Annotated in this window: 57 protein-coding genes and 1 tRNA gene (1 of these 58 running past the window's edge); 27 read left to right on the top strand and 31 right to left on the bottom strand. The window is 67.9% G+C overall.

Annotated elements, in window-relative coordinates:
- From AC1DXX_RS09015 to AC1DXX_RS09005, 3 genes are all read right to left on the bottom strand, one after another.
- Window positions 1-612: the 5' portion of a DUF2242 domain-containing protein gene (locus AC1DXX_RS09015; RefSeq protein ID WP_478133832.1), read on the bottom strand. It extends 45 nt beyond the left edge of the window; 612 of the gene's 657 nt are visible here — the first part of the coding sequence; its start codon is at window positions 610-612; its stop codon lies off the left edge, out of view.
- Window positions 613-696: 84 nt separating this feature from the next.
- Window positions 697-1,350: a nucleoside/nucleotide kinase family protein gene (locus tag AC1DXX_RS09010; protein WP_478133831.1), complete on the bottom strand. Its 654-nt coding sequence runs from the start codon at window positions 1,348-1,350 to the stop codon at window positions 697-699.
- A gap of 33 nt (window positions 1,351-1,383) precedes the next feature.
- Window positions 1,384-2,658 carry a Glu/Leu/Phe/Val family dehydrogenase gene (locus AC1DXX_RS09005; protein ID WP_478133830.1) on the bottom strand — a complete coding sequence of 425 codons (1,275 nt, stop codon included), beginning with the start codon at window positions 2,656-2,658 and terminating at the stop codon, window positions 1,384-1,386.
- Between the two features lie 223 nt (window positions 2,659-2,881).
- Here AC1DXX_RS09005 and AC1DXX_RS09000 point away from each other — a divergent pair, with 223 nt between their 5' ends.
- Together AC1DXX_RS09000 and AC1DXX_RS08995 are read left to right on the top strand one after the other, a co-directional pair.
- A complete protein-coding gene (locus tag AC1DXX_RS09000) occupies window positions 2,882-3,325 on the top strand; it encodes a hypothetical protein (protein ID WP_478133829.1) in 444 nt (147 codons plus the stop codon).
- 148 nt (window positions 3,326-3,473) lie between these two features.
- On the top strand, window positions 3,474-3,941 hold the full coding sequence (locus AC1DXX_RS08995) for an Lrp/AsnC ligand binding domain-containing protein (RefSeq protein WP_478133828.1): 468 nt from the start codon (window positions 3,474-3,476) through the stop codon (window positions 3,939-3,941).
- Between the two features lie 37 nt (window positions 3,942-3,978).
- Here the strand turns inward: AC1DXX_RS08995 and AC1DXX_RS08990 are convergent, their stop codons facing one another.
- Together AC1DXX_RS08990 and AC1DXX_RS08985 are read right to left on the bottom strand one after the other, a co-directional pair.
- A complete protein-coding gene (locus AC1DXX_RS08990) occupies window positions 3,979-4,632 on the bottom strand; it encodes a CC0125/CC1285 family lipoprotein (protein WP_478133827.1) in 654 nt (217 codons plus the stop codon).
- 117 nt (window positions 4,633-4,749) lie between these two features.
- Complete coding sequence (locus AC1DXX_RS08985; RefSeq protein WP_478133826.1) at window positions 4,750-5,451, bottom strand: YggS family pyridoxal phosphate-dependent enzyme; 702 nt, start codon at window positions 5,449-5,451, stop codon at window positions 4,750-4,752.
- A 51-nt stretch (window positions 5,452-5,502) separates the two neighbouring features.
- On the opposite strand from AC1DXX_RS08985, the gene AC1DXX_RS08980 reads away from it, so the two are divergent.
- Entirely contained in the window at window positions 5,503-6,546 is a 1,044-nt protein-coding gene (locus AC1DXX_RS08980; protein ID WP_478133825.1) for a type IV pilus twitching motility protein PilT, read from the top strand.
- A gap of 136 nt (window positions 6,547-6,682) precedes the next feature.
- On the top strand, window positions 6,683-7,819 hold the full coding sequence (locus AC1DXX_RS08975; protein WP_478133824.1) for a PilT/PilU family type 4a pilus ATPase: 1,137 nt from the start codon (window positions 6,683-6,685) through the stop codon (window positions 7,817-7,819).
- Window positions 7,820-7,846: 27 nt separating this feature from the next.
- Here the strand turns inward: AC1DXX_RS08975 and AC1DXX_RS08970 are convergent, their stop codons facing one another.
- Together AC1DXX_RS08970 and AC1DXX_RS08965 are read right to left on the bottom strand one after the other, a co-directional pair.
- Window positions 7,847-9,397, bottom strand: coding sequence for an MFS transporter (locus AC1DXX_RS08970; protein WP_478133823.1), 1,551 nt, complete (start codon window positions 9,395-9,397; stop codon window positions 7,847-7,849).
- 73 nt (window positions 9,398-9,470) lie between these two features.
- Window positions 9,471-9,956 (bottom strand): MerR family transcriptional regulator, encoded by a 486-nt coding sequence (locus AC1DXX_RS08965; protein ID WP_478133822.1) that lies wholly within the window; start codon window positions 9,954-9,956, stop codon window positions 9,471-9,473.
- Between the two features lie 87 nt (window positions 9,957-10,043).
- Between AC1DXX_RS08965 and AC1DXX_RS08960 the strand changes: the two genes are divergently transcribed.
- The gene (locus AC1DXX_RS08960) at window positions 10,044-10,952 is read left to right on the top strand and encodes an NAD(P)-dependent oxidoreductase (RefSeq protein ID WP_478133821.1); all 909 of its coding nucleotides are present in this window, start codon (window positions 10,044-10,046) and stop codon (window positions 10,950-10,952) included.
- Window positions 10,953-11,070: 118 nt separating this feature from the next.
- Here the strand turns inward: AC1DXX_RS08960 and AC1DXX_RS08955 are convergent, their stop codons facing one another.
- The 3 genes from AC1DXX_RS08955 to AC1DXX_RS08945 all read right to left on the bottom strand — a co-directional run bounded on the left by AC1DXX_RS08955 (window position 11,071) and on the right by AC1DXX_RS08945 (window position 13,062).
- Entirely contained in the window at window positions 11,071-11,874 is an 804-nt protein-coding gene (locus AC1DXX_RS08955) for a BON domain-containing protein (RefSeq protein ID WP_478133820.1), read from the bottom strand.
- On the bottom strand, window positions 11,871-12,515 hold the full coding sequence (locus AC1DXX_RS08950) for an SIS domain-containing protein (RefSeq protein ID WP_478133819.1): 645 nt from the start codon (window positions 12,513-12,515) through the stop codon (window positions 11,871-11,873). The genes AC1DXX_RS08955 and AC1DXX_RS08950 overlap by 4 nt, the downstream gene beginning before the upstream one ends.
- A gap of 181 nt (window positions 12,516-12,696) precedes the next feature.
- Window positions 12,697-13,062 carry a YraN family protein gene (locus tag AC1DXX_RS08945; protein ID WP_478133818.1) on the bottom strand — a complete coding sequence of 122 codons (366 nt, stop codon included), beginning with the start codon at window positions 13,060-13,062 and terminating at the stop codon, window positions 12,697-12,699.
- A 48-nt stretch (window positions 13,063-13,110) separates the two neighbouring features.
- Here AC1DXX_RS08945 and rsmI point away from each other — a divergent pair, with 48 nt between their 5' ends.
- Entirely contained in the window at window positions 13,111-14,058 is a 948-nt protein-coding gene (gene rsmI / locus AC1DXX_RS08940) for a 16S rRNA (cytidine(1402)-2'-O)-methyltransferase (RefSeq protein WP_478133817.1), read from the top strand.
- Here rsmI and AC1DXX_RS08935 read toward each other — a convergent pair.
- The 7 genes from AC1DXX_RS08935 to AC1DXX_RS08905 form a co-directional block, all read right to left on the bottom strand.
- The gene (locus AC1DXX_RS08935; RefSeq protein WP_478133816.1) at window positions 14,055-14,783 is read right to left on the bottom strand and encodes a glutathione S-transferase; all 729 of its coding nucleotides are present in this window, start codon (window positions 14,781-14,783) and stop codon (window positions 14,055-14,057) included. The genes rsmI and AC1DXX_RS08935 overlap by 4 nt on opposite strands.
- A gap of 68 nt (window positions 14,784-14,851) precedes the next feature.
- Complete coding sequence (locus tag AC1DXX_RS08930) at window positions 14,852-15,073, bottom strand: hypothetical protein (RefSeq protein ID WP_478133815.1); 222 nt, start codon at window positions 15,071-15,073, stop codon at window positions 14,852-14,854.
- Between the two features lie 187 nt (window positions 15,074-15,260).
- Window positions 15,261-17,831 (bottom strand): PepSY domain-containing protein, encoded by a 2,571-nt coding sequence (locus AC1DXX_RS08925; RefSeq protein ID WP_478133814.1) that lies wholly within the window; start codon window positions 17,829-17,831, stop codon window positions 15,261-15,263.
- Window position 17,832: 1 nt separating this feature from the next.
- Window positions 17,833-19,956, bottom strand: coding sequence for a TonB-dependent siderophore receptor (locus AC1DXX_RS08920; RefSeq protein WP_478133813.1), 2,124 nt, complete (start codon window positions 19,954-19,956; stop codon window positions 17,833-17,835).
- 174 nt (window positions 19,957-20,130) lie between these two features.
- Window positions 20,131-20,505 carry a hypothetical protein gene (locus AC1DXX_RS08915; RefSeq protein WP_478133812.1) on the bottom strand — a complete coding sequence of 125 codons (375 nt, stop codon included), beginning with the start codon at window positions 20,503-20,505 and terminating at the stop codon, window positions 20,131-20,133.
- A gap of 115 nt (window positions 20,506-20,620) precedes the next feature.
- A tRNA-Arg gene (locus AC1DXX_RS08910) sits at window positions 20,621-20,695 on the bottom strand.
- A 43-nt stretch (window positions 20,696-20,738) separates the two neighbouring features.
- Window positions 20,739-21,410, bottom strand: coding sequence for a TetR family transcriptional regulator (locus tag AC1DXX_RS08905; protein ID WP_478133811.1), 672 nt, complete (start codon window positions 21,408-21,410; stop codon window positions 20,739-20,741).
- A gap of 177 nt (window positions 21,411-21,587) precedes the next feature.
- On the opposite strand from AC1DXX_RS08905, the gene AC1DXX_RS08900 reads away from it, so the two are divergent.
- From AC1DXX_RS08900 to AC1DXX_RS08885, 4 genes are all read left to right on the top strand, one after another.
- Window positions 21,588-22,904 (top strand): efflux RND transporter periplasmic adaptor subunit, encoded by a 1,317-nt coding sequence (locus tag AC1DXX_RS08900; RefSeq protein WP_478133810.1) that lies wholly within the window; start codon window positions 21,588-21,590, stop codon window positions 22,902-22,904.
- Window positions 22,905-22,920: 16 nt separating this feature from the next.
- Window positions 22,921-26,085: an efflux RND transporter permease subunit gene (locus AC1DXX_RS08895; RefSeq protein WP_478133809.1), complete on the top strand. Its 3,165-nt coding sequence runs from the start codon at window positions 22,921-22,923 to the stop codon at window positions 26,083-26,085.
- Complete coding sequence (locus AC1DXX_RS08890) at window positions 26,078-27,499, top strand: efflux transporter outer membrane subunit (protein ID WP_478133808.1); 1,422 nt, start codon at window positions 26,078-26,080, stop codon at window positions 27,497-27,499. The genes AC1DXX_RS08895 and AC1DXX_RS08890 overlap by 8 nt, the downstream gene beginning before the upstream one ends.
- 116 nt (window positions 27,500-27,615) lie before the next feature.
- Window positions 27,616-28,233 carry a c-type cytochrome gene (locus AC1DXX_RS08885; protein ID WP_478133807.1) on the top strand — a complete coding sequence of 206 codons (618 nt, stop codon included), beginning with the start codon at window positions 27,616-27,618 and terminating at the stop codon, window positions 28,231-28,233.
- A 67-nt stretch (window positions 28,234-28,300) separates the two neighbouring features.
- On the opposite strand, the gene AC1DXX_RS08880 is transcribed toward AC1DXX_RS08885, so the two are convergent.
- The 3 genes from AC1DXX_RS08880 to AC1DXX_RS08870 are packed head-to-tail and all read right to left on the bottom strand — an operon-like array spanning window position 28,301 to window position 30,373.
- Window positions 28,301-28,861: a DUF2946 family protein gene (locus tag AC1DXX_RS08880; protein WP_478133806.1), complete on the bottom strand. Its 561-nt coding sequence runs from the start codon at window positions 28,859-28,861 to the stop codon at window positions 28,301-28,303.
- Between the two features lie 34 nt (window positions 28,862-28,895).
- Window positions 28,896-29,876: a YheT family hydrolase gene (locus AC1DXX_RS08875; protein ID WP_478133805.1), complete on the bottom strand. Its 981-nt coding sequence runs from the start codon at window positions 29,874-29,876 to the stop codon at window positions 28,896-28,898.
- A 44-nt stretch (window positions 29,877-29,920) separates the two neighbouring features.
- Window positions 29,921-30,373, bottom strand: a complete 453-nt coding sequence (locus tag AC1DXX_RS08870; protein ID WP_478133804.1) for a YybH family protein — start codon at window positions 30,371-30,373, stop codon at window positions 29,921-29,923.
- A 216-nt stretch (window positions 30,374-30,589) separates the two neighbouring features.
- Here AC1DXX_RS08870 and rutA point away from each other — a divergent pair, with 216 nt between their 5' ends.
- The 6 genes from rutA to rutF are packed head-to-tail and all read left to right on the top strand — an operon-like array spanning window position 30,590 to window position 34,886.
- The gene (rutA, locus tag AC1DXX_RS08865) at window positions 30,590-31,702 is read left to right on the top strand and encodes a pyrimidine utilization protein A (protein WP_478133803.1); all 1,113 of its coding nucleotides are present in this window, start codon (window positions 30,590-30,592) and stop codon (window positions 31,700-31,702) included.
- A gap of 13 nt (window positions 31,703-31,715) precedes the next feature.
- On the top strand, window positions 31,716-32,507 hold the full coding sequence (rutB, locus tag AC1DXX_RS08860; RefSeq protein ID WP_478133802.1) for a pyrimidine utilization protein B: 792 nt from the start codon (window positions 31,716-31,718) through the stop codon (window positions 32,505-32,507).
- Between the two features lie 24 nt (window positions 32,508-32,531).
- Window positions 32,532-32,924, top strand: a complete 393-nt coding sequence (rutC, locus tag AC1DXX_RS08855) for a pyrimidine utilization protein C (protein WP_478133801.1) — start codon at window positions 32,532-32,534, stop codon at window positions 32,922-32,924.
- Between the two features lie 5 nt (window positions 32,925-32,929).
- Complete coding sequence (gene rutD / locus AC1DXX_RS08850) at window positions 32,930-33,739, top strand: pyrimidine utilization protein D (RefSeq protein WP_478133800.1); 810 nt, start codon at window positions 32,930-32,932, stop codon at window positions 33,737-33,739.
- Window positions 33,736-34,332, top strand: coding sequence for a malonic semialdehyde reductase (locus tag AC1DXX_RS08845; RefSeq protein WP_478133799.1), 597 nt, complete (start codon window positions 33,736-33,738; stop codon window positions 34,330-34,332). The genes rutD and AC1DXX_RS08845 overlap by 4 nt, the downstream gene beginning before the upstream one ends.
- Window positions 34,333-34,349: 17 nt before the next feature.
- A complete protein-coding gene (gene rutF / locus AC1DXX_RS08840; RefSeq protein WP_478133798.1) occupies window positions 34,350-34,886 on the top strand; it encodes an NADH-dependent FMN reductase RutF in 537 nt (178 codons plus the stop codon).
- 9 nt (window positions 34,887-34,895) lie between these two features.
- Here rutF and rutR read toward each other — a convergent pair whose 3' ends face one another.
- Window positions 34,896-35,606 carry an HTH-type transcriptional regulator RutR gene (rutR, locus tag AC1DXX_RS08835; protein ID WP_478133797.1) on the bottom strand — a complete coding sequence of 237 codons (711 nt, stop codon included), beginning with the start codon at window positions 35,604-35,606 and terminating at the stop codon, window positions 34,896-34,898.
- 203 nt (window positions 35,607-35,809) lie between these two features.
- On the opposite strand from rutR, the gene AC1DXX_RS08830 reads away from it, so the two are divergent.
- From AC1DXX_RS08830 to AC1DXX_RS08800, 7 genes are all read left to right on the top strand, one after another.
- Window positions 35,810-36,811: an isopenicillin N synthase family dioxygenase gene (locus tag AC1DXX_RS08830; protein ID WP_478133796.1), complete on the top strand. Its 1,002-nt coding sequence runs from the start codon at window positions 35,810-35,812 to the stop codon at window positions 36,809-36,811.
- A 203-nt stretch (window positions 36,812-37,014) separates the two neighbouring features.
- The gene (locus AC1DXX_RS08825) at window positions 37,015-37,401 is read left to right on the top strand and encodes a VOC family protein (protein WP_478133795.1); all 387 of its coding nucleotides are present in this window, start codon (window positions 37,015-37,017) and stop codon (window positions 37,399-37,401) included.
- Window positions 37,402-37,465: 64 nt separating this feature from the next.
- Entirely contained in the window at window positions 37,466-38,569 is a 1,104-nt protein-coding gene (locus AC1DXX_RS08820; protein WP_478133794.1) for a BMP family ABC transporter substrate-binding protein, read from the top strand.
- A gap of 6 nt (window positions 38,570-38,575) precedes the next feature.
- Window positions 38,576-40,108: an ABC transporter ATP-binding protein gene (locus AC1DXX_RS08815; RefSeq protein ID WP_478133793.1), complete on the top strand. Its 1,533-nt coding sequence runs from the start codon at window positions 38,576-38,578 to the stop codon at window positions 40,106-40,108.
- Window positions 40,101-41,252 (top strand): ABC transporter permease, encoded by a 1,152-nt coding sequence (locus AC1DXX_RS08810; protein WP_478133792.1) that lies wholly within the window; start codon window positions 40,101-40,103, stop codon window positions 41,250-41,252. The genes AC1DXX_RS08815 and AC1DXX_RS08810 overlap by 8 nt, the downstream gene beginning before the upstream one ends.
- Entirely contained in the window at window positions 41,252-42,187 is a 936-nt protein-coding gene (locus AC1DXX_RS08805) for an ABC transporter permease (protein ID WP_478133791.1), read from the top strand. The genes AC1DXX_RS08810 and AC1DXX_RS08805 overlap by 1 nt, the downstream gene beginning before the upstream one ends.
- A complete protein-coding gene (locus AC1DXX_RS08800; RefSeq protein WP_478133790.1) occupies window positions 42,184-42,858 on the top strand; it encodes a cysteine hydrolase family protein in 675 nt (224 codons plus the stop codon). Before AC1DXX_RS08805 ends, AC1DXX_RS08800 begins: the two co-directional genes overlap by 4 nt.
- A gap of 4 nt (window positions 42,859-42,862) precedes the next feature.
- On the opposite strand, the gene AC1DXX_RS08795 is transcribed toward AC1DXX_RS08800, so the two are convergent.
- On the bottom strand, window positions 42,863-43,612 hold the full coding sequence (locus AC1DXX_RS08795; protein ID WP_478133789.1) for a hypothetical protein: 750 nt from the start codon (window positions 43,610-43,612) through the stop codon (window positions 42,863-42,865).
- Between the two features lie 46 nt (window positions 43,613-43,658).
- On the opposite strand from AC1DXX_RS08795, the gene AC1DXX_RS08790 reads away from it, so the two are divergent.
- The 4 genes from AC1DXX_RS08790 to trxC all read left to right on the top strand — a co-directional run bounded on the left by AC1DXX_RS08790 (window position 43,659) and on the right by trxC (window position 46,336).
- On the top strand, window positions 43,659-44,258 hold the full coding sequence (locus tag AC1DXX_RS08790) for a LemA family protein (protein ID WP_478133788.1): 600 nt from the start codon (window positions 43,659-43,661) through the stop codon (window positions 44,256-44,258).
- 18 nt (window positions 44,259-44,276) lie between these two features.
- The gene (locus AC1DXX_RS08785; RefSeq protein WP_478133787.1) at window positions 44,277-45,194 is read left to right on the top strand and encodes a TPM domain-containing protein; all 918 of its coding nucleotides are present in this window, start codon (window positions 44,277-44,279) and stop codon (window positions 45,192-45,194) included.
- Window positions 45,195-45,196: 2 nt separating this feature from the next.
- Window positions 45,197-45,724, top strand: a complete 528-nt coding sequence (locus tag AC1DXX_RS08780; RefSeq protein ID WP_478133786.1) for a TPM domain-containing protein — start codon at window positions 45,197-45,199, stop codon at window positions 45,722-45,724.
- A 162-nt stretch (window positions 45,725-45,886) separates the two neighbouring features.
- Window positions 45,887-46,336, top strand: a complete 450-nt coding sequence (trxC, locus tag AC1DXX_RS08775; RefSeq protein ID WP_478133785.1) for a thioredoxin TrxC — start codon at window positions 45,887-45,889, stop codon at window positions 46,334-46,336.
- Between the two features lie 138 nt (window positions 46,337-46,474).
- Here the strand turns inward: trxC and AC1DXX_RS08770 are convergent, their stop codons facing one another.
- The 9 genes from AC1DXX_RS08770 to AC1DXX_RS08730 all read right to left on the bottom strand — a co-directional run.
- The gene (locus AC1DXX_RS08770) at window positions 46,475-46,999 is read right to left on the bottom strand and encodes a DUF3617 domain-containing protein (RefSeq protein ID WP_478133784.1); all 525 of its coding nucleotides are present in this window, start codon (window positions 46,997-46,999) and stop codon (window positions 46,475-46,477) included.
- A 76-nt stretch (window positions 47,000-47,075) separates the two neighbouring features.
- Complete coding sequence (locus AC1DXX_RS08765) at window positions 47,076-47,771, bottom strand: phosphatase PAP2 family protein (protein WP_478133783.1); 696 nt, start codon at window positions 47,769-47,771, stop codon at window positions 47,076-47,078.
- 56 nt (window positions 47,772-47,827) lie between these two features.
- Window positions 47,828-48,994 carry a Gfo/Idh/MocA family protein gene (locus AC1DXX_RS08760; protein WP_478133782.1) on the bottom strand — a complete coding sequence of 389 codons (1,167 nt, stop codon included), beginning with the start codon at window positions 48,992-48,994 and terminating at the stop codon, window positions 47,828-47,830.
- A 78-nt stretch (window positions 48,995-49,072) separates the two neighbouring features.
- Window positions 49,073-50,035 (bottom strand): substrate-binding domain-containing protein, encoded by a 963-nt coding sequence (locus AC1DXX_RS08755; RefSeq protein ID WP_478133781.1) that lies wholly within the window; start codon window positions 50,033-50,035, stop codon window positions 49,073-49,075.
- A gap of 43 nt (window positions 50,036-50,078) precedes the next feature.
- On the bottom strand, window positions 50,079-51,107 hold the full coding sequence (locus AC1DXX_RS08750) for an ABC transporter permease (protein WP_478133780.1): 1,029 nt from the start codon (window positions 51,105-51,107) through the stop codon (window positions 50,079-50,081).
- A complete protein-coding gene (locus tag AC1DXX_RS08745) occupies window positions 51,070-52,611 on the bottom strand; it encodes a sugar ABC transporter ATP-binding protein (protein ID WP_478133779.1) in 1,542 nt (513 codons plus the stop codon). Before AC1DXX_RS08745 ends, AC1DXX_RS08750 begins: the two co-directional genes overlap by 38 nt.
- Window positions 52,608-53,777 (bottom strand): ROK family protein, encoded by a 1,170-nt coding sequence (locus tag AC1DXX_RS08740; protein WP_478133881.1) that lies wholly within the window; start codon window positions 53,775-53,777, stop codon window positions 52,608-52,610. The genes AC1DXX_RS08745 and AC1DXX_RS08740 overlap by 4 nt, the downstream gene beginning before the upstream one ends.
- A 227-nt stretch (window positions 53,778-54,004) precedes the next feature.
- Window positions 54,005-54,424, bottom strand: a complete 420-nt coding sequence (locus AC1DXX_RS08735; RefSeq protein WP_007830205.1) for a F0F1 ATP synthase subunit epsilon — start codon at window positions 54,422-54,424, stop codon at window positions 54,005-54,007.
- A 12-nt stretch (window positions 54,425-54,436) separates the two neighbouring features.
- The coding region (locus AC1DXX_RS08730) for an ATP synthase beta subunit C-terminal domain-containing protein (RefSeq protein WP_478133778.1) at window positions 54,437-55,094 on the bottom strand (658 nt) is incomplete at its 5' end.

Genomic DNA, 55,094 nt, shown 5'->3' with positions numbered 1-55,094 from the left:
CGCGGACGGCGCCTGGGGTGCGGCGGCCGGCATGTCGGGCGGCGCATCGGCCCCGCCGCCGTCGAGGAAGCGGTCGAGCAGCGTGAAGAAACGGTCGTAGAAGCGCTCGTCGGTGAGCGTCTCGCTCGCCACCTTCACCATCGCGTCGTCGCTGCCGGCAAAGGGCAGCGACAGCGACCCGAAGGCGCCCACCCCCACGCTGGCCGAGTTGTTGACCTTCTTGATGCCGTAGCGGTCCTGCAGCGCGGTCGCGAAAGCCACCGTGCTCCGTTTGCCCGACTTGCCGCCTTCGCGCGCGCAGACCACGCGGAACTCGACCTCGACATGCACTTCGGCCGCCGGCTGGAAGCTCTTGCGCCCGGTCACCAGGTCGGCGTTGGCCGCGGTGACCATGTAGCCCTGGCTCAGCAAAGCGCGGCGCGCGGCTTCGCAGGTCTGGGCCTCGGTCGCGGCGTAGTTGCGCGTGTGGGTGGTGGTGGAGTCGAAGTCCTCCGGCTCGTACGACACGCGGCGCGAACCGCTGCCGCAACCGGCGAGCACGAGGGCGGACAGCAGGCCCAGCACGAGAACCGGAGCGCGAAGAGAAGAAAGAAAAATGGGATGGGACGGCATGAAGCGGCGAATGCTAACCGGCGCCTCCGCCGGCAAGGCTTCGAGCGCCGCGATGCGCCGTCGTTCCCTCGCCCCGAACGATTTTCAGGACCAGCGCAGCACGTGGTGGGCGCGCACCCTGGTCGCGGCAATCAGCCGTGCATTGGGCGCATCGGTGCCGGCCACCCAGTCGCGCGCAGCCTCGGCACTGCGGCCGAACTGCTGGTGGCGCTGCACCAGGCGCTGCTCGCGTATCGCATCGTCGATGTCGACGTACCAGACCTCGTCGAGCATCGCCGCGGCGCCCGCCCAGGGGCCGGCGTCGTGCAGGAGGTAGTTGCCTTCGGTGATGACGAGCTGCGTCGCTGGCAGCACCGCGATGGCGCCGGCGATCGGCTCCTCGATCTCGCGGCGGAATTCGGGGGCGTAGACGATGTCGCCGCCGGGCCGCTGCGCGCGCAGCCGCTGCAGCAACGCCACATAGCCGGCGCTGTCGAAGGTGTCGGGAGCGCCCTTGCGATCGGCGCGGCCGAGCCGTTGCAGCTCGACGTTGGCGAGGTGAAATCCATCCATCGGCACGACCTGCGCCCTGTCGGCGCCAGCGGCCTGAAGCAGCGCCTGCGCGAGCGTGGACTTGCCCGCGCCAGGTGCGCCGACCAGCCCCAGCAGCCTGCGCTGCCCGCCGGCCATGAGGGCCTGCAGGCGGGCGAGGCCGTCTGCAGGAATGGGAGGGAGTTTCTGCACGGGGATGGTGGTCATGCCCCGAGCGTACCGCCCCTTCCCGTCAAAAAATCACGGGTACAGGCCGCGCTCTTGACGAGCCATCAGGATGCGTTCGCAAGCCACGGCATACGTCGCCGTGCGCAGCGAGATCTTGTGCTTGTCGGCCGTGTCCCAGATATGGTTGAGCGCGTTCATCATGATGCGGTCCAGGCGCACGTTGATCTCGTCCTCGTCCCAGAAGAAGGACGAGAAGTCCTGCACCCATTCGAAGTAGCTCACCGTCACGCCGCCGGCGTTGCAGATCACGTCGGGCACGACCAGCACGCCGCGCTCGGCGAGGATGTCGTCGGCGGTCGGCACCGTGGGACCGTTGGCGCCTTCGAGCACCAGCTTGGCGGTCGTTTTCTGCGCGCGCTCGGCAGTGATCTGGCCTTCGAGTGCAGCCGGGATCAGGATGTCGCAGGCCACGCCCCAGAAGTCTTCGTTCGGCACGATGTCGCCGCCAGCCGAGAAGCCGACCACGCCGTCGGTGCGCGAGATCGGCACCAGCTTCGCGAGATCGAGGCCGTTGGGGTTGACGATGGTGCCGGTGTGGTCCTGGACCGCGACGATCTTGGCGCCCGCCTCGGCGAAGAGTTCGGCCGCGACCGAACCCACGTTGCCGAAGCCCTGCACCGCGATGCGCGCACCGCGCAGGTCCATGCCCAGTCGGCGGGCCGCTTCACGGCCGGTGACGAACACGCCGCGGCCCGTGGCCTTGACACGGCCCAGCGAGCCGCCGAGGTGCAGCGGCTTGCCGGTGACGACGCCGGTGGCGGTGCCGCCGACGTTCATCGAGTAGGTGTCCATCATCCACGCCATGATCTGCGCGTTGGTGTTGACGTCGGGCGCGGGGATGTCGGTGTGCGGGCCGATGATGATGCCGATCTCGCTGGTGTAGCGGCGCGTGACCTTCTCCAGTTCCTTCAGCGACAGCTTCTTCGGGTCGACGCGGATGCCGCCCTTGGCGCCGCCGTACGGCAGGTTGACGGCCGCGGTCTTGATGGTCATCCAGGCCGACAGCGCCATCACCTCTTCGAGCGTGACGTCGGGGTGGAAGCGCACGCCGCCCTTGCCCGGGCCGCGGCTCATGTTGTGCTGCACGCGGTAGCCCTCGAAGTGGGCGATGGTGCCGTCGTCCATCTCGATCGGCACGTCGACGATCAGTGCGCGCTTGGGACGCTTCAGGGTTTCGACCCAGCGGGCCAGCGGGCCGAGGTAGGGAACCACGCGGTCGACCTGCGAGAGGTACGTGCCCCAGGGGCTGTCGGCGGTCGGATTGACGAAGGAGAGCTTTTCACTCATGAGAGATCCCTTGGTTTGAACAGGTGGCCGCAACGATAGACCTCTCCCGCCCGTCGCGCCATGGCTTATGCGCGCCGCGCTGACGGTTATGCAAGAGACGTTATGCGGCGTTGTCGGCGCGCCGGGTATCGCGCAGATGACGGAACCGTCATCAGGTGGTTATCGATCGTACGGATCCACTTCATAGAGTCGTGCTCACCAACCAACCATCAAGGAGCTGCGAATGAAGTCATCTTCCGCCACCCGCTTTCTGGGCACCGCCGCCGTCGCCGCACTGCTGGCCGTCGCCTCGGCGCCGAGCCTTGCCGGCAACTACGCCGAGGGCGATCCGCGGCCCGCGCCGCTCACCTCGTCCACGACGCGCGCCGCCGTGGCGGCCGACGCGCAGCAGTGGCTGAAGAGCGCGCCCACGCAGGGCTACACCGACGGGATCTCGCAGCAGGCCGTCGCCGTGTCCGCAAACACCCGCGCCGCCGTGACGGCCGACGCGCGGCTGTGGATCCAGTCCGGCCTGGCTGCACAGCAGAACGGCGAAGCCGGTGCCGACACGACGCGGCCTGCCTACCGCCAGGCCGTGTCCGAGTACACCAGGCTGCGTGCGAGCCCCGCCTATGGCGCGCTGGTCGACCAACAGGCGGCAGCCCAACCGCACGCCGCGGCGCGCTGAAGCAAAAAAAGTGAAAAAATCACATCCGATCGAGAGATAATGAGCACAGGGTAGGCACAGGGCATTTCCTTGGTTCTATTTCCTATGGTCTGGGCCTATAGGCCGCATTTTCTGCAAAGAAATGACGCACGAGCCGGATAATCCACCAATGCTCGACCTGGACCGCATCGACCTTCGCCTGCTGAAAATCCTTCAGGAGGACGGGCGCATCACCAACCTCAAGCTGGCCGAGGCGGTGGCGCTCTCGCCCACCGCGGTGCTTGCGCGCGTGCAGCGCCTGACGCGCGACGGGTTCATCCAGGGCTACGAGGCGCGGCTCGACCCGCACAAGCTCGGCTGCGGCTTCACCGTGTTCGTCGAGGTGCTGCTCGATCGCACCACACCCAACGTGTTCGATCAGTTCAAGGCGGCCGTGCAGGTGCGCGACGAGATCATGGAATGCCACATGGTCGCCGGCGGCTTCGACTACCTGCTCAAGACCCGCATGGCCGATATGGCGGCGTACCGCGAATTCGCGGGCACCGTGCTGTGGCAGTTGCCCGGGGTGCGCGAGACCCGGACCTATGCGGTGATGGAAGAAGTGAAGAGCAGCGCGCGGTTGCCGCTCGGGGTGTGACACCCCCTCGACCGCGGCCCGCTCGCATGCGCTTTCGTTATTCCGTCTTGCGCACGATGCGCGGGCCCAGCCGGGCCAGCACGTCCTGCGTCAGGTACACCCGCGGATCCGCCTCCTCGGGAGCGCTCTGCAGCAGGCGGACCAGCAGCGATGTCTCCGGCAAGGTGACGGGCCCGTACGACGTGTAGACATAGGTCGGCGCGTAGGTGCGCGGCGCCGGAAGGGGCCGCGGCGCAGGCGTCGGCATGCGCATCGCCCCGAAGCCGGCCGTGCGGACGACCGGCAACGGCTGGGCACCGATCACGTGGTCGGCCGGCCCGCTGCCGTTCACGCGCCGCGCCAGGCTCAAGGCGTCCGCATCGAAGGGGCTGCCGTCGAGGTTGGCGAATTTGTCATCCCCTTCCAGCACGGTGCGGTCGACCGTGCCTTCGAGAACATGGAATGCGGGCGCGCTGGCGTCCCTGGCGATCTCGGCGCTGCGAAAGAGCGCGTAGGCGCCGATGGCGCGCCGGTCGGTGCGGCCGTTGCCCCGGAAGGAAACGCGAAAGAGCGCGTCCTCCACCTTGGTGCTGGTGTAGCCGAACCCGGTGCCCCGGCCCTCGCCGACGGCCTGGTAGGGCGTGGGCGCCACGCACCCGGACGACAAGACCGCAACGGCAACGACAGCCGCTGAAAGCGCTCGCTTCTTCATGAAACCTGCTCCCTGTTTTTTTGTGGAGCTGCAGTCTAGGAGGCAGACTGCGGGTGCAGCGGCGCATGCGTCTTCGAAACTTCGACGGCACGCCAAAAAGTGCCTCTCGTGCGCCCTCTACCGCGCTTGCGCGGTTCGCCCGCCGAAGATGGCCGTTCCGACCCTCACCATCGTGCTGCCGGCGCTGATCGCCGCTTCGAGGTCGGCGCTCATGCCGAGCGACAGCGTGTCGAGCGCGATGCCCGCCTCGCGGATTGCCATGAAAACCGCATGCGCACGCAGGCACAGATCGCGCTGCGCCGCGAAATCCGGCGCCGGTTCGGGGATCGCCATGAGCCCGCGCAGCCGCAGCTGTGGCAACGCCGCCACAGCGCGGGCGAGTTCCAACGCCTCTTCCGGCGGCACCCCGGACTTGTTCGAGCCGCCGTCCACGTTAACCTGAAGGCATACATTGAGTGGCGCCAGATGGGCCGGCCGCTGCGCCGACAGGCGCTGTGCGATCTTGAGCCGGTCGATGCTGTGGACCCAGTCGAAATGCTCGGCCACGGGCCGCGTCTTGTTGCTCTGCAAGGGGCCGATGCAGTGCCATTCGAGGGAGGAGCGCAGATCGGCCAGCGCCTCGATCTTGTCCAGCCCCTCCTGGACGTAGTTCTCGCCAAAGGCCGACTGGCCCGCCGCATGCGCCTCTCGCACGGCCTCCGGACCGAAGGTCTTGGACACCGCCAGCAGCCGAACCCCGGCCGGGTCGCGGCCCGCCGTTACACACGCGTCCACGATCCGGTTCTTTACTTGCTGGAGGTCGTCGCCAATCATCGTCATAATCGTCCAAAATCGTATCAAAACGTCACCGAACTCGAGCCGAGGAATCCCGTGGACATTACCCAATTGCTGGCGTTCAGCGTCAAGAACAAAGCCTCCGACCTACACCTGTCGGCCGGGCTGCCGCCCATGATCCGCGTCAATGGCGACGTGCGCCGCATCAATGTGGATGCGCTCGACCACAAGGGCGTGCACGCCATGGTGTACGACATCATGAGCGACACGCACCGCAAGCACTACGAAGAGTTCCTGGAGGTCGACTTCTCTTTCGAGATCGACGGCCTTGCGCGCTTCCGCGTGAACGCCTTCAACCAGGCACGCGGCGCGGCCGCCGTGTTCCGGACCATTCCTTCGAAGATCCTCACGCTGGAGCAGTTGAACGCGCCGAAGATTTTCGGCGAACTGGCGCTCAAGCCGCGCGGGCTGGTGCTGGTGACGGGCCCCACGGGCTCGGGCAAGTCGACCACGCTGGCCGCGATGGTCAACTACCTCAACGAAAACGAGTACGGCCACATCCTCACGGTGGAAGACCCGATCGAGTTCGTGCACGAGTCGAAGAAGTGCCTGATCAACCAGCGCGAAGTGGGCCCGATGACGCTGTCGTTCTCCAACGCGCTGCGCTCGGCACTGCGCGAAGACCCGGACGCGATCCTGGTGGGCGAGCTGCGCGACCTCGAAACCATTCGCCTCGCAATGACCGCGGCGGAAACGGGCCACCTGGTGTTCGGCACGCTGCACACCTCGTCGGCCGCCAAGACCATCGACCGGATCATCGACGTGTTCCCGGGCGAGGAAAAGGAAATGATCCGCGCGATGCTGTCGGAGTCGCTTCAGGCCGTGATTTCGCAGACACTGTGCAAGACCAAGGACGGCCAGAGCCGCGTGGCGGCGCACGAGATCATGCTGGGCACGCCTGCCATCCGAAACCTGATCCGCGAGGCCAAGGTCGCGCAGATGTATTCCTCGATCCAGACCGGGCAGGGTTCGGGCATGCAGACGCTGGATCAGAACCTGATGGAGCTGGTACGCCGCAACACCATCTCTGCTGCCGAAGCCCGCGGCAAGGCGAAGATTCCAGAAAATTTCCCTGGCTGATCATGAGGCCCCCCGGCTTTTCACTTCGCCACGCTTCGTGCAGCGCCACCCCCCAAGCGGGAGGCGCGGCCGCCTTGGGGCGGCCCGGCGGTCGGCCGCCAGCAGGTTCATACTAAACAGATCAAGGAGCGCTCTCATGGAACGCGATCAAGCCAGCCAGTTCATCAACGACCTGCTCAAGCTCATGGTGAGCCGCAACGGCAGCGACCTGTTCATCACCGCGGACTTTCCGCCCGCGATCAAGGTCGACGGCAAGGTCACCAAGGTGTCGCAGCAGGCGCTCGGCGCRCAGCACACGCTGGCGCTCACCCGCTCGGTCATGAACGACCGCCAGGTGGCCGATTTCGAGCGCACCAAGGAGTGCAACTTCGCGATCTCGCCGACCGGCATCGGCCGTTTCCGCGTCAACGCCTTCGTGCAGCAGGGCAAGGTCGGCATGGTGCTGCGGACCATTCCCGCCAAGCTGCCGACCATCGACGGACTGGGCATGCCGCAGGTGCTGAAGGACGTGTCGATGACCAAGCGCGGCCTCACCATCCTGGTGGGCGCCACGGGCTCGGGCAAGTCGACCACGCTGGCCGCGATGATCGACTGGCGCAACGAGAATTCCTACGGCCACATCGTGACGGTGGAAGACCCGGTCGAATTCGTGCACCCGCACAAGAACTGCGTGGTAACGCAGCGCGAAGTGGGCATCGACACCGACAGCTGGGAGGCCGCGCTCAAGAACACGCTGCGCCAGGCGCCCGACGTGATCCTGATGGGCGAAATCCGCGACCGCGARACCATGGAGCACGCCGTGGCCTTCGCCGAAACCGGCCACCTCTGCATGGCCACGCTGCACGCCAACAGCGCCAACCAGGCGCTGGACCGGATCATCAACTTCTTCCCCGAAGAGCGCCGCGCACAGCTGCTGATGGACCTGTCGCTGAACCTGCGCTCGCTGATCTCGCAGCGCCTGGTGCCGACAGAGGACGGCCAGGGCCGCGTGGCCGCGGTGGAAGTGCTGCTGAACACGCCGCTGATTTCCGACATGATCTTCAAGGGCGAAGTGGGCGAGATCAAGGAAATCATGCGCAAGAGCCGCAACCTCGGCATGCAGACCTTCGACCAGGCGCTGTTCGACCTGTTCGAGAGCCACTCGATCACCTTCGACGACGCCATCCGCAACGCGGACTCGGCCAACGATCTGCGGCTGCAGATCAAGCTCAACAGCCAGCGTGCGCGCAGCACCGACCTGGCGGCCGGCACCGAGCACTTCGCGATCGTCTGAGGAACGCCGCGGCCCGGCGGCGCCCGCTCAGTCGATCTGTCGCTGCCACGCGGCGAAGACGCCTGCCGCCAGCGCAATCACAGCCATGGCCGTGAACCCGTCGAGCGAGGCCATGAAGGTGGCCTGCTGCTCGAGCGTGCGCCACAGCGTGCCCACTGCCATCGCATGCGCCTCGCCGGCCGCATGCCCCGCCGCGGCAAAGCCGCGGGTCAACGCATCCAGCGCCTGCATGAAGGCCGCGTTGGCCGGGTTGGCCGATTCGCTCAGCCGCACCTCGTGCAGCGCCTGCCGGTGCTGCTGCAGCGCGATCACGCTCGACGTCGCGAACGAAATGGCGAGCTGCCGCACCAGGTTCTTGAGCCGGTAGCCGTGCGCGAACTCCTCGGCGGCCAAGGGGCGGAAGGTGAGATTCGCCACCGGCAGCACGACGAACAGCATCAGCAGGCCGCGCAGCAGCAAAGGCACCAGCAGGGCCTCTCGCCCTGCCTGCGGCGTGACCCGCGAGAGCCACCACGCCGCCAGCGCCGCGATGCCGAAGCCCGTGACGACGAGCCACTTCTTGCGCGTCACGCGCCCCGAGTAGCGCAGGTAGGCGAACACCAGCAAGCCGGTCGCCAGCGACATCACGCCCGTGAAATAGCCGGTGTCGCCCACGGTGAAACCGAGCCCGCCTTCCATCAGCCGCGGCAGCAGGTAGCTGAAGCCGGTCGACAGGTAGTAGTAGACGACGTAGAGCGCCAGCCCGACACGGAAGGCCGAGTTCCGCAGCGCGTGGAGTCGCACCAGCGGCGCGGGGTGCTGCCACTGCTGGTAGCCGAACCACGCGAGCCCCGCCACGCCGGCGATCGCCAGACCGATCAATGCCGGCGAACCGGTGAACAGCTCGAAGTGAGAGCGCGTCAACACCACCTGCAGCGCTGCCTGCGCGAGCGCGAACACGAGGTAGGCGACGTGGTGCGGCTCGGTGCGTTCGTGCGGCGCGACGTCGCCGATGTCGGGCAAGGTCCAGAGCGCCAGCAGCCCGATCGATGCAGCCACCGGCGCAGTGCTCGCGAACAGCCAGCGCCAGTCGAAGTGGGTCACGAGAAAGGCGCCGGCGATCGGTGCCAGTGCGCCGCCGAACACGATCAGCACCATGAAGGCCTTCAGTGCCTTGGCACGCCGCGCCGGAGGGATGCCGATCTGGATCAGGATGCGGCAGGCGCCGAGCATCGGGCCGACGAAGTAGCCCTGCACCGCGCGGGCGAACGTCAACTGCGCCGGGCTTTCGCAGAGCGCCGCGCCCACGCCGCCCGCGGCGAAGGCGAACATGCAGACCGCGAGATAGCGCCGGTAGCCCAGCCGCTCGACCCACGCGTGCTGGTGCAGGATGCCGAGCACGGCGCCCAGCGCATAGGCGCTCGATGCCCAGACCAGCTCGTCGGGCGAGGCGTTCACGCCGCCGGCGATGTAGCTCGCAAAGAAGGCGAACAGGGCGTTGTCGACATAGTCGATGGCCGTCACCAGGCCGATCGCCCAGGGCAGCATCGCCGCGGCGGCGTTGCCGCGCGGGTGCCAGCCGAGGGCCGGCGCGTTCATTGGTGCACCCTTGGCGCTTCGCGCCTTCCCGCCAAGCGGGAGCGAGCTTGCTTGGGGCGGCCCGGCGCGGCGCTCATGGCGCTGGCCGCTCCCGGCGGCGTTGCTCGAGGGCCTCTTCCACCGGCTCGCCGGCCAGACGCCGCTCGACGTAGTCGAGGTCACGCCGCAGTTGCGCCTGCAGCACGGCCGCCTCCTTGAGTTCGCGGCGGACCTGGGCCACGCGTGCATCGAGCGTCGCGAGCTGCGCGCCGAGCGTTTCGCGCAATGTCTTCAACGAAGCGTTCGACAGGCGCGGACGCCCGCCATCGGCCGGTGCCTCCATCGGCTGCTGCAGCATGGCGGTGATGGTTGTGAGCGAGAAGCCCAGCGAGCGCATGCGCAGCACGCGCGCCAGCTTGCCGAGGTCGGCCGGCTCGTAGAGCCGGTAGCCGCCCTCGCTGCGCACCGGCACCACGATGCCGAGCTCCTCGTAGTACTTGAGCGTGCGCGGCGTCACGCCGAGCCGCGCCGCGGCGTCGCGCACGGTGATGGTCTTGGTGGAGGCTGCAGCAGCGGTCATGACAGGTCGATTCTACATAAACCTGTACGTTCACGTATAGGTTTAGGCCGTCGCATCTGTCGCGGAATGGCTTTAAGCTCTGGCCCCATGAGCAGCATCAACACCCGAACCTACGAATCCATCCCCGCGCAGACGGTGGCCTTTCTCGGCCTCGGCGTCATGGGCGGGCCGATGGCCGGTCACCTGGCCAAGGCCGGCCACAGCGTCACGGTCTACAACCGCACGGCCGCCAAGGCCGCGGCCTGGGCCGCCGAATTCGGCCCGCCGGGCCGCCATGCCGCCACCCCGCGCGAAGCAGCCGCCGGTGCAGACATCGTGTTCTGCTGCGTCGGCAACGACGACGACCTGCGCGCCGTGGTGCTGGGCGACGACGGCGCCTTTGCCGGCATGAAGAAGGGCGCCGTGCTCGTCGACCACACGACCGCCTCGGYCGACGTGGCACGCGAGCTGTCGAAGGCGGCCGTGGCGCTGGGCCTGCACTTCATCGACGCGCCGGTGTCCGGCGGCCAGGCCGGCGCGCAGAACGGCGCACTCACGGTGATGTGCGGCGGCGATGCAGCCGTGTTCGAGCGCATCAAGCCCGTGGCCATGGCGTTCTCGCGCGCGGTCACGCTGCTGGGCGAGAGCGGGGCCGGCCAGCTCGCGAAGATGGTGAACCAGATCGCCATCGCGGGCCTGGTGCAGGGCCTGTCGGAGGCGATTGCCTTCGGCCAGCGCGCCGGCCTCGACATGAATGCGGTGCTCGGCGTCATCAGCAAGGGCGCCGCCCAGAGCTGGCAGATGGAAAACCGCGGCAAGACCATGATCGAAGGCAAGTTCGACTACGGCTTCGCGGTCGACTGGATGCGCAAGGACCTGGGCCTGGTGCTCGACGAGGCCAAGCGCAACGGTGCGCGCGTGCCCGTGACGGCGCTGGTCGACCAGTTCTATGCCGACGTGCAGCAGGCCGGCGGCAACCGCTGGGACACCTCCAGCCTGATCATCCGCTTGAAATAGGCTCGCTGAATTGGGCTCGCCCCCAGGCTGCGCGCACTGCGTGTCGCTTCGCCTTCCCCCTACCGGGGGCAACACCAGAGGCCCGGCAAAGCCGGTTCCTCGGTGTTTCTGACAGGGTTCAGCGAATCGGCGAGGTCGTCGCCGCAGGCGCCGAGCCCGGCGCGGGCAGCGGTTCCATCGGCGGCAGCGGCACGCGCGACGACGACGAGGAAGAAGAAGGCGACGACGGCGACGCCGAAGTCACCGGCGCGGGGCCCGTGCCTCCGCGCTGCGCCGCGGCCTGGTTCGCCGCCTGGCTGGCCGCGAGATCGGCCTCGCTCACGACCTCGACCACGCGCACAACCTTCACCACCCCCGTCACGCCGCGCGTGATTTCGGTCGCACGATCGGTCTCGCGCCGCGTGGCGATGCCCATCAGGTAGACCACGCCGCGCTCGGTCACCACCTTGAAGGAATTGGCGAAGATGTCCTTGGCGTCGAGCAGCGAGGCCTTGACCTTGCCCGTGATGTAGAGATCGCTGGAGCGGTCCTGGAAGGTGCTGGAGGCACCGATGGTGAGTTCGTTCACCACCGAACGCACGTTGACGATGCGGCTCACCTCGTCCTCGACGCGGCGGCGGTCGGCGTCGCTGCCCACCGCGCCGGTCAGCAGCACCTGGCGGTTGTAGCTGGTGACGCTCACGTACATCTGGTCGTTGGCGATGTCGCGAACGCGGGCAGCAGCACGCAGTTCGATGCCCTGGTCGTCGAGCTGGGCGCCCGAACTGCGGCGATCGGTCGCCACCATGCCCACGCCCACCACCGCGGCGCCGCCCACCACGAGCGGCACACAGGCGGAAAGACCGGCGACCAGTGCAGCACCCAGGGTGAGTGCAAAGGCGAGGCGTCGGGTCGACGTCATTGTCATGGTCGTCATGGTCATGAGGAAGCTTCCTGTTCTCCGAGTAGCTGGGCATCCACGCCGTCGCACAGGCAATGCAGTGCGAGCAGGTGGACTTCGTGGATGCGCGCCGCACGCTCGTGCGGTACGCTGATCTGGACGTCGGTTTCGCGCAGCGCGCGGCCGATGACGCCGCCGGTGCCGCTGCTTCCCCCACCGGGCGCCGCGGGCGGACCCGACACGGCGTTGCCGAGCAGGGCTACCACCGTCATGTCGCGCTCGTGCGCGGCCAGCACGGCGGCCAGCACGGCTGCAGACTGCCCGCTGGCGCTCAAGGCGAGCAGCACGTCGCCGGCCTGGCCCAGCGCGCGCACCTGGCGGGCGAAGCGGTCGGCGTCGATGGCATTGGCGCTGTCGGCGTTGGGATCGGTGGTGTCGCCGGGCAGTGCGATGGCGCCGAGTTCGGGCCGCTCGCGTTCGAAGCGTCCGACGAACTGCGCCGCGAACTGGGCGGCCAGCAATCCCGAGACGCCGGCGCCGCAGGCCAGCACCTTGCCGCCGCTGGTCACGCAGGCCAGGATGGCCTGCATCGCCTGGGAGATAGGTTTGCTGAGGACCGGTCCGGTCTGGTATTTGAGGTCGGCACTGTCGATGAAGTGCTGCTGAATCCGTTGCTCGAGCATGTGGCGGGATGATAACTGGGGGTTGTGAAACAAGACGTGTTGGAATGACCCACCCCCGAATCTCCGCGCACTTCGTGCCACTTCGACTCCCCCTCAAGGGGGCGCACCCGGTGGCCCGGCAAAGCCGGTTCCGCGGGTGCCCAGACATGGGATGGGCTGCTCCTCGGAGCTTTCAAGCGGATCAGCCCGCGTCAAAGGCGCCTGGGAGCCAGGTGATTTTCTCCTCGACCAGCACCACGTCGAAACGGCACGGCGGCTCCGCGCGCAGCCGGCTCAGGTAGTGCCGCGCGGCGAACACGATGCGCCGCTGCTTCAGCCCGGTGACGCTGCCGCCCGCGCCGCCATGCGCGCCGCTGCTGCGCTGGCGGACCTCGACGAACACCAGCGTGCCGTCGCGCGGATCGCGCATGATCAGGTCGATCTCGCCGCCGCCGCGGCCGGGCGTTCGATAATTGCGCGCGACCGGCACGAGGCCGGCGTCCTGCAGATGCTCGAGCGCAGCGTCTTCCGCCGCATCGCCGCGATGCTTCGTTGTGGTGGTCTTCATGGCTCCCTGCCGTCTTCTTGTTGTCGTTCGCTCTCACGGAGAAACCTCTTGGCTTCACTCGCACCTGCTTCTTTCGGCGCCGCCCTTGCGGCCGCGCACGACGCCGCGGGTGCGCAGCATTATCCGCAGGCCACGCTCTACGTGGTCGCGACGCCGATCGGCAACCTGGCCGACATCACGCTGCGCGCGCTGCATGTGCTGCAGCTGGTGGACGTGATCGCCTGCGAGGACACGCGCCACACCCAGAGCCTGCTGCGCGCCTACGGCATCGACCGCCCCGGCGCCCGGCTTCTGGCCGTGCACCAGCACAACGAGGCCGAGGCCGCACAGGCCGTGGTCGCGCGGCTTGCGCAGGGCGAGCGCATCGCCTATGTCAGCGACGCCGGCACGCCCGGCGTGAGCGACCCCGGCGCGCGGCTGGTCGCGGCGGTGCGCGCGGCGGGCCAGCGCGTGCTGCCGCTGCCGGGCGCCAGCAGCGTCACCACGCTGATCGGCGCCGCCGGCCTGGTGGCCGATGGCGCCGACGGCAATGCCAGCAGCGCCTTCGTCTTCGCGGGTTTCCTGCCGAGCAAGGCCGGCGAGCGCGACACCGCCGTGCAGGCACTCTCGCAGGAGCCGCGCGCCGTGGTGCTGCTGGAGGCGCCGCACCGCATCGAAAGCCTCGCGCGCGCGCTCGCCGTGCTGGGCGAACGCCGCATCACCGTGGGCCGCGAACTCACCAAGCAGTTCGAGGACATCGCGACCGTGGCGGCCAGCGCCCTGCCCGACTGGTTCGGGGCCGACCGCGACCGCATCAGGGGGGAGTTCGCGCTCGTGCTGCATCCGGTGGCGGTGAGCGGCGACGGTGGTGCCGAAGGCGAGCGCGTGCTGCGCCTGCTGCTGGCCGAGTTGCCCGTGAAGACCGCGGTGCGGCTCGCCGCCGAGATCAGCGGCGCGCCGCGCAATGCGCTGTACGAAACGGCACTGCGCATCCGCAACGACGAGCCGGGCGACTAGCCGTCCAGCTCCGCATACCGCCTGAAGATCCCATCCTCGTTGAACGCGATACGGCGCGGGCTTTGCAGGTAGTCGCGCACGCGCTGGCGACGCTTGATGTTGGCGTGCAGCTTCTCGACGGCCGGCGTGCGGGCCAGCGCCCTCGCGGTGGCCTTCGGAAACGCGTAGTGCAAACCGTCCACCAGCTGGAACAGCGAGAGATCGGCATAGGTCAGCATGTCGCCGACCAGGTGCAGGTCGCCTGCGGGGTTGCGCTGCAGCACCTGCTCGAACCAGTTCAGAAACTTCGGGATCCGCTCTTCGCGGAAGGCCCGCGCGCGCTGCACGGCCGCGTCGCGCTGTTCTTCGTAGTAGGCACCGGTCGAGATCGGATGGTGCGTGTCGTGGGCCTCGGCGACCGCGTCGGCAATGGTGAGCTGCAGCTGGTGCGTCCACAAACCATCGGACTCGCCGACGCCCGACAGCCCGAGCCGCGGCCCGAGGTACAGCAGGATCGCCGCCGTCTGCCCCACCACGATGTCGCCGTCGACCAGAAAAGGCGGCGCGAAGGCGGCGCGGGCGTTGTGGGGATCGCCGAGCCGCTGACCCAGCGCAGACTCGCCACCGCCCTTCGACTCGGGCAGCCGCGCCACGTCGACGTAGTCGGCACCCGCCGCCTCGAGCGCGAGCCGCACGAATTCACCGCGGCCCTGAATCGTGGGCCAGTAATGGAGTTGGTAAGGCATGCGGCCATGGTGTCAGGGTCTGTGGAACCCCGCAACCGACCCGGCCCTTCGCAGACCGAGCTACAGGCTCACCAGAATTTCCACCAGGGACGCTCCGCCTGGCGCAGCGCCTGCGGACGGGTGTCGAGGTCGATGTTCTGGGTGACCGTATCGCCGGAACGGCGGCGCATCTCGGTTTCGAGGGCATGCGCAATGCCACGCGCCTGCCTCTCGCCGCGCAATGCGCGCCTGCGCCACTGCGCGGCATGTTCTGCCAGGCTGGCCTCGTCCAGATCAGTCAACTCCGTCATGGGTGGAAATCTTGCATGTGCGCGCTGGCGACGCCAGCGCGTGGTGAATCGTCGCGGGGAGAAAGAAAAAACCGGAAGCCCCTGCATGCGAAAGCTTCCGCGATGCCGGGGCATCCCCGCCTCGAGGGCGGCTTGAAAGCAGGGGCAATGATAGTTCGTGACCGGTCGTGCCGCGGTTGCCCCGCATTCAATAGACGTCGCGCCGATAGCGGCCCCCGGCAACCAGGTCGTCGAAGGCCGACGCTCCCAGCACCTCGCGCAACGCCGAATCGACGCCCGCGGCCATGCCTTCGAGGCTGCCGCAGACATAGATCACGGCACGGTCGGCGACCCATTGCCGCAGCGCGTCGGYCGCCTCGCGCAACCGGTCCTGCACATACCGGCGTTGCGCCTGGTCGCGGGAGAACACCAGGTCGACGCGCTCCAGTGCGCCGGCCGCTTGCCATTGCGCGGTTTCTGCGGTGCAGAAGGCGTCGTGCGCGGCATGCCGCTCGCCGTACACCAACCAGTTGCGCCCATGTCCTCGCCGCACGCGCTCGCGAAGATGCGCGCGCAGGCCCGCAAAGCCGGAACCGTTGCCGATGAAGATGCATGGCACCTCATCGTCGACGAGCGCAAAGCCGGGATTGGGCAACAGACGCAACTCGACAGCGGCATCTGCCGGCGCCCAGGCAGTCAACCAGCCCGACGCCACACCCAATCCGTCGTCACGGCGGGCCTGGCGCACCAGCAATTGCACGCAGCCATCGGCCGCGATCGATGCCACGGAGTAGCGTCGCGGCGCCAGCGGCCGCAGTGTGTCAGCCAGTGCCTGCGCAGTCGTGGGTGCTGGCGCAATAGGAAGTGTGCTGCGAGCCAGGGCGTCCTCGAGCGTGCACTCATGGCCATCGCAACGCACGAGCGTTTGCCCGTCGAGCCCGGCGTGGCGCAGGACCCGCTCGACCGCATGGCTGGCCTGACGCGGCCGCAGTTCGACGAGTGCACCCGGCACCCAGGCGGCTGCGCCGGGGCGGTCCAGCTCGATCTCGAAGAGAGGATCGCCCTGGCTGCCCGCGTTGAGCAGGGTTCGGCGCAGGAGGCGCCACGACGCGAAGGGAGCCGCCTCCGGCTTGTGCATCTGCCACGTGTCGACCTGGACTTCGAATGCTTCGGCCAGCGACCGTTGCCAGTGCGCGAGGGCGCCGGCATCGCCATTGCTCACCTCGATCATCGGGAACAGCGCCTGCGCGCCATGGCCGCGCAGGTCGTGGTCCAGTGTCCTGCCGAAGCCGCAGAAGTTGGCGTAGTGCCTGTCGCCCAATGCAAGCAATCCGTAGCGCACATGCTGCAGGCCGGAGCCGGTTTGCCGTGCGAACTGGCGCGCAAAGGCGCGCAGGCTGTCCGGCGGATCGCCGTCGCCGGAGGTGCTGGCCACCAGCAGCACCTTGCGGTAGTGCCGCAGCGCATCCACGCTCAGGCGGACCAGGGGCTGCAGCACCACCGCAACGCCGGCCGATTGCAGGGCCGCCGCCGTCTGCAGCGCAATGCGCTCCGCGTGGCCGGTCTGGGTCGCAAAGGCGAGCAGCACGGGCTCGATGCCGCGTCCGGCCGCCTGCAGCGCCGGGCCCAGTCGCTCGCGCTCGTCGCGCACGGCGCGCTTGGTGCGCCGGCGTCCGAGATAGAGCATCCATCCGCTGATCGCGAACAGCGCCAGGCCCAGGCTGCTGAGCGTCATCACGACGCGGCCCGGCATGCCCCAGTAGGTGCCCATGTGCATCGGATAGATGCTGTTGACCAGCCGGCCTGCCAGTGGCTTGTCGGCGTAGCGCTCGTGCTGCGCGGCTTCACCGGCGGCAGCATCGAGATAGAGGCGATTGCGTGCCCGCTCGTGCTCGGGGTTGGCGCGCAGGTAGGTCGCTTCGACCTGCGGTGCGTTGCGTGCCGGCAGGCGCAGGGTGGCCTGGCTCCAGTCGCCGTTGGTTTCCTGCAGGAAGGATTGCCACACCCGCTGCAGGTCGGGCCTGGGCGCTGCGGCCGCCTTGGCGGGCGTGCTGCCGGCCTGCATGCGTTGCGCGCGGACCGCGCGCCCCTCGCCCGCTGCGTCGTCGACCAGCGTGCGCAACGCATCGAAGCCCCAATACATGCCCGTCAGGCTGGAGGCCAGGTACGCCAGCAGCGCCACGGTGCCGGCCACGGCGTGCAGGTTCCAGAGGAATGCGCGACCGGTGAGTGCGAAGTCCAGTTTCAGCCAGGCCCGCCAGGCGAGCGGCCGGCGCGGCCAGCGCAGATAGAGCCCCGACAACGCCAGAATCAACAGGCCCACGGCCAGGGTGCCGGTGACGGGCTTGCCCGTGTCCCGAGGCAGCAACAGCCAGCGGTGCAGGTTCTCGACGAACTCGAAGAAGGCATCGCCCTTCGGTTCCGGCAGCAGGCTGGCCGTCCAGGGATCGACCAGCCGCACCTCGCCCCGACGCTGGCCTTCCGGCGGGGCGAAGTTGACGCGTGCCGGCCGTCCGGGCTCGGCGAACACCGTGAGCGTGACGATCCGGCGCGTCGGATGCGCCGCCTGCAGGTGCTCCGCCAGGGCCGCGGGCAGCAGCGCCGCCGCGCCAGCCGGATTGGGCGCATGGCGCAGCTCGGGATTGATCGCGTCGACGATTTCGGCGCGAAAGGAAAGCACTGCGCCGGTCAACCCGATCAACACGAGCACGGACCCGGCCGTGATGCCGATGAACCAGTGGATCTGGAACCAGACGCGCCTCAGGAGAGCAGTAGCCATTTCAGAGGTCCACCTTGAGGGTCGCCTTGATCGAGCGCGGCGCGCCGACGGCCAGCCGCGTGCCGGCCGCCGCCCAGTAGCGCTTGTCGCCGACGTTGTCGACGTTGACCTGCCACAGCGTGCGCTTGCCGAAGAGCTGCGTGACATAGCGCGCACCCAGGCCGAAGATGGTGTTTCCGCCGATGAATGCCTGGTTCAGGTCGTCCACCGGACGCCGTCCCGTGTAGTACGCCCCGGCGTTGACCGACAGGCCGGGAACCGCCGCAATGTCGTACGAGAGAAAAGCGCTGGCCGTTTGCCTGGCGGTGTTCTCGGGCATTTTCCCGTTGTACTGGGCGTTGATGCCGCGGAACTCGGCATCGAGCGACTGGGCCGAGAGCTGCCACGCGAGTGCGCGGGTCAGGCGGCCCTGCGCCGAGATCTCCAGGCCGCGGTAGCGCTGCCGTCCGTCGGCCACGAAGGTGTTGGCGCTGTTGGTGTAGGCGCCCGGGCGTTCGATGTCGAACAGCGCGCCGGACAGCAGCATTCCGCCGCCGGTGAGCCAGCGCAGGCCGATCTCTTTCTGCTTGCTCACGCCAGGCGGCATGTGGGCATTCTGGTTGGCGGTGCCGGCGGGTGCGATCTCGCCTTCCTCGACGCCCTGCGCATACGACACGTAGCCCACCAGGTCAGGCGTGAACTTGTAGCTGAGCGCAGCGAGCGGCGTGGTCTTGCGCACGTCGAAGGCAATCGCCGGGATCGTGGCGCTGGCCCCCTGCGTGCTCTGGTAGTGCGTATGGCGCGCACCGGCCACCAGTTGCCATTGCGGCGAGAAGGTGATGCGGTCGAGTGCGTAGAGACCCAGCTCTTCGCTGTCCTGCGCCCCCGTGGTGGGCCGGGTGGGGAGCGCGGTCAGCGGCAGGTAGCCGATGGCAACCGGGTTGTACAGGTTCTGCACGGTGCTCGCGCCGCCGTAGTTGCGCTGGAAGATCGGGTCCTGTGTCTTCTTGCTCTGCGCGGCGCCGAGCGTGAGTTCATGCTGCACGCTGCCGGTCGAGAAGGTGCCGAACAGCTCGGTGCGGAACAGGTCGGACGTCTGCTTCAGGCGCTGGTCGTTGCCGGTGATGCGGCCTGCACCGGTCAGCACGTTGTAGTTGCTGAAGCTCGCGAGCCTGCGGTCGCGCTCGGCTTCGGAGTGGCCGGCTTCCACTGTCAGCGCCCAGTTGTCGCTGATCGAATAGTCGGCACGCAACTGCGTGTTAGTGACTTCGGCGTCGAACACCGCCCACGGCGGGCCCAGCAGCTTGTCCGGGTCGGGCACGGCGGGCAAGGCGATCACGCCGTTGACGGCCGCCAGCCTCGCGATGCCCGCCTGCTCGGTGATGCGCTTGCGGTAGTTCTCGACGTCGGCCTTGAGGGTGAGGCGGCTGTTGATGCGCCAGTCGAAGGCGGCCGAGACGAACCTGCGGTTGCCGTCCACTCCCTCGATGTTGGAGCCGATGCGGCCACCGGCCGCGTTGATCCGCAGGCCGTACTGCTGCTGGTCGCCGAACTGGCGGCCGATGTCGGCGCTCGCCTGCAACGACCCCTTGTCGTCGAAGCCGAGGCCGACGGTGCTCACCGGCGTGCTGCCGGCGCGCTTGGTCACCAGATTGACGATGCCCGCGGGCGTGGTGAAGCCGTAGTAGAGCGCCGATGCGCCCTTCAGCACCTCGACGCGCTCCTTGTTCTCCATCGGGATTTCGGAGACGTTGGGAATCGCGAGTGAGCCGTTGAGCCGGTAGTTCGTGCGGTTCTCGACCGCGATGCCGCGGATCACGAGCTGGTCGAAGGTGTCGCCGCCGTTCTGCTGGCGTGTCACACCGGCCGTGTTGCGCAGCACCTCGTAGATGCTCGCCGCGCCCTGGAGCTCGAACACGTCGCGCGTGACGGTGTTGACCGTCGCGGGAACCTCCAGGATGTTGGCGCCCCTGAACGTGCCGGCCTCCACGGTACGGGCGACGAACCCGCTGGTCGCGCTCGATTCCACCGTGATGGTGCCGAGTTGTCCACGCGCCTCGGGGGCGGAATCGGTCGTTTGGGCGTGGGAGACGTGAGAGAAGGTCCCCGCGAGCGCGAGTGGCGTTGCCAGAAGAAACTTGTGCATGGCGCATGCGCGTGCACCGGAAAGCACGGCAGTCGAAACTATTCAGAAGGGGTCTATTCTAGAGATGCGCGTGAGAATCATTCCCAGGGCCAAAGCGACAGCTTCGGCGGAAAGGGAAAAAGAAAGGCCGGGAGCTCAGGGAAGCTCCCGGCCTTGTGCCTTGTGTGCGCCACCTCAAGCAGAAGGCGGCGACCCGGGCGTCGATTCCAGGTTGAGCACATGGCGCAGATGAATGATCAGTTCGCCCGGCGCGAGTTCAAGTGGTTGACCATCCACGATGAGCGGCCTTTCCGCCAATCCGTCCTCGCCGACGTCGAACACTTCGAAGGTTCCGAACGCTTCCGCAGGCCACGGAACGGTGGTGACCTTTGCCTTGGGGTCGATCTGATAGCGCTCGCACAGGTCGAGGCATCGCAGGGCCAGGTCGAGCTGTCGTTTCGCTTGCCGGGCCGCCTCGTCGCCGCCATTGCTGCGCAACTGCTCGACGGCCTGATGCTGGCCCCGTCGAAGGAGCTCGATGGCCCTGTCGAAGCGAAGTTCGTGTTTCATGGGTCGTTGCGCTCTGTCGCAAGTGAAATCGAAATGGCGTGCGACCGGTCAGTGCCGCTTTCAGAGGAGGAATAAAAAAATCCGGAAGAGCCTGGACTCTTCCGGATTTTGCAATTGGTCCCGCCGCCAGGAATCGAACCTGGATCTCAGCCTTCGGAGGGCCGAATTCTATCCGTTGAAATACAGCGAGAGGATAGGTTCCGGAAAGTACCGGAGCCTTGGATTATCGCCTATCAGGCAGCTGCCGCTTCGGCTTCGTGTGCAACAACGCCGCCGACGGGCGGCCGCACGAAGCCGAGACCGGCAAGGTAGACGCGAAATGTGCGCCTGCCGGTCGGCACCAGGTCGAAGGCCTCGGGGTCGAGCAGCCAGTTCTGGATCAGGCCGCTGATCAGCGCATGCATGCCCTGCGCCGCCATGTAGCCGGGCACCGGCAGCCTGATGCGGGCGCGGCGCGCGGCCAGCCGCAGGGCCTTTTCGAAGTCGGCCACGCAGGCGTTGCGCGCATCGAGGTGGCGCTGCTGCACCGAGGCCATGTCGTGCGTGTATTCGACCTTGTGGGTGGCCACGTCGAACACGCGGCGCACCTGCGGGTCGGTGGTCATGAGGATCAGCGCGTGCACCATGCCTTCCTCGATCTCGGCCAGGGGATCGTCGACGCCGGCGGCGACAGCGCTCTTCGGCGCGGCCTCCAGCGGCAGGATGACGCGCTCCATCATCGCGTTGAAGAGATCGGCCTTGTCCTTGAAATGCCAATAGATGGCGCCACGCGTGGCGCCGGCCTGCTGCGCAATCTGCTGCAGCGAAGTCTGCGAGACGCCTTGCGCCTGAAACAGAAGCTCTGCAGCATCGAGCAACCGATGCCGCGTGGCCAATGCTTCTTCCTTCGTACGACGTGCCACCAAGTCTCCTGATTTGTAAAGGCAACGCCCCTCCCGTATCGTGGGGCCATTGCATGCCGTCACTATACATCCATGAATGTATGTAAACTAGCGGGCTTCCCCGATGGCCCAGCTGTTTGTGCTGGCTTCCGGTTCGCTCCGCGAACGCGCCATCTCCCGTCTTCGCTTCAAAGGAATCGCATGCCTCTCCTGCATGTCTCGCGTCAATCGTCCTTTTCGCCGCGTCTCGCGACCGTGGCCGCCGTCGTCCTGCTGGTCCTTGCGGGCTGCGGCAAGGGCGATGCACCCGCCGGCCCCGGCGGCGCAGGAGGTGGCGGCGGCCGTCCGGCCCCCGAAGTGGGCGTGGTCGTCGCCACGCCGACCGACGTCGGCCTCGTGACCGAGTTGCCGGGCCGCCTCGAAGCCTCGCGCATCGCGCAGGTACGCGCCCGTGCCTCGGGCATCCTGCTCAAGCGCGAGTTCCGCGAAGGCAGCGATGTGAAGGCCGGCCAGTTGCTGTTCCGCATCGACCCGGCACCGCTGGTGGCCGCTTCGCAGAACGCACAGGCCACGCTCGCCCGCGCCGAAGCCAACGCCGTGCAGGCCAAGGCGCTGGCCGACCGCTACAAGCCGCTGGTCGAGGCCAATGCCGTGAGCAAGCAGGAATACGCGAACGCCGTGGCCTCGCAAAAGACCGCCGAAGCCGACGTGGCCTCGGGCCGCGCCGCCGTGCAGACCGCCAAGATCAACCTCGGCTATGCCGACGTGACCTCGCCCATCGCGGGCCGCATCGGCCGCGCCCTCGTGACCGAAGGCGCGCTGGTGGGCCAGGGCGACGCCACCGAGCTCGCCGTGGTGCAGCAGATCAACCCGGTGTATGTGAACTTCACGCAGTCGGCCTCCGACGTGATGAAGCTGCGCCGCGCGCTGGCCGCCGGCCAGTACAAGCGTGCCAGCGGCGAAGAGGCCGCGAGCGTGGGCGTCGTGCTGGAAGACGGCACCGACTACGCCCTGCCCGGCAAGCTGCTGTTCTCCGACCTCACGGTGGATTCGACCACCGGCCAGGTCACGCTGCGCGCCGAAGTGCCCAACCCCAAGGGCGAACTGCTGCCTGGCCTGTATGTGCGCGTGAAGCTCGAGCAGGCCCAGGCCAGCAACGCGATCACGCTGCCGCAGCAGGCCGTCACGCGCACCCAGCAGGGCGACACCGTGTCGGTCGTGAGCGCCGACGGCAAGATCAGCAAGCGCACCGTGAAGATCAGCGCCGCCAAGGACAACCAGTGGGTGGTGCTCGACGGCCTGAAGACCGGCGAACAGGTGATGGTCGACGGCTTCCAGAAGCTGCAGATGATGCCGCCCGGCACGCCGGTGAAGGCTGTGCCGTGGAAGGCACCTGCGCCCGCGGGCGCAGCACAACCAGCTGCGCCCACGGGCGCCGCGCAACCGGCAGCACCGGCGGCCTCCGCCGCCGCGGCGCCAGCCAACGGCCCGGCGGCAGCCACGGCCGAGAAGAAGTAATCAGGAGCGCGCCCGCATGGCCAAATTCTTTATCGACCGCCCGATCTTCGCGTGGGTGATCGCGCTGTTCATCCTGGTGATGGGCAGCGTGGCAATCACCCAGCTGCCGATCTCGCAGTATCCGCCGGTGGCACCGCCGGCCATCGTGATCAACACCGCCTACCCCGGCGCCTCGGCCCAGACGCTGGAGGACAGCGTGCTGTCCGTCATCGAGCGCGAGATGAACGGCTCGCCGGGCCTGATCTACATGGAATCGGTGGCCCAGGCCGACGGCACCGGCTCCATCACGATCAGCTTCGAGGCCGGCACCAACCCCGACCTCGCGCAGGTGGACGTGCAGAACCGGCTCTCTCGCGCCACGCCGCGCCTGCCGGCGGCCGTGACGCAGCAGGGCGTGCGCGTGGACAAGTCGCGCAACAACTTCCTGCTGTTCGCGATGCTGTCTTCGGACAACCCCGCCTTCGACCCGGTCGCGCTCGGCGACTACGCCTCGCGCAACATCGTGCCCGAACTGCAGCGCGTCGTGGGCGTGGGCCAGGCCCAGCTGTTCGGCACCGAAAACGCCATGCGCGTGTGGATCGATCCGGCCAAGCTGCAGGGCTTCAACCTGTCGGCGACGGACGTGAACAACGCGATCCGCGCGCAGAACGCCCAGGTGTCCTCCGGCACCATCGGCGACCTGCCGAACATTCCCGGCCAGGCCATCGCGGCCACCGTGGTGGTGAATGGCCAGCTCGCCAACGTCGAGCAGTTCAAGAACATCGTGCTGCGTGCCAACACCGACGGCTCGACCGTGCGGCTGAAGGACGTGGCGCGCGTCGAACTCGGCGGCCAGTCGTATGCCACCTCGGCCCGCCTGAACGGCGTGCCGGCGGTCGGTATCGGCGTCCAGCCCACGCCCAACGGCAACGCACTGCAATCGGCCAAGGCGATCCGCGCCAAGATGACCGAGCTCGAACGCTTCTTCCCGCAGGGCGTGAAGTGGAACATTCCGTACGACAGCTCGCGCTTCGTGCAGATCTCGATCACCGAAGTGGTCAAGACGCTGCTGGAAGCCGTGGCGCTGGTGTTCGTGGTGATGTTCCTGTTCCTGCAGAACTGGCGCTACACGATCATCCCGACCATCGTGGTGCCCATCGCGCTGCTGGGCACGTTCGCGTCGCTGCTGGCACTCGGCTTCTCGATCAACGTGCTGACCATGTTCGGCATGGTGCTGGTGATCGGTATCGTGGTGGACGATGCCATCGTGGTGGTCGAGAATGTCGAACGCATCATGAGCGAAGAGGGGCTCTCGCCGCTCGAAGCCACGCGCAAGGCCATGAGGCAGATCTCCGGCGCCATCATCGGCGTGACGGTGGTGCTGATCTCGGTGTTCGTGCCGCTCGCGTTCTTCGCGGGTTCGACCGGCAACATCTACCGCCAGTTCTCGGCGGTGATGGTGACGTCGATCGGCTTCTCGGCCTTCATGGCGCTGTCGCTCACGCCGGCGCTGTGCGCCACGCTGCTCAAGCCCGTGGAAGCAGGCCACCACCATGAGAAGACCGGCTTCTTCGGCTGGTTCAACCGCGGTTTCACGCGCACGGCCAAGGGCTACGAAGGCATCGTCGCGCGCATCCTGCGCCGCGCCGCGCGCTACCTGATCATCTACGTCGCGATCATCGGCGCGGTGGTGTTCACCTACATGCGCCTGCCGAGCTCCTTCCTGCCGGAAGAAGACCAGGGCAACATCATCGTCAACGTGCAGCTGCCGCCGGGCGCGACGCAAGAGCGTGCGCTGTCGGTCATGCAGCAGGTCGAAGGCTTCATCCTCAAGCAGCCCGAAGTGCAGAGCATGGTGGGCGTGATGGGCTTCAGCTTCTCGGGCCAGGGCCAGAACGCGGGCCTCGCCTTCGTGACGCTCAAGGACTGGGAAGAACGCAAGGACCCGGCCCACTCGGCCAGCGCGCTGGCCGGACGTGCCTTCGGGGCGCTCTCGGGCATCCGCGACGCCTTCATCTACCCGTTGAGCCCGCCGCCCATTCCCGAACTGGGCAATGCCAGCGGCTTCAGCTTCCGCTTGCAGGACCGCTCGGGCGCAGGCCACGAGGCGCTGATCAACGCACGCAACCAGCTGCTGGGCATGGCCGGGCAAAGCAAGATCCTGACGCAGGTTCGCCCCGACGGCCTGGAAGACGCGCCGCAGCTGCAGATCGACATCGACCGCGACAAGGCCAGTGCCCTGGGCGTGACCTTCGATGCGATCAACGCAACGCTGTCGACCGGCCTGGGTTCGAGCTACATCAACGACTTCCCGAACCGCGGCCGCCTGCAGCGCGTGGTGGTGCAGGCCGATGCGCCCGCACGCATGCAGCCCGACGACCTGCTCAAGCTGAACGCCAGCAACACGCAGGGCCAGCCGGTGCCGCTGTCGGCCTTCGCGACCACCAAGTGGGTCACGGGCGCCACGCAGACGGTGCGCTACAACGGCTACCCCGCGATCCGCATCAGCGGCTCCGCCGCCGCGGGCTTCAGCACGGGTGCCGCCATGGCCGAGATGGAAAAGCTCGCCGGCCAGTTGCCGCAAGGCTTCGGCTTCGAATGGACCGGCCAGTCGCGTGAAGAAAAGCTCGCGGGTTCGCAGGCCATCATCCTGTACGGCTTCGCGATCCTGGCGGTGTTCCTGTGCCTGGCCGCGCTGTACGAAAGCTGGACGATCCCGCTGTCGGTGATTCTGGTGGTGCCGCTCGGCGTGCTGGGCGTGCTGCTGGCCACGATGCTGCGCGCCTATTCGAACGACGTGTACTTCCAGGTGGGGCTGATCACCATCATCGGCCTTTCGGCGAAGAACGCGATTCTGATCATCGAGTTCGCGAAGGATCTGCAGGCGCAGGGCAAGGGCGTCGTCGAAGCGGCGCTGGCCGCAGCCCATCTGCGTTTCCGCCCGATCATCATGACCTCGCTGGCCTTCGGCCTGGGCGTGGTTCCGCTGGTGATCGCCTCGGGCGCCGGTTCGGCCAGCCAGCGCGCCATCGGCACGGGCGTGCTCGGCGGCATGGTGACCGGTACCGCGCTTGCCGTGATCTTCGTGCCGGTGTTCTTCGTCGTGGTGCGCACGCTGTTCAAGGGCAGTGCGCGCCAGCACGAGGTCGACAAGCGGCATGCGGAAGCCGCCGGCATCACGGAAGAGAAAGCACATGACTAAAAAATTGATTCCCACAGCCCTGGCTGCGGCAATGCTGCTGGCCGGCTGCTCGCTGATTCCGACCTACGAGCGCCCCGCCGCGCCGGTGCCGACCACCTTCCCGGGTGACCCGGCGCAACCGGCCGGCCAGGCGGCCGCGGCCCTGCCCTGGCAGGACTTCTTCACCGACCCGCGCCTCGCGGGCCTGATCCAGACGGCGCTCACGAACAACCGCGACCTGCGCGTGTCGGTGCTCAACATCGAGCAGGCGCGCGCGCAGTTCCAGATCGAACGGTCGGCCCTGTTCCCTGCACTCGGCCTCACGGGCAGCGGCTCGCGCTCGAGCCCGAACCCCTACCAGGCGTTCGACAGCAGCGCGGGCAGCGTGTCGTCGCAGTACAGCGTCAACTTCGGCTTCAGCGCCTGGGAGCTCGACTTCTTCGGCCGCATCCGCGCGCTGAAGGACCAGGCGCTCGCGCAGTACCTCGCCACCGAGGAAGCGCGCAAGGCCGCGCAGATCAGCCTGATCGCGTCGGTCGCCACGGGCTGGCTCACGCTCATGGCGGACGATGAACTGCTCGAGATCACGCGCCAGACGATGGTCACGCGCGAAGAGTCGGTGCGCCTGGCCAAGCTGCGCTTCGACAACGGCGTGTCGTCCGAAATCGACTTCCAGGCCGCCAACACGGCCGCGGAAAGCGCCCGCGCCACCTATGCGCAACAGCAGCGCGCACGACTGCAGGACGAGAACGCGCTTGCCCTGCTGCTGGGCGCACCGGTGCCGGCGAATGCCCTCGCGGGCGGCGCCAAGGGACTGGAAGGCATCCAGCCGATGCCCGACTTGCCGGCGGGCCTGCCCTCCGACATGCTGATCGAGCGGCCCGACATCCGCGCGGCCGAGCAGCAGTTGATCGCCGCCAACGCCAACATCGGCGCGGCGCGTGCGAACTTCTTCCCGCGCGTGTCGCTGACCAGCTCGATCGGCACCGCGAGCAGCGAGTTCTCGGGCCTGTTCGACCGCGGCTCCAAGGCCTGGTCCTTCGCGCCGACGGTCACGCTGCCGATCTTCGATGCCGGCCGCAACTGGGCCACGCTGCAATCGTCGAAGGCCGGGCGCGAAATCGCGGTCGCGCAGTACGAGAAGTCGATCCAGACCGCGTTCCGCGAAGTGGCGGATGCACTGGCGGGCCGCGCCACGCTGGGCGAAGAGGTGCGTGCGCAGCGCGCGCAGGCCACCGCGGAAGCGGTGCGCTTCAAGCTCTCCGACCTGCGTTACCGCAACGGCATTGCGAGCGCGCTCGACCTGCTCGACGCGCAGCGTTCGCTGTTCACGGCGCAGCAGCTGGCGGTCAATGCGCGGCTGCTGCAGCTGCAGAACCAGGTCACGCTGTACAAGACCCTCGGTGGCGGCTGGGCCACACGCGACAAGGGCTGAGGCGCTCCGGCGCCCGATATCGACAGGCCAATCGCCCGCCGGGGCGAGGGGCCTCTCTATAATCGTCGGTTGATCTAGAAAAAGCCCCCCGACGAGCCCCCGTTATTGAGGACGCCATGAGCGCAGACCCGCACTACCAGGCCACAGAAGAAGCCCATATCGGCCCCATCAAGAACCCGAAGCAACTGCTGCTCGCGGTATTTTTCTCCTTCATTGCCCCCATCCTGATCATCGTGGGCCTTGTCTCCTACGTGGTCTCGGGCACCAAGCCCGCCGGCACCGCCGAGGGCGAGAGCATGGCGCTCTACGGCGTGTCGAAGGAAGCACGCGACCGTGAAGTGGCCGAGCGCCTCAAGAAGGTCGGCACCATCGAGATCCGCGACGCCAACCGTGCCCTCGCCGCCGGTGAAGCCGTGTTCAAGGCCCAGTGCGTCGCCTGCCACGGCGCCCCGGGCATTCCCGGTGCACCTCACCTGAACGACGCTGCAGCCTGGGGCCCCCGCCTCGGCCAGGGCTACGCCACGCTGCTCGAGCACGCGCTGAAGGGCAAGGGCGCCATGCCCGCCCAGGGCGGCGGCGACTTCGAAGACCTCGAAGTGGGCCGTGCGGTGGTCTACATGGCCAATGCAGGCGGTGCCAAGTTCCCGATCCCGGACCGTCCGGCGGCGGCCGCGCCCGCAGAGGCAGCTTCGGGCGCGGCACCTGCGGCTTCAGCGGCTGCGCCGGCCAAGTAATCGGCCCCGCTCCAAAGAAAAAGCCGGCCCAGCGCCGGCTTTTTTTGTGGGCGGTCGATGCAGTGCGCTATTGTTTTGGTAGCGCCGGACCAGCATCGACATGACGCTCTGCCGGGCTCAGGACATGGCCGAAGCGCTTCGGCAGTTCGCCGGCCTGCACCGCCTCGGGCGTCCACAGGCCCTGCTCGATGGCTTCGGCCGCGATGCCGACATCCTGCGTATGGACCAGCCCCAGCCCGATCGGCGCAGCCAGATAGAGCCGGCCGTCCTCGTCGAGCAAACAAGCCGAGACGTCGACCGCCTTGCCGGTATGGGCCGTGACCGTGAAGCCGTCGGCCTCGTTGGCCACGCGCCAGACCATCGGCGCGGCCTCCAGCTCGACATAGACGCGCTGCGGCCCGTTCTGGAAGAACCACTGCCCTTCGTCGTCGTGCTCGTAGTTGCGCTGGATGAAATCGATCAGCTTCTCGTGCCGCAGCATCGAGCCCTTGGCCAGCCGGAAGGGACCCTGGGCCTGGGTGCGGTCGTCGCGCATGTACCAGTTGCCGCGCGCGTCGAGGCCGAGCCAGCCGTAGCAATGCGGCACGTTGGGCCATTTGGCAAGCGCCTGTTTGACGATGTCGTCCATGCGTGTATTTTGCTCGCCCCCCAGGCTTCGCGCACTATGCGAATTGGGCCAGCCAGCCGCCCACGCGCTCCGGCATTCCCCGCACATGCGCCGGCGGCGGCCCCAGCGGGAAGCCCACGTGGCCGCCATGCGCCGGCTGCCACAGCGTGACGTGCTTTCCAACCTCGCCGGGGCCCGGCAGGCTGCGGGCCGGAATGAACGGATCGTTGAGCGCGTTCACCACCAGCGTGGGCACGCGGATCGCGCTCAGGTGCGGCTTGGACGAGCCCCGCGCCCAGTAGTCGTCGGTATTGCGAAAGCCGTGCAGCGGGGCGGTGAACACATCGTCGAAGGTGTAGAGGTCCTGCGCCGCCAGCAGCCGGTCGCGGTCGAACAGCCCCGGGAACTGCGCCAGCTTGGCCAGCGCCTTGGGCTTCATGGTCGAGAGGAACATGCGCGTGTAGACCAGCCGGTTGAAGCCGCGGCCGATCGCCTCGCCGCCGGCCGCGAGGTCGAGCGGCGCGCACACCGAGGCCACCGCACTGACCGAGGCCCGCGCCGTGTCGCCTGCCTCGCAGGCCCAGCGCAGCAGCGCATTGCCGCCGAGCGAGACGCCCGCGGCCAGCACCGGGCCGCCGCTGCGCAGCGCGTGCTGATCGTGCATGCGCCGCAGGATCCAGCCGATCTCTTCGTAATCGCCCGAGTGATAGGCACGCGGCGCAAGGTTCAGCTCGCCGCTGCAGCCCCTGAAGTGCGGCACCGCGAAGTCCATGCCGCGCTCGGCGGCAAACGCAGCGAAGGCTTCCGCATAGTGGCTGCGCGAGGAACCCTCGAGGCCGTGGAACAGCACCAGCAGCGGCCGCGGTCCCGGCCGGGGCGCATCGACGAAGTCGACGTCGATGAAGTCGCCGTCGGGGGCATTCCAGCGCTCGCGGCGGTACACCGGCGCCGCCCCGTCGAATCGACGGGCATAGAGCGCGGCCCAGATGGTCTGCAGGTTGCCGCCGGGCAGCCAGCGCGGTGCCACATAGTCCATGGCCGACTGAGGAAGGTTCAGGGAAGAAGGTGCGTCAGGAGGCATCAGTGAAGGGTCTGGGGCGGATCGTTCGCGTCATCCGGCTCTCTCGCGCTGCCCGGACTTGCATGATGCGCCACCATGCGCCAGCCCTGCGCGGTCTTGTGATAAACGTTGGTGGCCAGCACGAAGGCATGGCGCGGGCCTTCGGCGGTGAGCACCTCGATGCGCTCCAGCACGTTGTGCACCGCGCTCGCCAGCGACTCGATCTTGCGCACCCGCGCCGGCATGGCGTGGATCGCGCCGTTGCCGAACATCTGCTCGAAAGCCGCGCGGATCGCCACGGTTCCCACCAGCCGCGGGCCGCCGGGATGCACGCAGAACACTTCATMTTCGTCGGCCCAGCAGGCCATCAATGCATCGATGTCGCCGCGTTGCAGCGCTTCGTAGAAGGCCGCCTCAAGGTCGTCGGCGGTGCCGCCGATGGCCGCGGCGGCGCGGAGTGGGGTCTTGGGCATGGCGTGATTTTGCCGCGCCGTTCGTGACGCCGACGCTGCACCGCTTTGGTCCGGACTGCACCGCGCTGCCGCAAACCTTTCGGTTCGCCCGCTCCACTTTGGACCAAATGGTCAAAACAAAAATTCCAAAAATACATAACCCATTGATTTGAAAAGACTTATCCGACTGGCACGCCACATGCATAGGGCTCTGCAACCCCGCAACAGGAGCCCTTCATGAACGTCGGCATCTTCATTCCCATCGGCAACAACGGCTGGCTGCTTTCGGAAAACGCACCGCAGTACAAACCCAGTTTCGAACTCAACAAGGAGATCACGCTGAAGGCCGAGCGCTACGGCGTCGATTTCGCGCTGTCGATGATCAAGCTGCGCGGCTTCGGCGGCAAGACCGAGTTCTGGGACCACAACCTCGAGTCCTTCACGCTCATGGCCGGACTCGCAGCCGTGACCACGAAGATCAAGCTCTTCGCCACCGCCGCCTCGCTGGTGATGCCGCCGGCCATCGTCGCGCGCATGGCCTCGACCATCGACTCGATCTCCGGCGGCCGCTTCGGCCTCAACCTCGTCACCGGCTGGCAGCGGCCCGAGTACTCGCAGATGGGCATGTGGCCCGGCGACCAGTTCTTCGGCACGCGCTACCAGTACCTCAGCGAATACATCCAGGTGCTGCGCGACCTCTGGGGCCAGGGCCAGTCCGACTTCAAGGGCGACCATTTCCAGATGGACGACTGCCGCCTGAGCCCGCAGCCGCAGGCCGACATGAAGGTGATCTGCGCCGGCCAGAGTGATGCGGGCATGGACTTCTCCGCGAAGTACGCCGACTACAACTTCTGCTTCGGCAAGGGCGTGAACACGCCCAAGGCCTTCGCGCCCGCTGCCGAGAAACTCATCGAGGCCACGCGCAAGACCGGCCGCCACGTCACCACCTACGTGCTGATGATGGTGATCGCCGGCGAAACCGACGAAGCTGCCCGCGCCAAGTGGGAGCACTACAAGGCGGGCGCCGACCACGAGGCCATCGCGTGGCTGGGCCAGCAGGGCGCGGCCGACACCAGGTCGGGCGCCGACACCAACGTGCGGCAGATGGCCGACCCGACCTCGGCGGTGAACATCAACATGGGCACGCTGGTCGGCTCCTACGAAACCGTGGCGCGCCTGCTCGACGAGGTGGCGCAAGTGCCGGGCACCGAAGGCGTGCTGCTGACCTTCGACGACTTCGTCCAAGGCGTCGAGGCCTTCGGCGAGCGCATCCAGCCGCTGATGAAGAGCCGCGCGCACGTGCAGAGCCCCGTGGCTTCGCAGGTCGAACCCGAGCGCCTCGCGGCCTGACGAGGAGCGCGACGTGACCACGCCCGCACGCAACACCACGCTCACTTCGACCACGCCCGTCGGCGCACCGCGCCTGCCGGGCGCGCCCGCACCGCTCGTGCTGCCCGCTCGCCCCGAGCCGCTCGCGCTGCACGCCACCGACTCGGCGCTCGTCGTCGTCGACATGCAGAACGCCTATGCCTCGACCGGCGGGTACGTCGACTCGGCCGGCTTCGACATCTCGGGCGCGCAGGGCACGATCGCCAACATCGCGCGCACCATCGCCGCGGCGCGTGCGGCCGGCATGCTGGTCGTGTTCCTGCAGAACGGCTGGGACGCGGCGTATGTCGAAGCGGGCGGCCCCGGCTCGCCCAACTGGCACAAGTCGAACGCGCTCAAGACCATGCGCGCCAAGCCCGAACTGCAGGGCAAGTTCCTCGCCAAGGGCGGCTGGGACTACGAGCTCATCGCCGAGATGAAGCCGCAGGCCGGCGACATCGTGGTGCCCAAGACGCGCTACAGCGGCTTCTTCAACAGCACGCTCGACAGCACCTTGCGCGCCCGCGGCATCCGCCACCTCGTGTTCACCGGCATCGCGACCAACGTGTGCGTGGAGTCCACGCTGCGCGACGCCTTCCACCTCGAATACTTCGCGGTGATGCTCGAGGACGCCACGCACGAACTCGGCGGCCCGGCCATCCAGAAGGCCTCGGTCTACAACGTCGAGACCTTCTTCGGCTGGGTCTCCACGGTGGAGCAGTTCTGCAACACCTTTTCACCATCGTCCATTGCCCCGCCCGTTCCGGCCGAAGCGGCCATCGCCTGATCTTTTTCTTCCGAAGGAATCCCCATGCCCAAGCAAGCCATCATCCCGCCCGGCACCGGCGTGCCCCTCGCCCCCTACGTCCCCGGCACGCTCGCCGACGGCGTGCTCTACGTCTCGGGCACCCTGCCCTTCGACAAGGACAACAACGTGGTCCACGTCGGCGACGCGAGCGCGCAGGCGCGGCACGTGCTCACGACCATCCAGGGCGTGGTCGAGGCCGCGGGCGGCACCATGGACGACGTGACCTTCAACCAGATCATGCTCAAGGACTGGGCCGACTACGCGAAGATCAACGCGGTCTACGCCGAGTTCTTTCCCGGCACCAAGCCCGCGCGCTACTGCATCCAGTGCGGCCTCGTGAAGCCTGACGCGCTCGTAGAGATCGCCTCGATCGCGCACGTCGGCAAGAAGGCCTGAACGGCATGAGCGCGCTGCACTACGAGGTGCATGGGCCATCCGATGCGGCGGCCACTGTGTTGCTGTCGTCCGGCCTGGGTGGCTCGGCCGGCTTCTGGCAGCCGCAGCTCGGCGCGCTGGTCGAGGCGGGCCATCGCGTCATTGCCTACGACCAGCGCGGAACGGGCCGCAGCCCCGACACGCTGCCCGATGACGGGTACGCGATCTCCGACATGGCACGCGATGTGATCGAGATCCTCGATGCCACGAACACCGCGCAGTGCCACTTCGTGGGCCATGCGCTCGGCGGGCTGGTCGGCCTGCGGCTCGCACTCGATGCGCCCGACTGCATGGCGAGCCTGGTGCTCGTCAACGCCTGGTCGAAACCGAATCCGCATTCGGCGCGCTGCTTCGATGCGCGGCTCGCGCTGCTCGGCACCCTCGGCCCGCGCGCGTATGTGGAGGCGCAACCGATCTTCCTGTACCCCGCCGCCTGGTGCGCCGAACATGCACAGCGCGTGGCCGACGAAGTCGATCATGCCTTTGCGCATTTCCCCGGTGAAGCCAACATGCGCGCGCGCATCGCCGCACTGCGCGCCTTCGATGTCGACGCACACCTCGCAGACATCACGGCGCCCACGCTGGTAGCCGCCGCCAGGGACGACGTGCTCGTGCCCTGGACCTGCTCGCAGCGCCTGGCCGACGGCCTGCACGATGTCACGCTCGACTTCATGCCGCACGGCGGCCATGCGCACAGCGTGACCGAGGCCCCAACCTTCAACCGCAGCCTGCTCGACTTCCTCGCCCGGGTCGGCACATCCGCAATTTCCGCATGACCACCGCACACACCCTCGACGACGCCATGCTGGCGCTTCTCTTCACCGGTGCGCGCAGCCACAACGGCTGGACGGACGAACCGGTTTCCGATGCACAGCTGCAGCAGGTCTACGCGCTCGCCAGCCTGGGCCCGACCTCCGCCAACTGCTCGCCCGCGCGCTTCGTGTTCGTGCGCACGCCCGAAGGCAAGCAGCGCCTCGCACCCGCCCTCTCCAAGGGCAACCTCGACAAGACCATGACCGCGCCGGTCACGGTGATCGCCGCGTGGGACCGCAGGTTCTACGACAAGCTGCCCACGCTGTTCCCGCATGCCGACGCGCGCAGCTGGTTCACCGCAAGCCCCGAGGCCGCGCACGAAACGGCCTTTCGCAATGCCAGCCTGCAGGCCGGCTACCTGCTGCTCGCTGCGCGCGCGGTGGGCCTCGATGCCGGACCGATGTCGGGCTTCGACAAGGCGAAGGTCGATGCCGCGTTCTTCGAAGGCACCGACTGGACCGCCAACTTCCTCATCAATCTCGGCCATGGCGACGTGTCGAAGGTGTTCGGCCGCCTGCCGCGGCTGCCCTTCGACGAAGCCTGCATCCTGGCCTGAAGCCTCGGGAGTTCTCCATGCTGAACGCCATTGCGTCCAACGTCCCGCCGAGCGRCCTGCCGCAGGCGCTGCCCAAGGCCGACTACCGCAATGCCATGGCGCGGCTGGGCGCGGCGGTCAACATCATCACCACCGACGGCCCCGCGGGCCGCGCCGGCTTCACCGCCTCGGCGGTGTGCAGCGTGACCGACGAGCCGCCGATGCTGCTCGTGTGCCTGAACCGCTCGGCCTCGGTGTACCCCGCATTCACCGCCAACGGCGTGCTCTGCGTGAATGTGCTGGCCGCGGGCCACCAGGCGCTCTCGGGGTTGTTCGGCGGCAAGACGCCGATGGACGAACGCTTCGCGGCCGGCCGCTGGAGCCGCAAGGCCACCGGTTCGCCGGTGCTCGACGACGCGGCTGCGTCCTTCGACTGCCGCGTGGTGCACGCCACCAGCGCCGGCACGCACGACGTGCTGTTCTGCGAGGCGCTCGCCATTGCCATCGGCGGCGCGGCGCAAAGCCTCATCTACTTCGACCGCAAATACCACGAGATCGCGGCTCCGCCGCATTGAATCGACGCCTCAGCGCGGCGTGATGCCCTGCAACACGATGCGTTGCACGTTCTCCACGGTCTGCTCGAAGAAGGCCGCATCGTCAAGCGTGTGGCCCGACAGCGCGTGCACCTGCACACCGAAATCCGCGTAGTGCTGCGTGATCGCCCACAGCGCGAAGATCAGGTGGTGCGGGTCGACCGGCGCGAGCTTGCCGGCCTCGACCCAGGCGCGAATCACCTCCGACTTGCGCTCCACCAGCGTGCGCAATTCGCGGTCGAGTTCGTCGCGCAACAGGGGCGCGCCCTGGATCATTTCAAGACAGAACAACCGCGAGGCGTCGGGCCGGTCGCGCGAGACCACGAGCTTGCGGCGAATGTAGTCGCCGATGGCTTCGCTCGGGTCCTGCTCCGCGCTGAAGCCGCGCAGCGGTTCGAGCCACACCGCGAGCAGGTCGCGCAGCACGTTGACGTACAGCTCCTCCTTGTTCGCGAAGTAATAGAGCAGATTGCTCTTCGACACATCGGCGCGCGCAGCGACCTGGTCGATCGACGTGCCGTGCAGTCCGAAGCGGGAGAACAGTCCCAGCGCGGCACCGAGGATGGCGCTGCGCTTGTCCTCGATCTGGCGCAGCCTGCGGCTCACGGCGGACGCGCTGCGCACGACCGGTTTCGCACGCTTGCGCGCCGGGCTCTTGTCGGTGCTGCTGCTGGCTGCGGCCAGCGCCTTGGTCTTCGGCATCTTCCCTCGCTCTTTTGTGTACGGATTGCAGGTTCTCTGAACAGCGCACCACTGTAAGGCCACGGTGCATCGCGTTGCGCCACGGCGGCCTTCAAGCCCCCTTGGCGCGCACCATGCTGACGCGACACATGCGATTTGTCCATTTGGTCCAACTGGCACAGACGTTGCATGGCGAAAGGCATGCCAAGCATGAGGACCGACCCATGACCCTGCTGTCCGTACCGATCATCGATCTCGCGCCCTACTTCGCGGGCACGGCCGAAGGCAAGGCGGAGGTCGCGAAGAAAGTCGACGAGGCCTGCCGCAGCATCGGCTTCCTGGTCATCACCAACCACGGCATTCCGGCCGAACGGGTCTCGCGCGTGGCGACGCTCTCGCGCCAGTTCTTCGACATGCCGCTGGCCGAGAAGCGCAAGGTCGACCGCCCCCGCGAAGACGCGGTGCGCGGCTACAGCGCGGTCGGCGAAGAAGGCCTGTCGTACAGCCTCGAGGAAGCGGCGCCGGGCGACCTGAAGGAATCGTTCTCGATCGGTCCCTCCAACGTGCCCGACGACGACTACCACCGCGGCCCGGCCGCCGGCCCGCACTTCGAACCCAACAGCTGGCCACCCATCGAGGGCTTTCGCGAAGCGTACGAGGACTACTTCGAGGCCATGAGCGATCTCTCGCGTTCGCTGATGCGCATCTTCGCGCTCGGCCTCTCGCTGCCCGAAACCTTCTTCGACGACAAGATCGACGAGCACATCAGCATGTTCCGCGTGCTGAGCTATCCGCCGCAGCGGGAAGCCCCGCTGCCAGGTCAGTTGCGCGCGGGCGCGCACAGCGACTACGGCAGCCTCACCATCGTGCTGCCCGACGACAAGGGCCTGCAGGTGTTCAACAAGGCGGGCCAGTGGGTCGATGTGCCGCAGGTCGAGGGCGGCTTGGTCGTCAACATTGCCGACCTGATGATGCAGTGGACCAACGACCAATGGGTGTCGACGCTGCACCGCGTGGTCAACCCGCCCTTCGAGGTGGCGAGCACCAACCGCCGCCAGTCGCTGGTGTTCTTTCACCAGCCGAACTACGACGCGATGGTCGAGTGCCTGCCGAGCTGCCTTGCACCGGGCGAGGCGCCGAAGTACGCACCCATTTCGTCGGGCGACCACCTGACCTCGAAGTTCGTGAAGCAGACGACCTTCGGCGGCACCAAGGCGACGGCCTGAAATGAAACCTTGCTTTTTTGTTCGTCGGGTTGTGGGGCATTCAGGGCGGTCGTTGATCGGTGCAAGCCAGCAGCGTGCCCTCGTGCACAGGGCACCGGGTGCTCCCCGCAGCGAAATAAAGGAGGAGCGAAGCGGGGGACATTCGCGGAGGGGAGCACCCGGTGTCCTGTGCACGCACCCCGAACATCAGCTGAGCAACTGACATGCCCCACCTCTCCTACGTCAACGTCTTCGCCAAGGACGTGGTCGCGCTCAGCGGCTTCTACCAGCGCGTATTCGGCTTCCCCGAGATCGAGGCGATCCGCTCGCCCATCTTTCGCGGCCTGGACACCGGCAAGTCGAGCCTGGGCTTCAACGCGCTCGATGCCTACGAGCTGCTGCACCTGGCCGAGTATTCGGACACGCGCGGCGTGAAGTTCCTGCTGAACATCGACGTCGACAGCCAGGCCGACGTCGACCGCATGGTGCCCGTCGCGCTGGAGGCCGGCGCCACGCTCGTGAAGCCGCCCTACGTCACCTACTACAACTGGTACCAGTCCGTGCTGCTCGACCCCGAGGGCAACGTGTTCCGCATCAACTTCATGATGTGACGCGCGCGGCGTCTCTCTCTTTTTCCTCCTGTCCTTCCCCATGCTTCCCACGAAAGGTTGCTCCATGCTGCGCACACCCACTACCGGCTTCCTCGGCCTTGCCCTGACGCTCGCAGCCGGCGGCGCGTTCTTCGCGCTGCCCGCGATGGCGGCCGACGGCTTCACGCTCAAGGACAAGCCGAAGATCGCGATGCTCTACTTCGGCCCGAAGAACGACGGCGGCTGGACGCAGGCCTTCGACGAGGCCCGCATCAAGATCGAGAAGGAAATCGGCCAGAAGATCCAGTTCGTCGAGAACGTGCCCGAAGACGCCTCGGCCATCAAGCCCGCGGCCGAGAAGTTCATCCAGCGCGGCGCCAACATCGTGATCGGCACCGCCTTCGGCTATTCCGACAGCTTCAAGGACCTGGCCGCCAAGTACCCCGACGTGGCCTTCCTCAACGGCTCGGGCACCACCAACGGCAGCAACCTCGAATCCTTCTACGGCCGCACCTACGAGAGCCAGTACCTCTGCGGCATGGCCGCCGGCGCGGCCTCGAAGACCGGCAAGCTCGGCTTCGTCGCCGCCAACCCCTTCGGCGTCGTCAACTGGACCATCAACGCCTTCGCGCTCGGTGCGCAGAAGATGAATCCGAACGCCACCGTCAACGTGATCTACACCGGCGCCTGGAACGACCCGGTGAAGGAACGCGCCGCCGCCGCCGCGCTGATCGACCAGGGCGCCGACGTGATCGGCCAGCACGTCGACAGCCCCACGCCGCAGATCGTGGCGCAGGAGCGCGGCGTGTACGGCACCGGCCACCACCGCGACCTGCGCCAGTTCGCGCCCAAGGCCACGCTGTGCTCGTCGGTCTGGGTGTGGGACCGCTTCCTCGCGCCGGAACTCAAGAAGGTGATGGCGGGCAACTGGAAGCCCGCGCAGTACGGCGCCTTCATCGAGATGAAGGACGGCGGCACCGACATCGCGGGCTTCGGCCCTGCCGTGCCCAAGGACAAGGCCGCGGTCATCACCGCCGAGCGCGACGCCATCGTGAAGGGCAAGCAGATCTACGCCGGCCCGCTCGCCGACCGCGACGGCAAGGAGCGCGTGGCCAAGGGCGCCGTGCTGTCGGACGCCGACCTCTGGAAGATGGACTGGTTCGTCAAGGGCGTGGTGACGCAGAAGTAGGCCCGCATGCCCAACGCGCTCGAGCTCACCGGCATCCGCAAGACCTTCGACGGTTTTGCGGCCCTCACCGACGCGCACTTCGCCGCACGCTGGGGCGAGGTGCACGCGCTGCTCGGCGAGAACGGCGCGGGCAAGTCTTCGCTGATGAACATCGCGGCGGGGCTCTATGCGCCCGAGGCGGGCCAGTTGCTGGTCGACGACAACCTGGTGCGCTTCACCGGTCCGCGCGATGCGGCGAAGCACCGCATCGGCATGGTCCACCAGCACTTCAAGCTGGTGCGGCCTTTCACGGTGGCGCAGAACATCCTGCTCACCGCGCCGCCGCCGGCCGAGTTTCAAAGCCACGGGGAACGTCTGCGAGAGATTTCGCGCGACATCCGCAACAAGGCGTCGGAACTGGGCTTCGACATCGATCCCTCGAAACGCATCGACGCGCTCTCGATCGCCGAGCAGCAGCGCGTCGAGATTCTCAAGGTGCTGCTTGCGGGTGCGCGCATCCTGATCCTCGACGAGCCGACCGCGGTGCTGACCGACCAGGAAGCCGCGCGCCTGCTGCAGACGGTGCAGGGGCTTGCGCGCAGCGGTTCTGCCGTGGTGCTGGTCACGCACAAGATGGCCGACGTGAAGACCTATGCCGACCGCGTGACGGTGATGCGCGGCGGCCGCACGGTGGCGACGCTGGAGCCGGGCGCAACATCGGTGGCCGAGCTCGTGAAGCTCACGGTGGGCGAATCCATCGCGGCGCAGGGCTTTGAAGCGGCGAAGTCATCGCGCGGCCCTGTTCGCCTCTCGGTGCGCGGCCTGCGCTCGGCGGCATCGCCGCAAGGCCGCCGCGTGCTCGATGGCGTCGACCTCGAACTGCATGCGGGCGAAATTTACGGCCTTGCCGGCGTCGGCGGCAATGGCCAGGGCGAACTGGCCGGCGCCATCATGGGCCTGCCGGATGCCGGCGGCAGCCTCGAAGGCGAGATCCGCCTCGAAGGTCATGGCGACCTCAAGGCGATGGCCGCACCGGCTCGCCGCAACGTCGGCATTGCCGCGATCCCGGCCGACCGCTACGGGCTCGCGCTCGCGGGCGGCCTCTCGGTGGCCGAGAACTACGCCATCGGCCGCGTGCACAGCGGCCGCTACGGGCCCATCTGGCACCTGCGCCGAGGCCGCATCCAGAGCGACACGCAGGAAGCCGTGCGCGCCTTCGACGTGCAGGGCGTGCGCTCGGTCGCGCAAAAGGCCGCGCTGCTTTCGGGCGGCAATGCGCAGAAGCTGGTGCTTGCGCGCGAATTCGGCAAGTCGCCGACGCTGGTGCTCGCGCACAGCCCGAGCCGCGGGCTCGACGTGCGCGCCAGCGCCGAGGTGCATGCGCGCCTGCGCGCCGCGCGCGATGGCGGGGCCGCGGTGCTGCTGATCAGCGAGGACCTCGACGAGGTGCTGCAGCTCGCCGACCGCGTGGGCGTGATGACGCGCGGGCGCATCGCCGGCGAGTTCGCGCAGCCGGCCGACCGGCAGGCCATCGGACAGGCGATGGTGGACCATGGCTGACGCATCGCTCGCCGCCATGGCGCGCGCACCGGAACCCGGGCCGACGACCCAGGACGCAGCGCGCACAACGCAACCCCTGGCCAGCCGCCGCTACGCCCTCGAGATCCGCCAGCACATGGCCTGGCGCTGGCAGGCATCGATCCTTGCGATCGCGCTGCTCGTCGGCTTCGCGATCTCGGCCGCGATCCTCGTGGCCGCGGGCGTGCCGGCCGGCGAACTCGCCAACGAGTTCGTGATGCAGACCTTCTTCGACGGCCAGAACTTCCGCGCCGTGCTGTTCCAGGCCGCGCCGATGATCCTGGTGGGCCTCGCAGGCTCGATGGCCTTTCGCGCGCGCTTCTGGAACCTCGGGCTCGAGGGCCAGATGATCTGGGGCGCCATCGGCGCCACGGCGGTCTCGATGTGGCAGGTCGGCCCCGAGAACCTGCGCCTGCCGCTGATGTTCGCCGCCGCCATCGGCTGCGGGCTGCTCTGGGTGCTGGGGCCGGCGTGGCTCAAGCTGAAGCTCGGCGTGAACGAGATCATCTCGACGCTGATGCTCAACTACATGGCGGCCAACTTCCTGCTGCACCTGGTCTACGGCAGCTGGAAGGACCCGAAGGACAACTTCCCCTACTCGCCGCAGTTCCGTGCCTTCGAACGGCTGCCCGAACTCGGGGCCGGCGTGGGCAGCGCGATCCTGCTCGCGGCCGTCGTCGCGCTGCTCGCGTGGTGGCTGGTGGGCGTGAGCCGCGCCGGGCTCTATCTGCGCTTCGTCGATGCCAACCCGCGCGTGGCGCATGCGGCCGGCGTGCCGGTGCGCCGCACCATCTATGGCGCCGTGCTGCTGTCGGGCGCGATGGCCGGGCTCGCGGGTTTCGCGGTGGCCTCGGGCCAGGAGGGGCGGCTCACGCAGGCCTTCTACCAGGGCTACGGCTTCTCGGGCATCCTGATCGCCTTCCTCGCGCGCAACAACCCGCTGGCCGCCACCGTGGTGGCACTGCTGGTGGCGGCGCTGTTCGTCACCGGCCGCAGCCTTCAGGTGTTCTACCAGGTGCCGTTCTCGATGGTGCAGTTGATCCAGGCAGTGATCGTGGTGTGCGTGGCCTCGAGCGACTTCTTCATTCGCCACCGGCTGCGCCGCGTGGGCGCGGAGGCTGCGTGATGGGTGGCGGCATCGTTCTGAACTGGCTCGCGAGCACGCCCGATTTCGCGGTGCCTTATGCACTCGCCGCGCTGGGCCTGATCATCAGCGAGCGCGCGGGCGTGCTCTCGCTCGGCGCCGAAGGGCTGATGCTGGTCGGCGCACTGGCCGGCATCGGCGCACAGCTGGCGCTCGGGCAGCCGGCCGTGTCGCTGGTGCTGGCGATGCTCGCAGCCAGCCTGGTTTCCGTGCTGTTCGCGGTGATGGTGATCTGGCTGCGCGTGAACCAGGTGATCGCCGGCCTCGCGCTGGTGTTCTTCTGCCAGGGCCTCACCGCACTGGTCGGCTCGCTGGCCGACTGGACCAACCATGCCACCGAGGGCATCGGCGCGATGGCCCTCTGGCCACTGTCGCTCTTGCCCGCCGTGGGCAAGTTGTTCGAGCAGAACGCGATGGTGTGGCTCACGCTCCCGATCTTCGGCGCGGTGGCCTGGTTCTTCGCGCGCACCTCCACCGGGCTGCGGCTGCGCGCGGTGGGCGAGAACCCGCAGGCCGCCGATGCGGCCGGCATCCGCGTCACGGCCTGGCGCTTCGCGGCCGTGCTGGCGGGCTCGGCCCTCGTCGGGCTCGCGGGCGCCTACATCTCCGTGGTCAGCACCAAGCTGTGGATCGCGGGCATGACGGGCGGGCGTGGCTGGATCGCGGTGGGCCTGGTGATCTTCGCGCGCTGGTCGCCGTGGAAGGCACTCGTGGGCGCGCTGCTGTTCGGCTGCATCGAGGCGCTGATTCCGCAATTGGCCGCGGCCGGCGTGCAGCTGCCGCAGTACTTCGTGATGATGACGCCGTATGCGGTGACGCTCGGCGTGATGATCTGGGTCGCGCTGGGACGGCAGCGCAGCGGCGACGACGAGCCGGGCGCGCTCGGTCAACCCTATGTGCGGGAGGAACGGCGATGAGGGCCTGGGTCTATGGCGAGGAACGCGTGCTCGACGAGGCGCGGTTTGCCGACTACCTGAACCCCGCCACCACCGCGGTGGTCTCGATCGACATGCACCGCGGCCACCTCGACGACAGCCCCGACTGCCCCTGCCCCGCGCCGCGGGCGCGCGACGTGGTGGCACCCATCGACGGCTTCCACGACGCGGCGCGTGCGCTGGGCGTGCGCATCGTGCACGTCAAGTCGGTGCTGCGGCCCGATGGCGTCGACGACATCCGCGGCATTCCGTCCGCGTGGCGCCGCACCTTTCCCTTGTACGTGGGCGCCATTCCGAATGCCGATGCGCATGCCATCGAAGGTTCGCGCTGGACCGAATGGGTGACGCGCGTCGAGCCCGGCGACATGCGTGTCGAGAGCAAGCGCCGCCTCTCGGCCTTCTACCCGACCGACCTCGATTTCCTGCTGCGCAACCAGCGCATCGAGACCGTGGTGCTCAACGGCGGCTTCACCGATTGCTGCGTGCTCAACACGGCCTTCGACGCCAACAACCACAACTACCGCGTGATCGTGCTGCGTGACCTGGTGCGCGGCACCGACCCGCATCTGGAAGGCGCCGCGCTCGGCATGGTGTCGCTACACCTCGGGCTGGTGCTCGACTCGGCTGAAATGCTGCGCCAGTGGCGCGGCTGAGACGCTAGCCCAGCCAGCGCTGCGCCACGGCCTGCATCTGGCCCTGCGCAGCCTCCCACACCATCTCCGGCGCCGCCACATGCACGCCCGGCGGTGCGATGCGCAGTGCGACATCGACCAGTTCCGCCACCTTGGAGGCGCGCACCGGCTGCTCGCTGCTCGGCACCATGAAGCGCACGACCGACAGCATCCAGGCCGCAAGCCTTTCGGCAGGGTTGGCGAATTTGGCATTCAGCGGCTTGCGTGCCGAGCGCACCAGGATCACGCGGTCGAAGCCGTTGGCGACCACCGCCTGCTCGTCGAGACTCGCGAGCCCGCGCTTGAGCGCCTCGGGCAATTGGCCCTGGTCGTGCGGCTGCACGATGGCCAGCGTCTGCACGCCGCAGGCGCGCAGCCAGCGCGACAGCGCGGGCAGATCGGACGGCTGCGGCACCCAGAGCGCGCGCTCGCGGTCGTGGTACAGCCGCGGCGGATCGAAGGCGATGACGGCGGTGTCGGCCGAAGTCAGCGGCCATTGCGCGATCGGCAGGTCCGGGCTCAGATAGGTTTCGACGCCGCGCAACCCGTCGCGGATCGGCTCGCGCGACAGCACGCGGGCATGGGCAAAACGGTGGCTGCCCGCGAGCCGGCGCAGCAGCTCCTGCCCCAGCGCGCCTGTCGCCCCCGCGATCAGCAACGTGCCGGCAGCCGCCGCAGTGGCGGGCGATGCCGCACGGTTCGCGGCCTGCAGGGCCTGGAGAGGATCGAGGGACATAGAGGCATCTATGCTAACTTCGGCCCCTTCTGCGGAGGTAATGCAAATGATGATGAAGCGCTGGCTCTTGATTTTCGCGGCGGTCCTGTCCCTGAGCGGATGCGGCTACAACCAGTTCCAGTCACTCGACGAGGCCAGCAAATCGGCCTGGAGCGAGGTGCTCAACCAGTACCAGCGGCGTGCCGACCTGGTGCCCAACATCGTCGCCACCGTCAAGGGCGAGGCCAGCTTCGAGCAGGACACGCTCACCAAGGTGATCGAGGCGCGCGCCAAGGCCACCTCGATCCAGGTGACGCCTGAAACCCTCAACAACCCCGAGGCCTTCAACAAGTTCCAGCAGGCGCAGGGCGAGCTCTCGTCGGCGCTGTCGCGGCTGATGGTGGTGGCGGAGCGCTACCCCGAACTCAAGGCCAACCAGGCCTTCCGCGACCTGCGCGTGACGCTCGAAGGCACCGAGAACCGCATCACCGTGGCGCGCAACCGCTACATCGAGACCGTGCAGGAGTACAACGTGCTCGCACGCAGCTTCCCGACCAACATCACGGCCAAGATCTTCAGCTACGCGCCGAAGCCGAATTTCTCGGTGCAGAACGAAGCGCAAATTTCGACGCCGCCAACGGTCGACTTCAGCGCACCCAAGAAGTAAGAAGAAAACAAGCACCGCATGGCCCTGATCCGTCGCGCGCTGGCCGCCGTCTTCCTGGCGGCGATGGCCTGGGCCGGCCTGCCTGCACTGGCGCAAGGCCTGCTGCCGGTGCCCGCGCTCACCGCACGGGTGATCGACCAGACCGGCACGCTCGACGCCGCGCAACGCTCCGGTCTCGAAACCAAGCTCGCCGCCTTCGAACAGCGCAAGGGCTCGCAGATCGTCGTGCTGATGGTGCCGACCACCCAGCCCGAAGACATCGCGAGCTACGCCCAGCGCGTCGGCGACGCCTGGAAGATCGGCCGCAAGGACGTCGGCGACGGCCTCCTGGTGATCGTGGCCAAGGACGATCGCAAGATGCGCATCGCGACCGCCAAGACGCTCGAAGGCGCGGTGCCCGACCTCGCGGCGGTGCGCATCATCGACGAGGAGATGAAGCCGCGCTTTCGCAACAACGACTTCGCGGGCGGGCTGAATGCGGCGGTGGACCGGCTCATCGGCCTGGTCGATGGCGAGCCGCTGCCAGAGCCTTCGCGCAACAGCAGCAGCAGCCGTTCAAGCGGCAGCGACGGCTTCGACTGGGAAAACCTCGCGATCTTCCTGTTCGTCGGCGTTTTCGTCGCTGCGCCGATCGTTCGCGCCATCCTGGGCAAGACGCTGGGCTCGGTCGTCATGGGCGGCGGCATCGGGGTGGTCGCCTTCTTCCTCACGACCAGCGCGGTCATCGCGGCGATCGCCGGTCTTGTCGCACTGCTGGTATCGCTGTTCTCTTCGCTCGGCTCCTCCGGCATCGAGCGCCGGAGCACCGGTGGCGGCGGTTGGAGCAGCGGCGCAGGAGGCTGGAGCAGCGGTAGCAGCAGCAGCAGCGACAGCGGCGGCTTCAGTTCCGGCGGCGGTGGCGATTTTGGCGGCGGCGGTGCCTCCGGGGACTGGTGAACATGGCAGCTGAAGCAACGTTCTTCTCGAAGCTCGGCCGCATCTGGCGCCACCGGTGGATCGACGAGGCCGCCGTACGCCGCGTGCTGCCGGCCGACGCGATGGGGCGGCTCGCCAGCCGCGTGGGCGCGAGCGAGCGGCGGCACAGCGGCGAGATTCGCATCTGTGTCGAAGCCGGCCTGCCGCTGTCCTACCTGTGGCGCAACGCGCCGGCCAGGGAGCGCGCCGTCACGCTGTTCGGCAAGCTGCGCGTGTGGGACACCGAGCACAACAACGGCGTGCTGATCTACCTGCTGCTGGCCGAGCACGCGATCGAGATCGTGGCCGACCGCGGCATCGATTCCCGCGTCGACGATGCCGAATGGGCCGCGATGGCGCAGCGCATGGGTACGGCGTTCCGCGAAGGCCGCTTCGAGGACGGCCTGACGCAGGCGCTGGAGGAAATGTCGGCCCTGCTGGTCGCGCACTTTCCGCTGGCCGAGAACGAGCCCGACAGCAACGAACTGCCCGACGAGCCTGTGGTGTTCTGAACCTTGTCTCTTCTTTCTCCCCCTTCCGGGGGGAAGGAGCCAAGTCGATCGATCCGATGGTGGCGGCGCCCACACCGTCTCGCCGCCCACCGCATAGAAGCGCCGCTCCGGCGCCGCGGCGGACATCTTGCAATTCACCCACGCGGACCCCAGTTCCTCCGCATGACCGAATCGCCCCCGCTGCACATCGTCTGCCCGCACTGCCACACGACCAACCGCGTGCGCGCGGCGCAGCTGGGCAGCGCGCCCGACTGCGGCAGCTGCCACCGCCCGCTGTTCACCGGCCATTCGACCGCGCTGCCGGACGAAGCGACCTTCGACCGCCACATCGCGCGCAACGAGATTCCGGTGCTGGTCGACTTCTGGGCGCCCTGGTGCGGCCCCTGCCGCCAGATGGCGCCGGGCTACGAACAGGCCGCGGCCCAGCTCGAGCCGCAGGTGCGGCTGGCCAAGGTCGACACCGAGGCGGTGCCGGCCCTGGGCGCGCGCTTCAACATCCGCAGCATCCCGACGCTGGCGCTGTTCCGCGGCGGCCGCGAGGTGGCGCGGCAGGCCGGCGCCATGGGCGCGGCGGACATCGTGCGGTGGGTGAAGGCGCACGGCGCCGGCTGAGCGCCTCCTCACGGCGGCGGCAGCGGCCGAGAGGGCCCCGAGCGCGTAAAGGTCGCCTGCGTTCGCGCCGTGGCACAGACGGATTGCCGGCCCCTCCTGCCCGAACGGCGGCCGCAAGGCGCCGCGGGCCGGCGCCGCCTACTTCTTGCCGCGCCCGCTCATCATGTCGAGCACGTTCATCTTCATGCCGTTGGACATCACCATGTCGCCGGGTTTCTGGTCGGCCTTGCAGGGTCCGATCCATTTGGCCTCCATGATGCTCGTGCCCTCGGTGCGTCCCATCAGCGGCGGGCTGTAGGTCGACCTGCTTTCCATGCGGTAGGTGGTGCTGAAGTCGCCGCTCATCACGGCGTGCGAGGTGGCGGTGGTGGCGCCGATCCTGCAGACCGAATCCATGACCAGCTTGCCGCCTTCGAGGCGAAGCTCCTGCTTCGAGCACATGTCCTTGCCCATGCCCTGCCCCATGTCGCGCAGCGCCTTGTCGCTGGCCGCGTCGATGCATTGCTGGATAGTGTGTCCCGCACCCTTGGCACCGGTACCGTCGCCGGACTGGATCTCCCACAGGCCGGGCTTGCGCGCCGGGTAGTCGATGGCAAAGGCGGAACTGCTGGCGATGGCACTGGCCACCATGCAGGCCGCGGCAGCGGACGTACGAATCTTCATGGCGGGCTCCGCATCGGATGGACGACGATGCCGCTTTGTACCGTCCGCGCCGCCGCGGCGGAATACCGCAATCGGTCTACGCCGGACGTGCGTGCGCCGGCTGCGCCGCCGCGCCCCGCTCGCGCAACGTGAAGCCGAGCGCAAGGCCGAGCGCGAGCCCGCCGAGCACGTCGATCAGCACATGCTGGCGAACGGCCATCGTCGAATACACGATGGCGACGGCCCATGCCATGTTGAAGCCATGCAGCCATGCCGGCGCCCCCGACTCGCGCAGTTGCCGCACCAGCACGATGCAGGTGAAGACCGAGAACGAAACATGCAGCGATGGAAAGGCGTTGCCGGCCGAGTCGACGGTTTTCAGGAAGTGCAGCGAGGTGCCCGGGCTGGCATCGATGGCGAAATTCGGTATGGCCGTGGGCATGAACCAGTACACGACGAGCGCAAGGGTCGTCATCGCCGCGCTGCCGAGGGAGAAGCTCCACAGTTCGCGCTTGTCCTTCGCCAGCAGCACGGGCAGCGCGATGTAGCCCCACAACGACAGGTAGACCGGAAGTATTGCAGGCCAGAACGCGATCAGCCGGTCGAAGGCGGTGAGCGGCAACACCCAGGCCTGGCCCGCGTTCTTCATGATCCAGAAGTACAGCGGGAAGAAGCTGATGGTGGCGACGACGTTGCCGACCAGTTTCATCGGCCACAGCGTCTTGCAGCGCAGCCACAGGGCGCGCAGCCATCGCGAGGAAGAGGAGGACCCGTCGGAGGAAGAAAGCGTCATGGGATGCTGCCTGCGGCGATGCGATGCGGCCTCGCGGGTGCGAGGCCACGGCGCTCCTACCAGGGCGTCCACTTTAATTCGTTTTGGGCCGAAGCCACCGTGCGTTCGATGAAGCGGACGCCGCGCGCGCCGTCCTCCACGCGAGGATAGTCGGCCGCCAGCGGGCCCGCCGCCTGGCCTTCGAGCCGGGCGCGGATGTCCGCCGCCACGCCCGCATAGATGTTGGCGAAGGCCTCGATGAAGCCTTCGGGATGGCCGGCCGGCAGGCGGCTCGCGCGCCGTGCCGCTTCGCAGAGCCAGGGGGCTCCGCGCGTGAGGATGCGCTTGGGTCCGTCGTGCGGCAGGTGCAGCAACTGGCTCGGCCGCTCCTGCTGCCATTCGAGCGTGCCCAGCGAGCCCGAGATGCGCAGGCGCAGGTCGTTCTCCAGGCCGGTGCTGATCTGCGAGGCGATCAGCACGCCCCGCGCGCCGCCCTTGAAGCGCAGCAGCAGGCTGCCGTCGTCGTCGAGCATGCGGCCCGCCACGTGCGCGGTCAGGTCGGCGCAGAGGCTTTCGATCTCGAGGCCGGTGACGCTCGCGACGAGGTTCTCGGCATGCGAGCCGATGTCGCCGATGGCGCCGGCCGCGCCGCTGCGGGCGGGGTCGGTGCGCCAGTCGGCCTGCTTGTTGCTGCCGCTGCCCTCGACGTGGCTCGCGAGCCAGCCCTGGTTGTATTCGACGACGACCTTGCGGATTTCGCCGAGCTGGCCCGAGCGCACCATCTCGCGCGCCTGCCGCACCATCGGATAGCCGGTGTAGTTGTAGGTGACGCCGAACACCGTGCCCTGCTTCGCGACGGTGGCGACCAGTGCATCGGCCTGCGCCCGCGTGTGGACCAGCGGCTTGTCGCACACCACGTGGAAGCCCGCTTCGGCAAAGGCCTGCGCCACCGGAAAGTGCACATGGTTGGGCGTGACGATCGAGACGAAGTCGATGCGCCCGTCCACAGGGCGCTTCAGCTCGTCGGCCAGCAGCGTCTGCCAGTCGCCATGGTTGCGGTCGTCGGCCAGGCCCAGGTCGCGGCCCGAGGCGCGCGCCTTGTCCGGACTCGACGACAAGGCACCGGCGACGAGTTCGATCTGGCCGTCGAGCGCCATGGCCTTGCGGTGCACGGCACCGATGAAGGCGTCGCGGCCGCCCCCGACCATGGCATAGCGGAGCTTGCGAAGTGTTGTATCGGTCATATCGAAGCGTTCCTGGAAACTGTCCCCTCTCCCCAAGGGGAGAGGGAATGAAGCGATCGGCCACGCGGCCGATGGCATTCAGAACGGCGAGTTCGGGTGGTAGAAGTCCTTGGCGTTTTCCTTCGTGATGAGCACCGAGGGAATGATCGTGGTGGCGGGCAGCTTCTCGCCCTTCAGGCGCGCCTCTGCCGTCAGCTTGATCGCGTCGTAGATGAACTTCGGCGAGTAGCTCACGTCGGCGCCGATGCGCTTGTCCTTGCCGTCCATGATGGTCTTGACCATGCCCTTGGCACCCGCACCGCCGAAGATGATCCTGATGTCGTCGCGCTTGGCCTGCTCGATGGCCTTGAGCACGCCCACGGCCATGTCGTCGTCGGCGGCCCAGATGGCGTCGATCTGCTTGAAGCGCGTCAGGTAGTCCTGCGTGACCTTGAAGGCATCGTCGCGGTTCCAGTTGGCGTACTTGGCATCGAGCAGCTTGATGTCGGGGCTGCCCTTGAGCACCGCGTTGAAGGCGTCCATGCGCTCGTTGTCGAGCGTGGTGGCAATGCCGCGCAGCGCGACCACGTTGCCCTTGCCGCCGAGCTGCTTCACGATGTATTCGGCCGGAATCTTGCCGAAGGCGGTGTTGTCACCGGCCACGTACGCGTCCTGCGCGCTGGTGTCGGTCAGGCCGCGGTCGACCACGGTGACGTACGCGCCCTTGGCCTTGACCTGTGCGACCGGCTTGGTGAGTGCGGCCGATTCGAACGGGAACACGACCAGCGCATTGATCTTGGTGACCGTCGACAGGTCCTGCAGCTGGTTGGCCTGCTCGGGCGCGTTGGCCGCGGTCTTGATCGTGATCTTCAGGTCCTTGTGTTCCTTCTCGAGGTCCTTCTTCGCCTGGTTGGCCCAGTAGTTGATGCCGCCCATGAAGCTGTGCGTGGCTGCGGGGATCGAAACGCCGAGGTTGACCTTTTCCGCGGCGAGCGCGGGCAGGCTGGCGAACGCTGCAGCGGCAACCGCCGTGAGTGCGATGCGTCGGGTGAAAGTCGTCATGCTGGATGTCTCCTCTTGGTGGGTGGAATGAAACGAGAAAGAACTAGCGCCGGCCGCGTTGGAGGAACGCGACGATGATGATCACGAAGCCCTGCACTGCCGCATTCAGGTACACGCTGATGATGCTGGTGAGGTTCAGGATGTTGCTGATGACCGAGAGCAGCACCGCGCCCACCACGGTGCCGGTGATGCTGCCCGCGCCGCCCTTGAGCGCGGTGCCGCCGACGATCACCGCGGCAATCGCTTCGAGCTCCCACAGGAGCCCCGTGGTCGGCGAGGCCGAGCCGAGGCGCGGCACGTAGAGCAGCGTGGCAATGCCCACGCACACGCCGAGCAGCACGTAGGTGAGGATCTTCACGCGGTCGACGTCGACCGCCGCATAGCGCGCCACCTGCTCGTTGGAGCCGATGGCCTGCACGTAGCGCCCGTAGGCCGTGCGGTTCAGGATGACGCCGCCGATGATCGCGACGATCACGAACACCCACACCGGCACCGGAATGCCTGCGAGGCTCGCGTAGTACACCGGTGCATAGAGGTCCGACAGGTCGTTGTCGAGCGTGAGCGCGCCGCCGTCGGCGAAGTAGGTCAGGTAGGCGCGGAAGATGCCGAGCGTGCCCAGCGTCACGATGAAGGGTTCGATGCGCCCCTTGGTGATGAGCAGGCCGTGCGCAAGGCCGAACAGCGCGCCGAGCACCACCGCGAGCACCGCGCCCATCACCACCGCCAGCAGCGGCGAGCCCGAGGCCGGTCCGGCCCAGTTGATGAACATGATCACGCTGCCAGCGATCAGCGCGGCCATCGAGCCCACCGACAGGTCGATGCCGCCCGAGATGATCACGAAGCACATGCCGACCGCGATGATGCCGATGAAGGCGGTGCGCGTGAGCACGTTCATCGCGTTGTCGACGGTGGCGAAGTCGCCGTTGAGCAGCGTGCCGGCGATGCACAGCAGCACGAGGCCGATGACCGGACCGAGGCCGTGCAGGCGCTCGGTCCAGCGCGGCTTCGCTTCGCTGCGGTGCTGCAGTGCGGCCTCAGGCGGCTGCGGGGAGGCTTGCGGTTCCGGTGGCATGAGCGATGAGCTCCTCTTCAGTCAAGTGGTCGGCGGCCAGCGTGGCGACGAGCCTGCCTGCGCGCATCACCGCGACGCGGTGGCACAGGCCGATCAGTTCCATCAGCTCGGACGAGACGACGATCACCGCGAGCCCCTCGCGGGCGAGTCGCTGGATCAGGAAATAGATGTCGCGCTTGGCGCCCACGTCGACGCCGCGGGTGGGCTCGTCGAGCACCACCACCTTGGGTCGGGGCTGCAGTACCTTGGCAAGCGCGAGCTTCTGCTGGTTGCCGCCCGAGAGCGAAGAAGCCTTCACATCGAGCGAGCCGGTGCGGATGCCGTAGTCCTTCACCGCCCCGGCCAGCGCGTCTCGCTCGGCCTCGGGCTGGAGCCACGGCCTGGCGTAGCGCTCGAGCGCCATCAGCGTGAGGTTCTGGCGCAGGCCGAAGTCGACGTGCAGGCCCTTGCCCTTGCGGTCTTCGCTCAGGTAGGTGAGGCCGTGCTTCGCGGCGTCGCGCGGGTTGCGCCAGCCTCTCTGGTGCGGCACGGGCTTGCCGAGCATCTCGACGCTGCCGCTCGCGGGGCGCAGGCCGAGCAGGCCTTCGAACAGCTCGGTACGGCCGGCGCCGACGAGGCCCGCGAAACCGAGGATCTCGCCGGGGCGCACCTCGAAGCTCGCGTCCTGCGCCCAGCCGGGCACGCTGAAGTTGCGCACGCGCATGGCGGGCGCATCGGCCGCCACGACGAGGTCGCGCGGGGGGTAGAGGTCGGCCAGCTCGCGGCCCACCATCAGGTTGGCCATCTGGTGGCGCGTGACGTCGGACGTGGGTGCGCGGGCGACGAAGCGGCCGTCGCGCATGACGATCACTTCGTCGGTCACCTGCTCGACCTCGTCGAGCTTGTGCGAGATGTAGACGATGGTCACGCCATCGGCGCGCAGCTGTGCGATGAGCTTGAAGAGCCGCTCGGTTTCGCCGGGCGTGAGCGTGGCGGTGGGCTCGTCCATGATCAGCAGGCGCGCGCGGCGTGCGATGGCCTTCGCGATCTCGACGAGCTGCTTCTCGGCGACGATGAGGCGGCGGACCTTGGTGCGCGGATCGATGTTCAGGCCGACAGCGGCGAGCGCGGCGGCGGCGGCGCGCTCCATCTTGGCGTCGTCGAGCAGCCAGCCCTTCTTCTTTTCGTGGCCCAGGAAGATGTTCTGCGCCACGCTCAGGTCTTCGGCGAGGTTGAACTCCTGGTGGATCAGCACGATGCCCAGCGCCTCGGCATCGCGCGAGCTCGCGAACTGCTGCGGCTGGCCGTTGATGCGCAGCGTGCCGCCGCTGAGCTGTTCATAGCCCGCAAGGATCTTCATCAGCGTGGACTTGCCGGCGCCGTTCTCGCCGAGCAAGCCGTAGACATGGCCCGGCGCGAGCGCGAAGCTCACGCCGTGCAGCACCTGCACGGGGCCGAAGGCCTTCACCACGCCGTCGAACTCGACGGCGACGCTGCCCTTGGGGTTGTTGATGTCCGCATTCATGGCGCAACTCCGCGAACCTTGAGGGTTTCGTGCATCGCGAGCACGCCGGCGCCGATCAGGCCGCCCTGCGTGCCGAGCGGCGTGTACTGGATCTCGAGGTGCCGCGTGGAAAGCGCCAGCGAACGCTGGTACACGCTCTGCCGCACCGCCGCGAGGAACAGCGGGCCGATGCGCGTGATGCCGCCGCCGATGAACACATGCGACGGGTTGAAGAAGTTCACCACCGACGCGAGCATCTGCCCGATCAGGCTGCCCGCGCGCTGGATGATGGCGTTGGCTGCGGTGTCCCCGCCCCGGCTCGCCTGGCCCACGTCGATCGCGTCGATGCGGCCGTGAACACGCAGGCATTCGGCCAGTGCCGCGCTTTCGCCGGCTTCGGCCGCCTGCACCGCCATGCGTGTGATCGCCGGGCCGGCGGCCATGGCCTCGACACAGCCGAGGTTGCCGCAATGGCAGCGTGGGCCTTCCTGGTCGACGCAGATATGGCCGACGTCGCCGGCCGAGCCTGCGGCGCCGCGGTATACCTCGCCATGGCAGACGATGCCGCAGCCGATGCCGGTGCCGATCTTGATGACGAGGAAGTTGGTGAGCGAGCGCTCGAGGCGCCAGAGCTCGCCCAGCGCCATGAGGTTCACGTCGTTGTCGACGAAAACCGGCGCGGCATAGTCCTCGCGCAGGTAGTCGCGGATCGAGAAGCTGTCCCAGGCCGGCATCAGCGGCGGATTCACGAGCTGGCCGATCTCGAAGTTGACGGGGCCCGGCACGCCGATGCCGATGCCGAGCACATCCCTGGCGCTATGGCCGCAGCGGATCAGCAGCTCGCGCATCAAGGTGCGCACGCGGGCCAGCACGACGGCGGGGCCTTCGCGCACGTCGGCAGGTTCGTCGTGCTGCGCAAGCACCGTGAGGTCGGGCCGCAGCACCGCCACGTCGAGGCTGGTGGCGCCGATGTCGATGCCGACGAGCACGCCGAGTCCGGCATGGAGCTGGAGGTTTTCGGCACGGCGGCCGCCCGAGGAACGCTGCAGGCCCGCTTCGGCCAGCAGGCCCTGGTCGACGAGGCCCGCGATCAGCGCATTGGCCTTGCTCTTGGAAAAGCCGAGCTGTTCGGCCATGGCATGGCGCGAGCCGCCGGCCGACCAGAAGGTCGTTTCCAGCAACCGCATTTCGTCCGCAGTGATGCCACTCCAGGGTGCCACGCGCTTGTCTCCGTGTTCTTTTGCTTGCCGCCCGCAGCCTCCGGCCGTCGGGCGAAGTCAAATACTAGGGGCAGGGCTTCAGCCGGACAAGGCCGAACTTCGACCAAGTTCAGATCGAAGATGGCTTGAGACAGGAGTCCAGACGCAAAAAAGCCGCCCGAAGGCGGCCTTTCTGGGAGGAAGAGCTTCCGCTCTTACTTTTTCTGGCGGTACTTGCGCAGTGCAGCGATCTGTGCGGCCATCACGGCCAGCTCCGACTGCGCCATCGCGATGTCGATGTCGCTCTTCGCGTTCTTGAGCGCTTCCTCGGCCGCGGCCTTGGCCACGTTGGCCTTTTCGTCGTCGAGGTCCTTGCCGCGGATCGCGGTATCGGACAGCACAGTGACGGCGTTGGGCTGCACTTCGAGAATGCCGCCGGCCACGAAGACGAACTCTTCGCCGCCATCGGCCGTCTCGATGCGCACGGCGCCGGGGCGGATGCGCGTGATCAGCGGGGTGTGGCGCGGATAGATGCCGAGCTCACCGGCTTCACCGGGCAGCGCGACGAACTTGGCTTCGCCCGAGAAGATCGACTCTTCCGCGCTGACCACGTCCACATGAATGGTGCCTGCCATGGTGATTCCTTTTTAAGCGACCTTCTTGGCCTTCTCGAACGCCTCGTCGATGCTGCCCACCATGTAGAACGCTTGTTCCGGCAGGTGGTCGGCTTCGCCGTTCACGATCATCTTGAAACCACGGATGGTTTCGGCCAGCGGCACGTACTTGCCGGGCGAGCCGGTGAACACTTGTGCCACGAAGAACGGCTGCGACAGGAAGCGCTGGATCTTGCGGGCGCGGGCCACGGCGAGCTTGTCGTCGGGAGCCAGTTCGTCCATGCCCAGAATCGCGATGATGTCGCGCAGTTCCTTGTAGCGCTGCAGGATGCCCTGCACGGCGCGGGCCACGTTGTAGTGCTCTTCGCCGACCACCAGCGGGTCGAGCTGGCGCGAGGTCGAATCGAGCGGGTCCACGGCGGGGTAGATACCGAGCGAAGCGATGTCGCGCGACAGCACCACGGTCGAGTCCAAGTGGGCGAAGGTGGTGGCGGGCGACGGGTCGGTCAAGTCGTCCGCTGGCACGTACACGGCCTGGATCGAGGTGATCGAGCCGACCTTGGTCGACGTGATCCGTTCCTGCAGGCGGCCCATTTCCTCGGCCAGTGTGGGCTGGTAGCCCACGGCGGAAGGCATGCGGCCCAGCAGAGCCGACACTTCGGTACCGGCCAGCGTGTAGCGGTAGATGTTG

Source organism: Variovorax sp. P4_B10 (assembly GCF_056402375.1).
Note: the sequence above shows the minus strand (reverse complement) of the source record. Positions and strands in the feature narration are given on the sequence as shown.

Coding starts and splice junctions, on each gene's coding strand:
- AC1DXX_RS08845 (WP_478133799.1), top strand. CDS start 33,736: ATGACCACCGCACACACCCTCGACGACGCCATGCTGGCGCTTCTCTTC.
- AC1DXX_RS08810 (WP_478133792.1), top strand. CDS start 40,101: ATGGCTGACGCATCGCTCGCCGCCATGGCGCGCGCACCGGAACCCGGG.
- AC1DXX_RS08920 (WP_478133813.1), bottom strand. CDS start 19,956: ATGCACAAGTTTCTTCTGGCAACGCCACTCGCGCTCGCGGGGACCTTC.
- AC1DXX_RS08820 (WP_478133794.1), top strand. CDS start 37,466: ATGCTGCGCACACCCACTACCGGCTTCCTCGGCCTTGCCCTGACGCTC.
- AC1DXX_RS08890 (WP_478133808.1), top strand. CDS start 26,078: ATGACTAAAAAATTGATTCCCACAGCCCTGGCTGCGGCAATGCTGCTG.
- AC1DXX_RS08885 (WP_478133807.1), top strand. CDS start 27,616: ATGAGCGCAGACCCGCACTACCAGGCCACAGAAGAAGCCCATATCGGC.
- AC1DXX_RS09000 (WP_478133829.1), top strand. CDS start 2,882: ATGAAGTCATCTTCCGCCACCCGCTTTCTGGGCACCGCCGCCGTCGCC.
- AC1DXX_RS08790 (WP_478133788.1), top strand. CDS start 43,659: ATGATGATGAAGCGCTGGCTCTTGATTTTCGCGGCGGTCCTGTCCCTG.
- AC1DXX_RS09010 (WP_478133831.1), bottom strand. CDS start 1,350: ATGACCACCATCCCCGTGCAGAAACTCCCTCCCATTCCTGCAGACGGC.
- AC1DXX_RS08970 (WP_478133823.1), bottom strand. CDS start 9,397: ATGAACGCGCCGGCCCTCGGCTGGCACCCGCGCGGCAACGCCGCCGCG.
- AC1DXX_RS08880 (WP_478133806.1), bottom strand. CDS start 28,861: ATGGACGACATCGTCAAACAGGCGCTTGCCAAATGGCCCAACGTGCCG.
- AC1DXX_RS08900 (WP_478133810.1), top strand. CDS start 21,588: ATGCCTCTCCTGCATGTCTCGCGTCAATCGTCCTTTTCGCCGCGTCTC.
- rutR (WP_478133797.1), bottom strand. CDS start 35,606: ATGCCGAAGACCAAGGCGCTGGCCGCAGCCAGCAGCAGCACCGACAAG.
- AC1DXX_RS08760 (WP_478133782.1), bottom strand. CDS start 48,994: ATGACCGATACAACACTTCGCAAGCTCCGCTATGCCATGGTCGGGGGC.
- AC1DXX_RS08990 (WP_478133827.1), bottom strand. CDS start 4,632: ATGAAGAAGCGAGCGCTTTCAGCGGCTGTCGTTGCCGTTGCGGTCTTG.
- AC1DXX_RS08825 (WP_478133795.1), top strand. CDS start 37,015: ATGCCCCACCTCTCCTACGTCAACGTCTTCGCCAAGGACGTGGTCGCG.
- rutD (WP_478133800.1), top strand. CDS start 32,930: ATGAGCGCGCTGCACTACGAGGTGCATGGGCCATCCGATGCGGCGGCC.
- AC1DXX_RS08930 (WP_478133815.1), bottom strand. CDS start 15,073: ATGACGGAGTTGACTGATCTGGACGAGGCCAGCCTGGCAGAACATGCC.
- AC1DXX_RS08785 (WP_478133787.1), top strand. CDS start 44,277: ATGGCCCTGATCCGTCGCGCGCTGGCCGCCGTCTTCCTGGCGGCGATG.
- AC1DXX_RS08755 (WP_478133781.1), bottom strand. CDS start 50,035: ATGACGACTTTCACCCGACGCATCGCACTCACGGCGGTTGCCGCTGCA.
- AC1DXX_RS08955 (WP_478133820.1), bottom strand. CDS start 11,874: ATGACCATGACGACCATGACAATGACGTCGACCCGACGCCTCGCCTTT.
- trxC (WP_478133785.1), top strand. CDS start 45,887: ATGACCGAATCGCCCCCGCTGCACATCGTCTGCCCGCACTGCCACACG.
- AC1DXX_RS08735 (WP_007830205.1), bottom strand. CDS start 54,424: ATGGCAGGCACCATTCATGTGGACGTGGTCAGCGCGGAAGAGTCGATC.
- AC1DXX_RS08935 (WP_478133816.1), bottom strand. CDS start 14,783: ATGCCTTACCAACTCCATTACTGGCCCACGATTCAGGGCCGCGGTGAA.
- AC1DXX_RS08950 (WP_478133819.1), bottom strand. CDS start 12,515: ATGCTCGAGCAACGGATTCAGCAGCACTTCATCGACAGTGCCGACCTC.
- rutC (WP_478133801.1), top strand. CDS start 32,532: ATGCCCAAGCAAGCCATCATCCCGCCCGGCACCGGCGTGCCCCTCGCC.
- AC1DXX_RS08750 (WP_478133780.1), bottom strand. CDS start 51,107: ATGCCACCGGAACCGCAAGCCTCCCCGCAGCCGCCTGAGGCCGCACTG.
- AC1DXX_RS08745 (WP_478133779.1), bottom strand. CDS start 52,611: ATGAATGCGGACATCAACAACCCCAAGGGCAGCGTCGCCGTCGAGTTC.
- AC1DXX_RS08740 (WP_478133881.1), bottom strand. CDS start 53,777: ATGCGGTTGCTGGAAACGACCTTCTGGTCGGCCGGCGGCTCGCGCCAT.
- AC1DXX_RS08985 (WP_478133826.1), bottom strand. CDS start 5,451: ATGACGATGATTGGCGACGACCTCCAGCAAGTAAAGAACCGGATCGTG.
- AC1DXX_RS09005 (WP_478133830.1), bottom strand. CDS start 2,658: ATGAGTGAAAAGCTCTCCTTCGTCAATCCGACCGCCGACAGCCCCTGG.
- rutA (WP_478133803.1), top strand. CDS start 30,590: ATGAACGTCGGCATCTTCATTCCCATCGGCAACAACGGCTGGCTGCTT.
- AC1DXX_RS08780 (WP_478133786.1), top strand. CDS start 45,197: ATGGCAGCTGAAGCAACGTTCTTCTCGAAGCTCGGCCGCATCTGGCGC.
- AC1DXX_RS08830 (WP_478133796.1), top strand. CDS start 35,810: ATGACCCTGCTGTCCGTACCGATCATCGATCTCGCGCCCTACTTCGCG.
- AC1DXX_RS08915 (WP_478133812.1), bottom strand. CDS start 20,505: ATGAAACACGAACTTCGCTTCGACAGGGCCATCGAGCTCCTTCGACGG.
- AC1DXX_RS08895 (WP_478133809.1), top strand. CDS start 22,921: ATGGCCAAATTCTTTATCGACCGCCCGATCTTCGCGTGGGTGATCGCG.
- AC1DXX_RS08875 (WP_478133805.1), bottom strand. CDS start 29,876: ATGGACTATGTGGCACCGCGCTGGCTGCCCGGCGGCAACCTGCAGACC.
- AC1DXX_RS08800 (WP_478133790.1), top strand. CDS start 42,184: ATGAGGGCCTGGGTCTATGGCGAGGAACGCGTGCTCGACGAGGCGCGG.
- AC1DXX_RS08995 (WP_478133828.1), top strand. CDS start 3,474: ATGCTCGACCTGGACCGCATCGACCTTCGCCTGCTGAAAATCCTTCAG.
- AC1DXX_RS08815 (WP_478133793.1), top strand. CDS start 38,576: ATGCCCAACGCGCTCGAGCTCACCGGCATCCGCAAGACCTTCGACGGT.
- AC1DXX_RS08770 (WP_478133784.1), bottom strand. CDS start 46,999: ATGAAGATTCGTACGTCCGCTGCCGCGGCCTGCATGGTGGCCAGTGCC.
- AC1DXX_RS08795 (WP_478133789.1), bottom strand. CDS start 43,612: ATGTCCCTCGATCCTCTCCAGGCCCTGCAGGCCGCGAACCGTGCGGCA.
- AC1DXX_RS08965 (WP_478133822.1), bottom strand. CDS start 9,956: ATGACCGCTGCTGCAGCCTCCACCAAGACCATCACCGTGCGCGACGCC.
- AC1DXX_RS08765 (WP_478133783.1), bottom strand. CDS start 47,771: ATGACGCTTTCTTCCTCCGACGGGTCCTCCTCTTCCTCGCGATGGCTG.
- AC1DXX_RS08945 (WP_478133818.1), bottom strand. CDS start 13,062: ATGAAGACCACCACAACGAAGCATCGCGGCGATGCGGCGGAAGACGCT.
- AC1DXX_RS08805 (WP_478133791.1), top strand. CDS start 41,252: ATGGGTGGCGGCATCGTTCTGAACTGGCTCGCGAGCACGCCCGATTTC.